Origin of the sequence: Pseudoalteromonas tetraodonis (assembly GCF_002310835.1) — a bacterium.
Taxonomy (GTDB): Bacteria; Pseudomonadota; Gammaproteobacteria; order Enterobacterales; family Alteromonadaceae; genus Pseudoalteromonas; species Pseudoalteromonas tetraodonis.
Genome location: NZ_CP011041.1, coordinates 3138156 through 3194360 on the forward strand (window position 1 = coordinate 3138156; position 56205 = coordinate 3194360).

At 40.6% G+C, this 56205-nt stretch carries 61 protein-coding genes (1 of these 61 cut by a window edge); 20 read left to right on the forward strand and 41 right to left on the reverse strand.

The window, feature by feature from the left end; genetic code table 11:
- Both PTET_RS14640 and PTET_RS14645 read right to left on the reverse strand, forming a co-directional pair.
- Positions 1–86, reverse strand: partial view of an efflux RND transporter permease subunit gene (locus tag PTET_RS14640; protein ID WP_096038823.1) — the 5' portion only. Its footprint begins 3190 nt before the window's first position; 86 of the gene's 3276 nt are visible here — the first part of the coding sequence; the start codon lies at positions 84–86; its stop codon lies off the left edge, out of view.
- A 5-nt stretch (positions 87–91) separates the two neighbouring features.
- A complete protein-coding gene (locus tag PTET_RS14645; RefSeq protein ID WP_008467273.1) occupies positions 92–394 on the reverse strand; it encodes an ArsR/SmtB family transcription factor in 303 nt (100 codons plus the stop codon).
- Between the two features lie 131 nt (positions 395–525).
- Between PTET_RS14645 and PTET_RS14650 the strand changes: the two genes are divergently transcribed.
- Positions 526–714 (forward strand): YgaP family membrane protein, encoded by a 189-nt coding sequence (locus tag PTET_RS14650; RefSeq protein WP_008467276.1) that lies wholly within the window; start codon positions 526–528, stop codon positions 712–714.
- 5 nt (positions 715–719) lie between these two features.
- Complete coding sequence (locus PTET_RS14655; protein WP_008467278.1) at positions 720–1064, forward strand: rhodanese-like domain-containing protein; 345 nt, start codon at positions 720–722, stop codon at positions 1062–1064.
- A gap of 62 nt (positions 1065–1126) precedes the next feature.
- Here PTET_RS14655 and PTET_RS14660 read toward each other — a convergent pair whose 3' ends face one another.
- From PTET_RS14660 to PTET_RS14675, 4 genes are all read right to left on the reverse strand, one after another.
- On the reverse strand, positions 1127–1669 hold the full coding sequence (locus PTET_RS14660) for a PH domain-containing protein (protein WP_096038824.1): 543 nt from the start codon (positions 1667–1669) through the stop codon (positions 1127–1129).
- 77 nt (positions 1670–1746) lie between these two features.
- Complete coding sequence (locus tag PTET_RS14665; RefSeq protein WP_013466086.1) at positions 1747–2364, reverse strand: LysE family translocator; 618 nt, start codon at positions 2362–2364, stop codon at positions 1747–1749.
- Between the two features lie 9 nt (positions 2365–2373).
- Positions 2374–2556 carry a hypothetical protein gene (locus PTET_RS14670; RefSeq protein WP_096038825.1) on the reverse strand — a complete coding sequence of 61 codons (183 nt, stop codon included), beginning with the start codon at positions 2554–2556 and terminating at the stop codon, positions 2374–2376.
- Between the two features lie 17 nt (positions 2557–2573).
- Positions 2574–2972 carry a DUF3224 domain-containing protein gene (locus PTET_RS14675; protein ID WP_013466088.1) on the reverse strand — a complete coding sequence of 133 codons (399 nt, stop codon included), beginning with the start codon at positions 2970–2972 and terminating at the stop codon, positions 2574–2576.
- Positions 2973–3060: 88 nt separating this feature from the next.
- On the opposite strand from PTET_RS14675, the gene PTET_RS14680 reads away from it, so the two are divergent.
- A complete protein-coding gene (locus PTET_RS14680) occupies positions 3061–4839 on the forward strand; it encodes an ABC transporter transmembrane domain-containing protein (protein WP_036957096.1) in 1779 nt (592 codons plus the stop codon).
- 14 nt (positions 4840–4853) lie between these two features.
- Here PTET_RS14680 and PTET_RS14685 read toward each other — a convergent pair whose 3' ends face one another.
- Both PTET_RS14685 and PTET_RS14690 read right to left on the reverse strand, forming a co-directional pair.
- Entirely contained in the window at positions 4854–5519 is a 666-nt protein-coding gene (locus PTET_RS14685; RefSeq protein ID WP_096038928.1) for a hypothetical protein, read from the reverse strand.
- Positions 5520–5623: 104 nt separating this feature from the next.
- A complete protein-coding gene (locus tag PTET_RS14690) occupies positions 5624–6256 on the reverse strand; it encodes an OmpA family protein (RefSeq protein WP_013466091.1) in 633 nt (210 codons plus the stop codon).
- 184 nt (positions 6257–6440) lie between these two features.
- On the opposite strand from PTET_RS14690, the gene chrA reads away from it, so the two are divergent.
- A complete protein-coding gene (gene chrA, locus PTET_RS14695; protein ID WP_013466092.1) occupies positions 6441–7592 on the forward strand; it encodes a chromate efflux transporter in 1152 nt (383 codons plus the stop codon).
- On the opposite strand, the gene PTET_RS14700 is transcribed toward chrA, so the two are convergent.
- The 4 genes from PTET_RS14700 to speA are packed head-to-tail and all read right to left on the reverse strand — an operon-like array spanning position 7552 to position 12560.
- Entirely contained in the window at positions 7552–8811 is a 1260-nt protein-coding gene (locus PTET_RS14700; protein ID WP_096038826.1) for a mechanosensitive ion channel family protein, read from the reverse strand. The genes chrA and PTET_RS14700 overlap by 41 nt on opposite strands.
- Positions 8808–9728, reverse strand: a complete 921-nt coding sequence (locus PTET_RS14705) for an acetyltransferase (protein WP_013466094.1) — start codon at positions 9726–9728, stop codon at positions 8808–8810. The genes PTET_RS14700 and PTET_RS14705 overlap by 4 nt, the downstream gene beginning before the upstream one ends.
- A gap of 18 nt (positions 9729–9746) precedes the next feature.
- Positions 9747–10619, reverse strand: a complete 873-nt coding sequence (locus PTET_RS14710) for an acyltransferase (RefSeq protein ID WP_008109502.1) — start codon at positions 10617–10619, stop codon at positions 9747–9749.
- Between the two features lie 60 nt (positions 10620–10679).
- Entirely contained in the window at positions 10680–12560 is a 1881-nt protein-coding gene (speA, locus tag PTET_RS14715) for a biosynthetic arginine decarboxylase (RefSeq protein ID WP_013466095.1), read from the reverse strand.
- Positions 12561–12759: 199 nt separating this feature from the next.
- Between speA and speE the strand changes: the two genes are divergently transcribed.
- Both speE and PTET_RS14725 read left to right on the forward strand, forming a co-directional pair.
- A complete protein-coding gene (gene speE, locus PTET_RS14720) occupies positions 12760–13623 on the forward strand; it encodes a polyamine aminopropyltransferase (protein ID WP_013466096.1) in 864 nt (287 codons plus the stop codon).
- Between the two features lie 139 nt (positions 13624–13762).
- On the forward strand, positions 13763–15805 hold the full coding sequence (locus PTET_RS14725) for a glycoside hydrolase family 97 protein (protein ID WP_096038827.1): 2043 nt from the start codon (positions 13763–13765) through the stop codon (positions 15803–15805).
- Between the two features lie 41 nt (positions 15806–15846).
- On the opposite strand, the gene envZ is transcribed toward PTET_RS14725, so the two are convergent.
- Both envZ and ompR read right to left on the reverse strand, forming a co-directional pair.
- Positions 15847–17160, reverse strand: a complete 1314-nt coding sequence (gene envZ / locus PTET_RS14730; RefSeq protein WP_016899331.1) for a two-component system sensor histidine kinase EnvZ — start codon at positions 17158–17160, stop codon at positions 15847–15849.
- A gap of 5 nt (positions 17161–17165) precedes the next feature.
- Positions 17166–17885: an osmolarity response regulator transcription factor OmpR gene (gene ompR / locus PTET_RS14735; RefSeq protein WP_016899332.1), complete on the reverse strand. Its 720-nt coding sequence runs from the start codon at positions 17883–17885 to the stop codon at positions 17166–17168.
- Between the two features lie 183 nt (positions 17886–18068).
- Here ompR and greB point away from each other — a divergent pair, with 183 nt between their 5' ends.
- The 4 genes from greB (at position 18069) to PTET_RS14755 (ending at position 22099) form a co-directional block, all read left to right on the forward strand.
- A complete protein-coding gene (gene greB, locus PTET_RS14740) occupies positions 18069–18542 on the forward strand; it encodes a transcription elongation factor GreB (protein WP_024602196.1) in 474 nt (157 codons plus the stop codon).
- Between the two features lie 124 nt (positions 18543–18666).
- A complete protein-coding gene (locus tag PTET_RS14745; RefSeq protein ID WP_013466113.1) occupies positions 18667–18972 on the forward strand; it encodes a hypothetical protein in 306 nt (101 codons plus the stop codon).
- Positions 18973–19027: 55 nt separating this feature from the next.
- The gene (locus PTET_RS14750; RefSeq protein ID WP_013466114.1) at positions 19028–19606 is read left to right on the forward strand and encodes a CBS domain-containing protein; all 579 of its coding nucleotides are present in this window, start codon (positions 19028–19030) and stop codon (positions 19604–19606) included.
- Between the two features lie 168 nt (positions 19607–19774).
- Complete coding sequence (locus PTET_RS14755) at positions 19775–22099, forward strand: Tex family protein (RefSeq protein ID WP_096038828.1); 2325 nt, start codon at positions 19775–19777, stop codon at positions 22097–22099.
- A gap of 61 nt (positions 22100–22160) precedes the next feature.
- On the opposite strand, the gene PTET_RS14760 is transcribed toward PTET_RS14755, so the two are convergent.
- From PTET_RS14760 to bioH, 3 genes are all read right to left on the reverse strand, one after another.
- Positions 22161–23018, reverse strand: coding sequence for a putative metalloprotease CJM1_0395 family protein (locus tag PTET_RS14760; protein WP_096038829.1), 858 nt, complete (start codon positions 23016–23018; stop codon positions 22161–22163).
- 6 nt (positions 23019–23024) lie between these two features.
- Positions 23025–23333 carry a hypothetical protein gene (locus tag PTET_RS14765; protein ID WP_008112879.1) on the reverse strand — a complete coding sequence of 103 codons (309 nt, stop codon included), beginning with the start codon at positions 23331–23333 and terminating at the stop codon, positions 23025–23027.
- Between the two features lie 92 nt (positions 23334–23425).
- Positions 23426–24163: a pimeloyl-ACP methyl ester esterase BioH gene (gene bioH / locus PTET_RS14770; protein WP_036957092.1), complete on the reverse strand. Its 738-nt coding sequence runs from the start codon at positions 24161–24163 to the stop codon at positions 23426–23428.
- A gap of 74 nt (positions 24164–24237) precedes the next feature.
- Between bioH and PTET_RS14775 the strand changes: the two genes are divergently transcribed.
- Positions 24238–24915 carry a ComF family protein gene (locus PTET_RS14775; protein ID WP_090495185.1) on the forward strand — a complete coding sequence of 226 codons (678 nt, stop codon included), beginning with the start codon at positions 24238–24240 and terminating at the stop codon, positions 24913–24915.
- A gap of 2 nt (positions 24916–24917) precedes the next feature.
- On the opposite strand, the gene PTET_RS14780 is transcribed toward PTET_RS14775, so the two are convergent.
- Positions 24918–27467: a M14 metallopeptidase family protein gene (locus PTET_RS14780; RefSeq protein WP_174818648.1), complete on the reverse strand. Its 2550-nt coding sequence runs from the start codon at positions 27465–27467 to the stop codon at positions 24918–24920.
- 146 nt (positions 27468–27613) lie between these two features.
- On the opposite strand from PTET_RS14780, the gene nfuA reads away from it, so the two are divergent.
- Both nfuA and PTET_RS14790 read left to right on the forward strand, forming a co-directional pair.
- On the forward strand, positions 27614–28189 hold the full coding sequence (nfuA, locus tag PTET_RS14785) for a Fe-S biogenesis protein NfuA (protein ID WP_013466120.1): 576 nt from the start codon (positions 27614–27616) through the stop codon (positions 28187–28189).
- 13 nt (positions 28190–28202) lie between these two features.
- Positions 28203–28472 (forward strand): hypothetical protein, encoded by a 270-nt coding sequence (locus PTET_RS14790; RefSeq protein ID WP_016900082.1) that lies wholly within the window; start codon positions 28203–28205, stop codon positions 28470–28472.
- Positions 28473–28476: 4 nt separating this feature from the next.
- On the opposite strand, the gene dinF is transcribed toward PTET_RS14790, so the two are convergent.
- Positions 28477–29811 carry an MATE family efflux transporter DinF gene (gene dinF, locus PTET_RS14795; protein ID WP_147154748.1) on the reverse strand — a complete coding sequence of 445 codons (1335 nt, stop codon included), beginning with the start codon at positions 29809–29811 and terminating at the stop codon, positions 28477–28479.
- On the opposite strand from dinF, the gene PTET_RS14800 reads away from it, so the two are divergent.
- Positions 29791–30816, forward strand: a complete 1026-nt coding sequence (locus tag PTET_RS14800) for a polysaccharide deacetylase family protein (RefSeq protein WP_024602190.1) — start codon at positions 29791–29793, stop codon at positions 30814–30816. The two genes, dinF and PTET_RS14800, sit on opposite strands and share 21 nt — an antisense overlap.
- 3 nt (positions 30817–30819) lie before the next feature.
- On the opposite strand, the gene PTET_RS14805 is transcribed toward PTET_RS14800, so the two are convergent.
- The 13 genes from PTET_RS14805 to PTET_RS14865 form a co-directional block, all read right to left on the reverse strand.
- On the reverse strand, positions 30820–31851 hold the full coding sequence (locus tag PTET_RS14805; protein ID WP_096038830.1) for a protein-glutamate methylesterase/protein-glutamine glutaminase: 1032 nt from the start codon (positions 31849–31851) through the stop codon (positions 30820–30822).
- Between the two features lie 8 nt (positions 31852–31859).
- Positions 31860–32477 (reverse strand): chemoreceptor glutamine deamidase CheD, encoded by a 618-nt coding sequence (gene cheD, locus PTET_RS14810; protein ID WP_013466125.1) that lies wholly within the window; start codon positions 32475–32477, stop codon positions 31860–31862.
- Positions 32461–33291: a CheR family methyltransferase gene (locus PTET_RS14815; RefSeq protein WP_013466126.1), complete on the reverse strand. Its 831-nt coding sequence runs from the start codon at positions 33289–33291 to the stop codon at positions 32461–32463. The genes cheD and PTET_RS14815 overlap by 17 nt, the downstream gene beginning before the upstream one ends.
- Before the next feature lie 69 nt (positions 33292–33360).
- The gene (locus tag PTET_RS14820; RefSeq protein WP_096038831.1) at positions 33361–36060 is read right to left on the reverse strand and encodes a methyl-accepting chemotaxis protein; all 2700 of its coding nucleotides are present in this window, start codon (positions 36058–36060) and stop codon (positions 33361–33363) included.
- Between the two features lie 48 nt (positions 36061–36108).
- Positions 36109–36594 carry a chemotaxis protein CheW gene (locus PTET_RS14825; RefSeq protein WP_013466129.1) on the reverse strand — a complete coding sequence of 162 codons (486 nt, stop codon included), beginning with the start codon at positions 36592–36594 and terminating at the stop codon, positions 36109–36111.
- Positions 36576–38651: a chemotaxis protein CheA gene (locus PTET_RS14830; protein WP_013466130.1), complete on the reverse strand. Its 2076-nt coding sequence runs from the start codon at positions 38649–38651 to the stop codon at positions 36576–36578. The genes PTET_RS14825 and PTET_RS14830 overlap by 19 nt, the downstream gene beginning before the upstream one ends.
- Before the next feature lie 14 nt (positions 38652–38665).
- Positions 38666–39028, reverse strand: a complete 363-nt coding sequence (locus tag PTET_RS14835; protein ID WP_013466131.1) for a response regulator — start codon at positions 39026–39028, stop codon at positions 38666–38668.
- Positions 39029–39036: 8 nt separating this feature from the next.
- The gene (locus tag PTET_RS14840) at positions 39037–39309 is read right to left on the reverse strand and encodes an STAS domain-containing protein (protein ID WP_096038832.1); all 273 of its coding nucleotides are present in this window, start codon (positions 39307–39309) and stop codon (positions 39037–39039) included.
- A 163-nt stretch (positions 39310–39472) separates the two neighbouring features.
- Complete coding sequence (locus PTET_RS14845; protein ID WP_058155347.1) at positions 39473–40090, reverse strand: SCO family protein; 618 nt, start codon at positions 40088–40090, stop codon at positions 39473–39475.
- On the reverse strand, positions 40087–41016 hold the full coding sequence (cyoE, locus tag PTET_RS14850) for a heme o synthase (protein WP_013466134.1): 930 nt from the start codon (positions 41014–41016) through the stop codon (positions 40087–40089). Before cyoE ends, PTET_RS14845 begins: the two co-directional genes overlap by 4 nt.
- A gap of 13 nt (positions 41017–41029) precedes the next feature.
- Entirely contained in the window at positions 41030–42019 is a 990-nt protein-coding gene (locus PTET_RS14855; RefSeq protein ID WP_096038833.1) for a COX15/CtaA family protein, read from the reverse strand.
- A gap of 12 nt (positions 42020–42031) precedes the next feature.
- The gene (locus tag PTET_RS14860) at positions 42032–42526 is read right to left on the reverse strand and encodes a hypothetical protein (RefSeq protein ID WP_013466136.1); all 495 of its coding nucleotides are present in this window, start codon (positions 42524–42526) and stop codon (positions 42032–42034) included.
- Positions 42516–43256, reverse strand: coding sequence for an SURF1 family protein (locus PTET_RS14865; protein WP_013466137.1), 741 nt, complete (start codon positions 43254–43256; stop codon positions 42516–42518). Before PTET_RS14865 ends, PTET_RS14860 begins: the two co-directional genes overlap by 11 nt.
- A gap of 14 nt (positions 43257–43270) precedes the next feature.
- Here PTET_RS14865 and PTET_RS19295 point away from each other — a divergent pair, with 14 nt between their 5' ends.
- The gene (locus PTET_RS19295; protein ID WP_081745118.1) at positions 43271–43579 is read left to right on the forward strand and encodes a DUF2909 family protein; all 309 of its coding nucleotides are present in this window, start codon (positions 43271–43273) and stop codon (positions 43577–43579) included.
- Here PTET_RS19295 and PTET_RS14875 read toward each other — a convergent pair.
- The 5 genes from PTET_RS14875 to lexA all read right to left on the reverse strand — a co-directional run bounded on the left by PTET_RS14875 (position 43482) and on the right by lexA (position 48768).
- Positions 43482–44357, reverse strand: coding sequence for a cytochrome c oxidase subunit 3 (locus PTET_RS14875; RefSeq protein WP_028834829.1), 876 nt, complete (start codon positions 44355–44357; stop codon positions 43482–43484). The two genes, PTET_RS19295 and PTET_RS14875, sit on opposite strands and share 98 nt — an antisense overlap.
- Before the next feature lie 35 nt (positions 44358–44392).
- Entirely contained in the window at positions 44393–44923 is a 531-nt protein-coding gene (locus PTET_RS14880; RefSeq protein WP_013466139.1) for a cytochrome c oxidase assembly protein, read from the reverse strand.
- Positions 44923–46515: a cytochrome c oxidase subunit I gene (gene ctaD, locus PTET_RS14885; RefSeq protein ID WP_028834828.1), complete on the reverse strand. Its 1593-nt coding sequence runs from the start codon at positions 46513–46515 to the stop codon at positions 44923–44925. The genes PTET_RS14880 and ctaD overlap by 1 nt, the downstream gene beginning before the upstream one ends.
- Entirely contained in the window at positions 46515–47657 is a 1143-nt protein-coding gene (gene coxB / locus PTET_RS14890) for a cytochrome c oxidase subunit II (protein WP_036980527.1), read from the reverse strand. Before coxB ends, ctaD begins: the two co-directional genes overlap by 1 nt.
- 493 nt (positions 47658–48150) lie before the next feature.
- Positions 48151–48768, reverse strand: coding sequence for a transcriptional repressor LexA (lexA, locus tag PTET_RS14895; protein WP_008114166.1), 618 nt, complete (start codon positions 48766–48768; stop codon positions 48151–48153).
- 198 nt (positions 48769–48966) lie between these two features.
- Between lexA and PTET_RS14900 the strand changes: the two genes are divergently transcribed.
- Positions 48967–49410 (forward strand): PaaI family thioesterase, encoded by a 444-nt coding sequence (locus tag PTET_RS14900; protein WP_013466144.1) that lies wholly within the window; start codon positions 48967–48969, stop codon positions 49408–49410.
- A 29-nt stretch (positions 49411–49439) separates the two neighbouring features.
- On the opposite strand, the gene PTET_RS14905 is transcribed toward PTET_RS14900, so the two are convergent.
- Complete coding sequence (locus tag PTET_RS14905; RefSeq protein ID WP_036983336.1) at positions 49440–49820, reverse strand: hypothetical protein; 381 nt, start codon at positions 49818–49820, stop codon at positions 49440–49442.
- Positions 49821–50072: 252 nt separating this feature from the next.
- On the opposite strand from PTET_RS14905, the gene PTET_RS14910 reads away from it, so the two are divergent.
- Positions 50073–50726, forward strand: coding sequence for an endonuclease (locus PTET_RS14910; protein WP_013466146.1), 654 nt, complete (start codon positions 50073–50075; stop codon positions 50724–50726).
- A 39-nt stretch (positions 50727–50765) separates the two neighbouring features.
- Here the strand turns inward: PTET_RS14910 and hmpA are convergent, their stop codons facing one another.
- Positions 50766–51947 carry an NO-inducible flavohemoprotein gene (hmpA, locus tag PTET_RS14915; protein WP_024602173.1) on the reverse strand — a complete coding sequence of 394 codons (1182 nt, stop codon included), beginning with the start codon at positions 51945–51947 and terminating at the stop codon, positions 50766–50768.
- A gap of 165 nt (positions 51948–52112) precedes the next feature.
- On the opposite strand from hmpA, the gene norR reads away from it, so the two are divergent.
- The gene (gene norR / locus PTET_RS14920) at positions 52113–53678 is read left to right on the forward strand and encodes a nitric oxide reductase transcriptional regulator NorR (protein WP_024602172.1); all 1566 of its coding nucleotides are present in this window, start codon (positions 52113–52115) and stop codon (positions 53676–53678) included.
- Positions 53679–53683: 5 nt separating this feature from the next.
- On the opposite strand, the gene PTET_RS14925 is transcribed toward norR, so the two are convergent.
- Positions 53684–54580, reverse strand: a complete 897-nt coding sequence (locus tag PTET_RS14925) for a LysR family transcriptional regulator (protein WP_013466149.1) — start codon at positions 54578–54580, stop codon at positions 53684–53686.
- A 116-nt stretch (positions 54581–54696) separates the two neighbouring features.
- On the opposite strand from PTET_RS14925, the gene PTET_RS14930 reads away from it, so the two are divergent.
- Entirely contained in the window at positions 54697–55263 is a 567-nt protein-coding gene (locus PTET_RS14930; protein WP_013466150.1) for an NADPH-dependent FMN reductase, read from the forward strand.
- Between the two features lie 7 nt (positions 55264–55270).
- On the opposite strand, the gene PTET_RS14935 is transcribed toward PTET_RS14930, so the two are convergent.
- Positions 55271–55714 (reverse strand): tellurite resistance TerB family protein, encoded by a 444-nt coding sequence (locus PTET_RS14935; RefSeq protein WP_013466151.1) that lies wholly within the window; start codon positions 55712–55714, stop codon positions 55271–55273.
- A 95-nt stretch (positions 55715–55809) separates the two neighbouring features.
- On the opposite strand from PTET_RS14935, the gene PTET_RS14940 reads away from it, so the two are divergent.
- Positions 55810–56190 carry a hypothetical protein gene (locus PTET_RS14940; RefSeq protein WP_013466152.1) on the forward strand — a complete coding sequence of 127 codons (381 nt, stop codon included), beginning with the start codon at positions 55810–55812 and terminating at the stop codon, positions 56188–56190.
- The last annotated feature ends 15 nt before the right edge of the window (positions 56191–56205 follow it).

A 56205-nucleotide genomic window follows, 5' to 3' on the forward strand; every position in this document is an offset into this window, starting at 1 on the left:
AAGCCAAACAAAATCGACAACACAAAAATAATAACCGGAATACGGCCACTTAAGCTGCTTTTTACTGCGTTATCAATCATGCTCATAACTTTTAGCCCTTGCAAAACAGTCCATATAATGTGCCTAACAAATGCACGGCATTTTGATCAATCACGCGGTAATAAATAGTTTGGCTTTCGCGGCGAGTAGCCACTACATTGGCTTTGCGCAGTGCCGCTAGGTGCTGTGATAACGCAGACTGCGCTAGCGGTACGGCTTCGTTAAGCTGCGAAACACTCATTTCGGTATCTTGTAATGAGCATAAAATCATTAGTCGATTTTTATTCGCTAATATTTTTAATAGCTGCTCAGCTTGATCCACATTAGTCGCCATCGCTGTAAAGTCAATTTTCATACTATGCTCTTATTCTAAAATATGCACTTAGTATAAATTGCTAGATAAGAAATGTCTAATATTAGAATTTACTAATTTAATAATATCTAATATAGTAGCTCTGTACTCAATCAAATAAGTGACCTACTATTATGAAACTCAATAACGCACTTCGTCTTATCGCTGGCATCATGATTGTTGTATCAATCCTTTTGCAAACGTATCACGATCCGAAGTGGATATACTTTACCGCTTTTATCGCTGTAAACTTAATCCAATCAGCTTTTACTAGCTGGTGCCCAATGATCACTCTATTACGCAAACTTGGCTTTAAGGAATAATCACCATGCTTACATCTATCCCCGATTTACTAAAAATTATTACGCCTAATCAACGTCGCATCGACGCCGAACAAGCTAAACAAGAGATCAGTGAAAACAAAGGATTACTCATTGATGTGCGTGAACCGGCTGAACATGCAACCAAAGCCGCTACTGGCGCAATTAATATTCCGCGCGGCTTACTTGAAATGAAGTTAATGGAAATAGAAAAAGACGCAGCACGCCCTATTTACTTACATTGCGCTAGTGGTGCGCGTGCAACATTAAGCGCTGAAGCACTGACACGCGTAGGTTATGAAAACGTCACAGTTATTACCTGTAAAGCAGAAGCTGTTTGTCAGGCATTTTAAAGGCCAAAAATTAAATCTCTCGGCGATCAACCGATCGCCGAAAATTAATGTATACCTGCGCCTTACTTCCTCTCATCCAACAAGTTGACTAACATTTGCTCGATATTTTTTACGCTGTAGGTAAGCGAGCGGATGAGCTCTACTTGGCTTTGTGGTTCATCGTTATTAGATTGGGCTGGCTGATCTGAAGTGAGGTTATCTTTTTGAGTTAAAATGGCTTCACGAAATTCACTGGCATTAACTACCCCAAGTAACGATACTAATGCACCGTGACCAGACTGCCCTGCAGTTTCAAAGCTTAAGCGGTATAAACCAAATAGTCGCATTAATGGCCCCTGACTTAATCCCACATCAGTGATTTTTTCAAGCGGAATCGATTTTTCTTCTTTAAACAAAATACCACGTTTAACCACTAGCTTGCGCTCTAGTAAATCGGCCGACATAGCTGCTAATACTCGCCTTGCGACTAGCCACACCAAAAGCAATACAACGGGTAAAAGCACAATAGTTACAACTGGAAAAAGGCTAAATATTGCAGCTAAACACATCCAGTACTGTTTGACTTTGTTATCAAAAGTGGCACTTTTTAAAATTATATTAGACATCGTTTTATCACTTTTAAATTATAGTTTTTTTAAGTTACATTAATTACCAACTGTACGCAATTCAATCACTTTGATAGTTAAAATCCTATTACCACTTTGATCGCAAGCGCAATAAATACCATACCTAATAGTCTATCTAACCACACATTTTGCTTGGTAAAGCCAAAGCGCTTTTTAGACACATCAGTGAGTAAAGCCACCAATAAATACCACCCAGTATCTATTACAAAAACGGTTAAGCACATAATAATACCGATGTTTAATGTAAGGTTTTCTGGATCGATAAACTGCGAAAATAGCGCCAAAAAGAAAATTGCCAACTTAGGATTTAAAAATGCAATCGCAAAACCATCTTGTAACGCCTTAGAACTGCTCACTGCACTTTTTTGAACTTGCAGCTCGCTGTCGTTAGGTTTTGAAAATAGTATTTTCAAACCTAAATACGCTAAATAGGCTGCCCCTAAGTACACTAAAAATTGATACACAGTAGGAAACTGCAACATCAATGCGCCTAATCCCAATAATGAGGCCGCTGCATATAAGCCAACCCCAAAACCATGGCTTAACGCTGCCAGCATGCCATTTTTCATCCCGCCATTTAAGCTATGCTTTAATACCACAGCTAAACTAGGCCCTGGCGACATTGCGCCCATCATGCATACCAGTGCTAAGCTAAACCATAATGATAATGCCATTAGTAACCCTTATATTTCTTCATTTTCAATAAGTAATGCATAACCATGCACTTGCCCATAAAAGCCTGTCAATGGCACTGCGTTTATTACTTTCCAGCCGTCTTGGTTTAATTCCTGTATGCGATCATTTAGTGCGACTATATCTACCCCACCCAAAAAACGGGACTTTCTGAATTCGATTACTTTTTGCATTTTAATCCTTATTGAACTTATAACATGTATTCAAAATCGTAATGGTGAATCCCTTGCTCAATCCGTATTTTCATACTGCCGGTTAATCCTGCGAGCTCATCAGTGCCTGAGTCGGGTACCACTTTTAAAATCAAGCTATCTTGGCCTTTATCCATGGTGCCAAAATGCTGCAGTACAAAACCACCTTGCAAACCATCAAGTTCGCCTATTACTTGTTCAATAGCCACATAACCGGCACTGCCTTGGGTGGGGGTCATGGCGCTGAGCATTTCACCTTGGCTAGTTGCGGTTAGGCCACCAGTAAATTGTTTATCAATCGACATACGACCTAAATTAACGCCTTGCTGCCCGTGTGCATACCCCTCTATAGGCGCTAATGAAACGGTAAACTCGCCTGTTACCTGTTTAGTTGTCATAATTTTTCCTTATTGATGATTTTTAATACTATTGATTTTTAATCTATTGATGCCATATCTATACCTTAATCATCAATAAGAATCTACTATGCCTACAGACAAGCCTGCTTCAGATAAAGCCGCCTTTAGCGCTTTATTCCCTATATTCAATTTTATTAAGCCTTATAAATGGGTAGTTTTAGGGGCTTTAGTGGCGTTACTTGCCACCGCAGGAGTTAACTTATCGCTAGGGCAAGGCGTTAAATTTGTGATTGATCATGGCTTTATTGCCGGCTCGCAAGCGCAATTACAACAAGCTGTTTTGGTATTAATTGGCTTAATCAGTTTATTGGCAGTGGGTACATTCAGCCGATTTTATTTAATGTCGTGGATTGGCGAACGAGTCAGTAACGACATTCGAAAAGCCGTGTTTAATCGTATTGTTACCTTGCACCCGAGTTACTTTGAAGAAAATCGTAGCGGCGAGCTGATGTCGCGTTTAACCACCGACACCACATTATTACAATCTATTATTGGCTCGTCATTTTCTATGGCACTGCGAAGCGCGCTAATGTTAGTCGGTGGTTTAATTATGCTGCTTGTTACTAATTTAAAGCTTACCTTGGTCGTTGTGGCCTGCGTCCCTTTAGTACTGGTGCCTATGATAGTGTTTGGTAAAAAGGTGCGCAAACTCGCCAGTTCTAGCCAAGATGCTATTGCCGATATAAGCACCTACGCGGGTGAGATCATTCAAAACATAAAAGTGGTACAAAGTTATAGCCACGAACATCAAGAACAATCTGCTTTTGCGCTTGAAACCGAAAAGGCCTTTAATGTGGCTAAAAGCCGAATTAAACAACGTTCGTTTTTAATTGCAGCTGTTATTTTTCTTACCTTTAGTGCTATTAGTGCCATGCTCTGGGTAGGCGGTAGTGATGTGTTAGCAGGCACTATGACGGGCGGTGAACTCGGTGCTTTTGTGTTTTATGCCATTATGGTGGCCATGTCGGTAGCGACCGTTGCAGAGGTTTATGGTGAACTACAGCGCGCCGCAGGAGCCGCAGCAAGATTGCTCGAACTGCTCGCCGTTGAAAGTAAAATACAAAACCCCGAAATTCCACAAGATGATGAGTTACATGCAACAACCAGCAACAGTGCAATTTCACTTGAAGGTATTAGTTTTAATTACCCTTCTCGCCCAGATGTAAGCGCATTAAATAATATCAGCTTAAATATTGAAACAGGTAAAACTGTGGCTATTGTTGGCCCTTCCGGTGCGGGTAAAACTACCTTATTTGAACTATTGCAGCGCTTTTACGATCCAGCCAGCGGAGCGATTAAGTTTCATAATATAGATATTAAACAGTTGTCGTTAAACACCTTACGCAACAAAATGGGCATGGTGGCACAAAACCCGATTTTATTTAGCTCTGATGTCATGCATAACATTCGCTATGGCAACCCAAGCGCCAGTGACGAGCAAGTTTATGCGGCCGCCAAACATGCACATGCTGATGAATTTATAAAACAGTTACCACAAGGCTATAACAGCTTTTTAGGTGAGCAAGGTGTTAGGCTTTCGGGTGGGCAAAAGCAGCGTATTGTACTTGCCCGCGCCATTTTAAAAGATCCCGAAATACTGCTACTCGATGAAGCTACCAGCGCACTTGATGCGCAAAGCGAGCATCATGTTCAGGCCGCACTTGAGCACTTAATGCAAAATAGAACAACGCTGATTATTGCCCATAGACTAGCCACGGTAAAACACGCCGATATGATTGTGGTAATGGAAAATGGCGAAATAAAAGCCACAGGCACTCATCAGCAATTAATGGCAAGCAACCCTTTGTATCAAAAGCTATGTGAATTACAGTTTAATCTAGATTGATTGCAATTTAGTCGCTACTTTTTATCAAGCCATTTATTCATTGCGGTATCGTAAGCCTCAGTTAGCTTGGTTTTATCGCACTTTGCACCAACAATATAACTCTCTGGCAAGTCATTTTTTGGCATAACTCCAGCACCAACGGATACCTTTTTAAAACAGCTATCACCTCGTCGGTAAGTGGTAAATTGCATATTTTGCTGCTCTATTTTTAATAGCGGCTTCACCTTCCCTGCATGCTCTTTTGGGACGGTAATGCGCTTTTTCTGAGGGTCATTCTTTGCAGTATCAGAATAGCCAGTTTGTTGCTGTAAAATACTATTGAGCCCTTTTTTCAGGTCGATCTTTTTATAAGACTTTGCGGTTACAGGGTGGGTGTTTATGGAGGTGGTACTTACCGGCTCAGTCGTCTCCTTTGTTTTTTTATTAGTCGCATTTAGTGGTTTTGATTGGGTTGCATTAACAGGCTTGGTTGGGGTTATTTCTGTATTAACATTTTTATTAGCGCTTTGCTGAGTGGCTTGTTGCGTTACTTTAGTTTTGGCAGGCACATTCACCATATACGCTTTAATTGGCGTTAATTGCGGCTGTTTAATTTTAGGGGCTTTTAAGGTAGTTAAAAAAAACAAAACTAACCCATGTAAACATACCGATAAAATAATTGCTGTACGCCAATTTGTCATAAACATGTCCCTATGAAGAACTCCTTATGACAACTAACTTATTTAAAAGTGCCCTTTAAATAAGTACACAAACCGCGCGCAAACGCGGTTTGTAATTACAAAAGCTAACCTTGAGTGTTTGGTACAATTTGAATTTCTACTCGGCGATTTTGCGCACGACCATTCGCTGTGTCGTTAGTCGCTATTGGGCGTGATTCGCCATAGCCACTCGTGCTTACTCGTGCCGCCATAATTTGCTGGTTCACTAAGTAGTTTTTTACACTTTGTGCACGCTGCTCTGAAAGAGTCATGTTGTAACTGTCTTTGCCCGTGCTGTCGGTGTGACCTTCAACACTTAAGTAGGTTTTTTCGTATTTATTCATTACACTTGCTATCGCATTTAGAGTGTCATGAAAGCCCGATGAAATATAAGATTGATCAGTCGCAAACGTAATATTAGAGGGCATCACTAAGCGTAAGTTATCGCCTTCACGAACCACTTCAACTCCCGAACCCGCTAACTCATCACGAAAAGCAGCTTCTTGTTTATCCATGTAATCACCTACAGCAGCACCCGCTAGCGCACCAATAGCTGCACCAATAAAAATACGCTTATCTTTATGATTACCTGTAGCTTTACCTAAAATACCACCCGCGGCTGCACCAATAGCGGCACCTTTACCTGTGTTATTCATTTCACAGCCAGAAAGTAATACAGCAACGACAGTGACACTTAAAAGTGATTTAGTTAACGTCATGGTGATTTCCTATTCATTTAGAATTTATTATTGCGATTATGCAAATATATGTATGAACCAACAATGAAGAATAACGTATAAGCGTTGATATTGCCTATCAAATAAGGAAGTAGTGATAGCGTTTCATAATAATGTCATACTTGTTTGTGACAATTTTATGATTTATCAAAAGGCGATTGCCACTATGTTAATTGCGATTTTTAGACAGTTCTTTTTGCTTGGCTGCATGAGCTTTGGCGGCCCTGCCGCGCATTTAGGTTACTTTAAGCACCACTTTGTTGATTCGCTTCGCTGGTTAAGTACAGCGCGTTACGCGCAGCTAATTAGCTTAAGTCAAGCTCTGCCAGGCCCTGGTTCAAGTCAGATTAGCTTTGCTATTGGCGTAGAACGTGCGGGTGTACTCGGTGGTATCGCTGCGTTTATAGGCTTTACCCTGCCTTCGTTTTTGATCATGGTGCTAATAGCAATAAGTGCACATCAGTTTGATGCTGTTTATTTTGCTATTATTGCAGGTTTGAAACTATTTGCCGTGGTTATTGTTGCTGATGCGACCCTTAGTATGGCGAAAAGCTTTTGCACCAGTGCGGTACTTAAACTTCTGGCAATAATGAGTACTTTAGCACTGATTTTATTTCCTATGTTGGGCACTCAAATCGCCATTTTAGTAACCGCTGCCATTATCGGTGCTTTATGGCCTTTACTTAACTTAGCTAAATCTACAGAAAATGTTAGCAGAGAAAAAACCAACATCAATTGGATTGCTCTTGGCTTATTTGCACTACTACTTGCCATCAGCTTTATCCCACTTGGCGAAAACGCTGCGTTATTCGCGCCTTTTTACCAAGCAGGTGCCATGGTATTTGGTGGTGGACACGTTGTATTACCTGTTTTGCAAGCGGGAGTTCCAACGCTGAGTAATGATCAATTCTTAACGGCTTACGCCAGTGCCCAAGCCGTTCCTGGCCCAATGTTTACTATCGCCACCTACTTGGGGGCACAATTGAACTCTGCACAACCATTAGTGGGTGCGCTAATCGCAACATTATTGATATTTTTACCCGGTTTTTTACTGATGCTGGCGTTTCAAAAAAGCTGGATAAACTTGGCCAGTAATCCTCGCTTTGCCAGCTCAATTGCAGCGCTTAATGCTGCTGTAGTTGGCTTTTTGGCAGCTGTATTATATTCACCCATTTGGACTTCTGCCGTAAGCAATATTTGGCAAATTGCATTAGTGATTGCTGCGTTTGCATGGTTACGTATTAAAAAGCCACCTATTTGGTGGCTATTGTTATTGTTTATTGGTGTTGGCCTTGGACAGCATTATTGGGCACTTTAATGCTGGGTTTACCTGCCATATTGGCCCCGTCAGCTGGGCTTAATTGCCCACTGACACTTTGATAAGCGCGCAGCCCAAACACAGGTAATACGGCCAGTAAATGGTCCATAATTTCAGCTTGTAAGTGCTCGTACGATATCCAACGTTTGTCTTCACTGAAGCAGTAAAACTCAATCGGTAAGCCATGATTAAGCGGTTGTAGTTCACGCACCATAAGTGTGAGCGAGGTATTGATTTTACTGTGTTGTTTTAAGTAACCCTCTGCATAGCGACGAAATAGCCCTAAGTTCGACACCGGATCGGGAAGGGTGCCTAGTCGAATATATTCTTGCAGTGGTATAGCCGCTTCTATTTGTGTTTTAAAGTCATCATTAACCAAGAAAATGCTATTCATATCTATGTTTAAAGAACGCTTGATGCGTCGCCCACCAGATTCTTGCATACCGCGCCAATTTTTAAATGAACCGGCCACCAGCATATAAGTAGGGATGGTCGTTATGGTGTTATCCCAGTTACGCACTTTTACAGTATTAAGTCCTAAATCAATTACTTCGCCATCGGCGCCGTAGTTATCTACTTGGATCCAGTCCCCATAGGTCACCAAACGATTAGCGGCAATTTGAATGCTGGCGACAAAACCTAATATGGTGTCTTTAAATACTAATAAAGTAACAGCGGCAATAGCACCAAAACCAGAGAGAATATAAGTCGGCGATTTTTCAAGCACAATACTAACAATTAATATTGAACACACAATAAAGGTGATCAGCTTAACCACTTGAATTAAGCCTTGAATAGGTACTTCGCGAGCAAAATCTAATTGGTTATAAATAGCGCCAGCAATGCTCACTATGCTGCTAATAATAAAACCAATATAAATAATTAATAATGCTTGGCCAATGGTTTTAAGGATCTCTTGAGCAATTGCATTAACCGGATAAACACTATCAAATGTGGCTAAAAAAAGTACACAACATAACAAGCAAGCAATTCGTTTATTCAGCTTAGTTAACATAGGTGACAATGAACCAATACGCTCAGGAGAGAGTTTAGTCACCACCTTTTGAATACCCGGTAACATCAAGCGACGAGTAAATAAGTAAACAAATAATAACGAAAGGATGCCAATTGATGAGGCGGTGATTGCGCTGAGAAAAAAAGCATCGGGGACTTTTTCAAACCAAGGAGTAATTAGCTCCTGTAGGTGTGTTTTGCTCATGGTATTTCAATTTCCTTACTGGGTGTTAATTCAGTACTAGCTTGCTGAATATGAATAGCGCTTAATTGCTTATCTTTTACTGTCCATAAGTTATTTAAGTATTGCTGAAACTGGGCCCTGAATGCCTTATCGGTTTGGTAACTGCCAATCATCTGTGTATTTATTGGCATAACCTCAATAGTAATATGAATAGACTCCAGCTCGCCTTTTAAAATATTACGACACACATGATCTGACTGACCGCTATACACTAAACTGGTGTTAAGCATAGCGTCAAACTGCTCGTTTAAAACCTCTAAGGCAAAAGCAGTTCCACCAGCCTTAGGTTTTAATAAATGCTGAAAAGGACTTTGTTGATGCTGGTGCTTTTGCGCAGTAAAACGCGTACCTTCTACAAAGTTAACTATGGTTGTAGGATGATGACGAAAGTTACGGCAACTGCGCTTAGTACGCTCGACATCTAAGCCTTTTAAATTCGGATTTTTAGCCAATTGCGCTTTGGTCACTCGTTTCATAAAGGGCATACCCATCGCCCACGCACCAGTGCCAATAAATGGCACGTATTTAAGCTCATCTTTTAAAAAAAACTTAGGGGCTGGCAATGCATCCAACGAGCTCAATACCGCAATATCAAGCCAGCTAATATGATTACTGATTAGCAAATACCAACTGTTGGCGTTTACCTCCCCACTAATATTAACTTTAATATTATTACAGCCTAACCACAGCCCTAAGCGGTTACCTTTGCACCACCCTTTATACGCACTGTGTAATAATTTACTCACTACAGGTATGGGCAGCACTAATTTAACTAACCCTAGGGTAAGCACTAATGCGCCAAATATTATTAAATTAGCAAATAAAACACAGCCAACAATTAAGCCATTTAACCAATTAGGTAACCATTTTTTTAGCATAACTGTCAGCTCATTTTGTTATTTTTGTTTGAGATTAACCAACGTCTGGTTTTTTTCTTCCCACACGCGGTTTAATTCACTTTGAAAGCGTACTCTAAAGTCAGGATCATTAGTGTAATCACCAATTAAGTCGTCACTAACGCCTTTTACTTCAACATGTACATCAATGTGTTTTACTTTACCGGCTGCAAAATCCATAAAGGTAGGAATGCCCTCAGGGTAATGAATAGTGACATTTACCACTTTAGAAATTTGCTCACCCATGGCTTGCATTACAAACGCCACACCACCCGCTTTCGGTTTAAGTAAGTGAGGAAACGGGCTATTTTGACGCGCATGCTTTTGCGCTGTAAACCGCGTCCCTTCAACAAAGTTAACCACACTGACTGGCATTTCTTTAAATTTTTCACAGGCTTTACGGGTGGTTTCTAAATCTTTACCACGCAATTTAGGATTCTTTTTTAATTGGCTTTTACTGGTACGGGTCATAAAAGGAAAGTCGAGTGCCCACCAACACAAACCTAAAACAGGTACGTAAATAAGCTCTTTTTTCAAAAAGAAGTTCAAAAAAGGTATTTTTCGGTTAAACACCCGCTGTAACACTAAAATATCCACCCAGCTTTGATGGTTCGCAATAACTAGGTACCAATCTTTTAATTTAAGCTCTTCAAGGCCAATAACATTAAGTTTAGTTGGCGTTAATAACGTTTGATTTAACGTGTTGAAGGTCACCCAAATAGAGGCACATTGCTTGGCCGTCCAGCTCATTAATTTTTGTAGTGGTTTGATTGGGATTAACTTAACGATGCCACAAATAAAAATAGGCACAAACCAAAAAAGAGTGTTTATTGTATAAAAGAAAATACTAAATACACTGCGAATAACTGACATTACTTCTATTCCTTTAAACATCGCGCAGCCACTAAGACCGCGCTTAACTATGCAACTAAATTAATCTTCAAAATAGGTGTAGCCCTCAAGCCCTGCATTGAGCTCGGCTAGGTACCCTTCTTTACAGTGTTCTGATACATCAAGTTTATTAATTTGAGTGGCAAAGTTATCAGCTAATAACTCGCTATCATAATCAACAAATTTTAATACATCCTTAACGCTGTCTCCTTTAATGGCATTGGTTAATACATATCCCTGCTCATTAAGCTCAACATGGACTGAGTCGGTATCACCAAATAGGTTATGTAAGTCACCTAAAATCTCTTGGTATGCCCCCACCATAAACATGGCAATATGATACTGCTGACCTTGTGTATATTCAGGGATAGGTAAACTAGTTTCAATACCTGCACCTTCAACGTACTCACGTATTTGCCCGTCAGAATCACAAGTAATGTCTTGGATAATCGCGCGCTGAGTAAGCGGCTGCGTTAGATTTTCGATGGGCATGACCGGAAATAACTGCTGAATACCCCATACATCAGGTAATGACTGAAACAATGAAAAATTCACAAACAGTTTATCGGCTAGCTTTTCGTTTAAATCATCCAGCACTTCGCGATGAGCGCGTGCGTTAACGCTTAACGATGCACGAACTCGGTGTAAAATCGTAAAGTAAAGCTGCTCTATTTTCGCCCACTCTAGCATGCTCACTAAACCATGCACGTATTGATCGTGTGCTTCGCTAAATAAGTGCATAGCATCATGATATATTTCAAGTGCCATACGTGGGTTCAAACGTTGTAAGCATTGCCACATTTCATCTAGCACTAATGCGCTGTTTTCCAATGGCGGTTCTGGGTTTAAATGATTCGGTGCTTTTTCTACATCAATGACATCGGTGATCAACACTGCATGATGAGCCGTTAATGCACGGCCAGATTCTGTAATAATAGCAGGGTGCGTTAAGTTATGCTGATCGCACACATCGGCAAATGCATTCACTACATTACGCGCGTACTCTTCGACTGTGTAGTTCATTGAGCAGGCACTGCGTGAGCCTGAGCCTTCGTAGTCAACGCCAAGCCCGCCACCCACATCAACCGTATTTAGCGGTACACCGTATTGAGTTAATTCAGCAAAATGGCGAGCACATTCGCGCAAGGCACGATGGATATCACGAATATTGGCGATTTGAGAACCAATATGAAAATGCACCATTTGCATTAAATGCAACTTGCTATGTTGCTTAAGTACTTCCACTGCACTGAGTACTTGTCCTGCGGTTAAACCAAACTTACCTTTTTCACCACCGGTATTTTGCCATTTACCTTTGCCAACCGAATTTAAGCGAATACGAATTCCAATAGCCGGTTCAATGCCTAAATTATCAATTTCTTCAAGCAATGTGGTTAGCTCTGAGAGTTTTTCAACCACAATTTTAACGCTGTGTCCCATTGCTTGACCAATACAGGCTAAACGTAAAAACTCGCTGTCTTTGTAGCCGTTACATACAATAGTAATAGGCTCTTTCGCCACCCCTAAAATGGCCATTAGTTCAGGTTTAGAACCAGCTTCAAGTCCCACTAGGCCACTTGGGTGAGCTAATAACTTACTCACAACAGAGCGCTGTTGGTTTACTTTGATAGGATAAACACAGGTGTATTTGCCGTTATATTCGCGGTTAGTGCGCGCTTGAGTAAAGGCATTGGTGAGCGTATCTACACGATTTTTTAAAATATCAGTAAAGCGCACCAGTACGGGCAATGTTAACCCTTGCTGCTTAAATTGCTCAGTAAGCTGACTTAAAGAAATGGCAGGTTTTGTTTGGTCGCCATCAGGATAGGCTATCAACTCACCTTGTGCGTTAATATCAAAATAACCATCGCTCCAATGAGCAACATTGTATGTAGCACGTGCTGTTTCTAAACCCCAAGTCATGGCAACTCTTCTTTATTAAATTAGGTGTAAAGGGGCATTTTAATACGTCACTATCTGCTAAGCTAACAAAAATTGAACTTTCCCCTCTTTATAGCTAACTTTATTCGCTAAAGAGAGTAAAATTTGATTGAGCAATAGGCCAAGCACTGGCAGAATTGCCTCCTTTTTTTCATACTCAACCAAAAGTGTAACAACAACTATGGCAAATTTAGATCAAAGTAAGTGGTTTACTGAAATTAGCGACCGCGATGGCAGCGCATTTTCATTACGTATTAACAAAAAGTTAGATGAAAAACAGTCTCCTTTTCAAAAAGTAGAAATGTTTGAAACCACAGACTTTGGTAATTTAATGATCATTGATGGTTGTACTATGGTAAGTAGCCGTGAAAACTTTTTTTACCACGAAATGATCAGCCACCCAGCATTACTGGCGCATCCAAACCCAAAAAACGTAGTTATTATTGGTGGCGGCGATTGCGGTACGTTACGTGAAGTGCTCAAGCACCCAAGCGTAGAAACTGTAACTCAAATAGATATTGACGAAGTGGTTACCCAAATGTCGTTAAAGTACTTCCCAGAGTTATGTGAATCAAATAATGACCCACGTGCTACTGTGATGTTTGACGATGGCATTAAATACATGCGCGAAGCAGCTGGTGAGTCTATTGATGTAGTGATTGTTGATGGTACTGATCCGGTAGGCCCAGGTGAAGGTTTATTTAACCATGCGTTTTATACTAGCTGTTTAAACGCACTTCGCCCTGGTGGAATACTGGTACAACAAAGTGAATCGCCATTAATGCATATGCCACTGTTGGTTGAAATGCGCGAAGCTATGCTAAGTGTTGGTTTTAACGATTTACAAACACTCCCATTCCCACAACCTATTTACCCAAGTGGGTTATGGTCAGTGACGCTAGCTCGCAAATCTGAGGCATTTAATGGCTTTAGAGAAGACGGCGCAGCAACAATTGCACAGCATAGTGAATACTACAATGGCGGCATTCATCACGGTGCACTCGCAACACCTAATTACATGAAACGCGCTTTTGATAAAAAATAATAAGTTATAAATATAAAACAGGGCTCGCTAGAGCCCTTTTTTATGTGTTTAATTACACTGAATACGTTTGCAGTCATCTCGTAATAACCCCACCTTCACTTTATGCTCATAGTCTACAATTTGACATAAAGGACACACAATGAGATTACCTTTACTGCTAGTTGCTTTACTTTCAAGCAGCGCTTTTGCAAAAGAAGCCATGCTGGAATCGCCTGATCAAAAAATTAAAATCACCATATCTGATCAATCTTCATCTCCTTACTATTCTATTAGCTTTAACGGTAAACCTGTTATTACGCAGTCACATTTAGGTTTTAGATTTAAAAGCCAAGCGCCATTTGATGAAGGTTTTGTTATTAGTGAAGTAACTCGCTCACAAACAGATAGTCAATGGCAGCAACCTTGGGGAGAGCGTCAAACCGTTGTCGACAAGCACAATGAAATTGCCGTTACCTTTAATAAACCCGCACCCCACGGTGGCACATACACAGTGCGATTTAAAGCCTTTGATAGCGGTGTGGGATTTCGCTATGAAGTCCCTAAACAAGCCGGTTTTGAAAAAACAGAAATTACTAAAGAGCTGACCGAGTTTGCCATCGCCGGTGCCGATAAAGCCACCGCATGGTGGATACCTGCTCGCGGTTGGAATCGTTACGAATATGTCTACAACACCACAGCCTTACAAGATGCTGCACTCGCTCACACCCCTTTTACCTTTAAAAATGGTAACGGTGTACATGTCAGTATTCATGAAGCAGCCCTAGTCGATTATGCGGGCATGGTGCTTAACCAACGTCGCCCAGGCACTTTTAGCGCCGATTTAACGCCATGGTCAGATGGTATAGCAGTCAAAAAGCACGGTGAATTTAATACACCTTGGCGCACCATTCAAATTGGCGAACATGCGGTAGACTTAGTTAATTCAGATATTATTTTAAATCTAAATGAGCCAAATAAGCTCGGTGATGTGTCCTGGGTTAAACCAGGCAAATACGTAGGTATTTGGTGGGGCATGCACATCAATGAGAATACTTGGGGTAGTGGCGAAAAACACGGTGCTACCACAAAAAATACTAAATACTACATGGACTTTGCCGCAAAATACGGCTTTGATGGTGTATTAGTTGAAGGTTGGAACACTGGTTGGGATGGCGACTGGTTTTTTAATGGCGATGTATTTAGCTTTACCCAAGCATATGATGACTTTGATATTGAGGAGCTTACCCGCTACGGTAAGCAAAAAGGGGTGCAGTTAATTGGCCACCATGAAACTTCAGGTAACGTAACAAATTATCGTAATCAAATGGAAGACGCTTTTGCGCTTTACGAGCAATCAAATGTAAGCCAAATTAAAACCGGTTATGTGGCCGATGGTGGCAATATTAAACGCATTGATGAAAACGGCATTGCCCGTTTTGAGTGGCATGACGGCCAATTTATGGTTAATGAGTACTTATACAACGTTAAGCTAGCTGCAAAACATAAAATAAGTATTAATACTCATGAGCCAATAAAAGACACCGGCCTTCGCCGTACTTACCCTAATTGGATTGCTCGTGAAGGCGCTCGCGGCCAAGAATTTAACGCATGGGGCACGCCACCCAATCCACCAGAGCACATTCCAATGCTTGCTTTTACGCGTATGCTGGCAGGCCCAATGGACTTTACGCCAGGTATTTTTGATATGAGCTTTAATGGCTTAGGTGGCGATACAAATCGCCCGCAAACAACACTTGCAAAGCAATTAGCACTTTATGTTGTAATGTACAGCCCAATTCAAATGGCGGCTGATTTACCTAAAAATTATTTAGCTAAGCCCGATGCTTTTCAATTTATTCAAGACGTACCGACCGATTGGCAACAAAGTATTGCGCTTGATGGAGAAGTAGGCGACTTTATTGTATTTGCACGAAAAGAACGTAAACGCGATCATTACACTGGTAATGACTGGTACTTAGGCGCTGTAACTGATGAAAACGCCCGCACCATTGAGGTTAAACTCGACTTCTTAGATAAAGATAAACAGTTTGAAGCGCAAATCTACAAAGATGGTGATAAGGCAGAGTGGAAGAACAACCCTTACGATTTAAAAATCGAAAAACGCACTGTTACCGCAAATGATAAACTCACACTAAAATTGGCCACCAGTGGTGGTACAGCCATTCGTTTTAAAGCACTATAAAATGGTTAAAGCTATCCGCATATAACGGCGGATAGCTTTATTTAGTTTTGATTAACCACTTTAACCGGTAAATATATTTGCGCACTTAAACCACCTTCAGGGCGATTAGAGAGCACAACCTTGCCATTATGCATGTCTATAATGCGTTTAATAATAGCTAAGCCTAAACCACTGCCTTCACTGCCTCGTGCAGCGTCACCTTGCTTAAATGGTTCGAACACTGATTCTAATTCACTCTCAGGAATACCTGGGCCATTATCGTTAACCGCAATAATGACGTACTTTTTATTGCTATTAAAATAACTTTGCACCTCAATATCCCCTTGCGAGTAACGCAGTGCATTTTCAATCATATTCGTCACTACTCGCTTAATAGCCACTGAGCTTATGGGAATATTACCTAGGTTAGGATTGCTTTCAAACGTAATAACACGCTGATGCTTTAATTCACTTTGTACGACTTCGGCTACTAACGCATTGATATCTTCATAGCTTTGTTCTTCACGTTTATGATGGCGTAAGTATTCAATAAACTGATCAATAATGCCATTCATATCTTCAATATCGTAAATAATACCTTCGCGTAAATAATCATCTTCATCAACCATCATTTCTGTGGCTAACCGAATACGGGTAAGCGGTGTGCGTAAGTCGTGAGAGACACCGGCCATGAGTAATCGACGATCATTTTCAAGGGCTGCTATACCTCGCGACATTTGGTTAAAAGCGCGCGTTACCTCAATAACTTCGCTTGAGCCTTGTTCTTGTAACTTAGTACTAAAATCACCAACGCCTACTTTTATTGCCGCTTGTTGCAGTGCTTTTAATGGTCGGTTCAAATGCCTTGCAAATAACCACCCGCCTAATACACTTAAAAAGCCTATACTGGATAAGTAAAAAGTTAAAAATTCAAGATTACTTTCTTTAAATCCGGTTAAGGGGACTTTAACCCAATAGCCCGGTGCTTGCGGGGCTTCCACCCAATAAATAAGTGGATCGGTTTGACTAATGCGTACCCGAGAAAACCCATTCAACTGCTCTGACATACTTCGCGATAGCCCTGAATACTCACGACTTTGCCCTAAGCCATTGCGCATCGCTTCACGCTGAGTCATCACCTCAATACCGGTTATTGCAAAAAACTTTTCTGAAACTTCATCGGTTACTTCAACACCATCTTCCCAGTCAATAAATACAGTTTTAATTTGCTTAGCAAGCATCAAATTAACTTGCTCAATAGTGGGTTTAACAACATATAAACTTACTGTGACGTAGGATACAATTTGGTTAATCAGCAACAAAGCTGCTACTAAAAAAACAGTTTGCCCAAACGCACTACGTGGAAACATCCCCATAATTATTACTTTTCACCATCAGGAACAAACACATAACCTAATCCCCATACAGTTTGAATATAACGCGGGTTAGCCGCATCCACTTCAATCATACGGCGAAGGCGTGACACTTGCACATCAATACTACGCTCTAGCGCACTGTAATCACGACCTCTTGCCAAGTTCATTAATTTATCACGACTTAACGGCTCTCGAGGGTGAGATACCAACGCTTTTAATACGGCAAATTCACCACTTGTGAGCGATACGGTATTATCCCCCTCGCTCATTTCTCGTGTGGCTAAATTTAAAGTAAATTTACCAAACTCAATTAAATTCTCTTCTGCTGAAGGTGCCCCTGGCACTTCTTTTGATTGGCGACGTAAAATTGCTTTTATGCGGGCAAGTAACTCACGTGGATTAAACGGTTTAGGAATATAATCGTCAGCACCGAGCTCCAAACCAATAATGCGGTCTACTTCATCACCTTTAGCGGTCAACATCACAATTGGGATTTGGTTTTCTTTTTGACGTAACCGTCTGCAAATAGAGAGCCCGTCTTCTCCGGGCAGCATTAAATCAAGCACCATTAAGTGAAAGTTTTCACGCTCAATAAGCCTATCCATTTGCTGTGAATCTGCGGCTGTTCTAACAATAAATCCTTGCTCTACTAAATAGCGCTCAAGCAAACTGCGCAAACGTTTATCGTCATCAACCACTAATACTTTTACTGTCTCTTGTCCCATAATCTGTTGCTTATTTTTATAATTTATTAATAGTTAATATAAATGAAAAACTTAATAATAAAAAACTAATTAAGTGCTTAGATTGTTACTGAACATTTCAAACCCATTGGTGGCTATTTTATCTCGACAAGCTGCCTTTATTTTAATACCGTGCCACACATGAAAATTAAACAAGAACACGGCGTGAAAACAAACTTAATTACTCGCGAAGGTTATTTACAACTTCAGCAAGAACATGACCATCTTTGGAATGTAAAACGCCCAGAAGTCACTAAAATTGTGAGTTGGGCTGCAAGCCTTGGTGACCGCTCTGAAAATGCAGACTATCAGTATAACAAGCGTCTATTACGCCAAATAGACCGCCGAGTGCGCTATCTACGTAAGCGCATCCCCGATTTAAAAATTGTTGATTACTCACCCGTGCAAGACGGCAAAGTTTTTTTTGGTGCTTGGGTTGAAATAGAAAACGAGGCTGGGGAGTGTAAGAAGTTTAGAATTGTCGGTCCCGATGAAATTTATGATCGCAACGATTACATTTCTATTGACTCACCGATGGCGCGAGCATTATTAAAAAAACAAGTAGACGATGATTTTGAGGTCATGACCCCTCAAGGTGCTAAGCAATGGTATGTAAATAATATTTCCTACCAAAAATAAAACGGCTTAGTTTTGATTCAGATCATATTAACTTTTTATTGTTTATATTATCTGAGTAAGCTATAACTAAAGTAACTCAAGTTATGATGTATTAATTTGAGAGTAGTTAATTAAGGTCGTCACTATGTCAAACATTACAGCGCGCATATTACAACATGCCCTATTGTTTACACTCTTTATGAGTGTAAGTTTGACATTGCATGCAACACCCAAAAATACGCAAATTGATGCTGGTTTTACACCTGCAGAATTTATTGTTTGCGACTCTCCTGACCAAGCAAACCTCGACACCGATATAGATTCTCATGTCGGTGTTATTGCGCTTAGAGAAATTCAACCACTTCCTTTAGCGTTTTACTTTCATTATGAAAGCAGCCTTTTAGTCACACCTTACAGCCATGCACACCCGCGAGCGCCACCCGTTATTTAGTTTAATAACTTGCTTTTAAACATTATTAAATTTTATAACTAATTAGGTGGATATTATGTCTAACTTTAAAGAACTCCGTACCCAAGATATTTCGCATGGCACTATTGCGAATACATTTACTAATGAAGCTGTCATTGATTTAACTTCACCTGCTACACAAGTGGTGACTAGTTTTACTGATACAAGCCCGATGCGTGCATCGTTTGATACAACAATTGAACAAGCGTCAAAACAGTTAACGACTCAACGCTCTGATTTTATTTTGGTAACTGATGAGCAGCAAAAGCTAGTAGGTATAGTGGCGAGTGCTGATTTACAAAGCTCAAAAATCATGATTTTAGCACAGCGTTTAGGCTTGCCTCGTAGTGAAATTAGCTTGCGCTATTTAATGACACCGCTAAGTAATTTAATGGGTGTAAGTATGAAAAGCTTAAGCTACTCATGCATTGGTGATGCACTGCAAACTATGGAACATCATGGCGCTATGTTTTTATTAGTCACTGCGGCTAATAATGAAATAAGTGGTTTAATTTCAGCACGCGATATAGCACGTAAGCTGCAAATTCCTGTTCATATTAGTCCAATAGCGCACACATTTAGTGAAGTACTCGAAAGTATAGAGCACCCTCACTAAATCAGCTTTTTATTAGTATAGTTCCAACCCCAGTAATGGCATCTTAAAGCAAGTAAAATAGCTTGCTTTAAGAGCTTTTTATTACCTTCCCCTGTGATATTATTCAAGACATTGACGCATCAGTTAACTTCTTAGCTGGTCTTATTTTTTGTATTAAAAGGTTTTTGCATGAGCGATATCTCTGCACGTTTAGCAACTGAGCTAAATGCACAGCAGCAACAAGTGGTTGCAGCAACAAAGTTACTTGATGAAGGCGCAACCGTCCCCTTTATTGCCCGTTACAGAAAAGAAGTGACCGGTGGATTAGATGACACCCAACTACGCCTTCTAGAACAACGTTTGTCTTATTTACGTGAACTTGAAGAACGTCGTGGCTTTATTCTATCGACGATAGAATCTCAAAATAAGCTTACTGGGGAATTAGCAGCCGATATAAAAGCAGCGCAAAGTAAAACCGAGCTTGAAGATTTATACTTGCCTTATAAGGCAAAGCGTCGCACTAAAGGTCAAATCGCTATTGAGGCCGGTTTAGAACCTCTTGCTAATGCCTTATTTAACGACCCAATGCTCGACCCAGAAGCTGAAGCTGCTCACTATATTAATGCCGATAAAGCCATTATTGATACAAAATCAGCCCTTGATGGTGCCAAATTTATTCTAATGGAGCGTTTTGCTGAAGACGCTAAATTACTCGCTAAGCTTAGAAGCCATATTAGTCAAAATGGGGCGATTGAGAGTAAGTTAATTGATGGGCAAGAACAAGCAGGTGCTAAATACAGAGACTACTTTGAGCATCAAGAACCGTTAAAAAAAGTGCCCTCGCACCGTGCGTTAGCCATGCTAAGAGCACGAAATGAAGGCATTTTACAGTTAACGATTAATCCTGAGCCAAGTGCTGAAAATCCAGCCCAGTTATGTGCCCAAATGATCAGTGATCATTACCGCCTAGATATTAAAAACAAACCTGCTAGTGCATGGTTATTAACTGTGGTGCAGTGGGCATGGAAAATTAAGCTTGGGCTACACTTAGAAAACGAGTTTTTAGCCGCAATGCGTGAAAAAGCCGAAACCGGTGCCATTGACGTATTTGCTAAAAATTTAAAAGATTTATTAATGGCAGCGCCTGCAGGCCCTCGCACAACACTTGGTTTAGATCCTGGCTTGCGTACTGGTTGTAAAATTGCGGTAGTCGATAGCACAGGAAAACTGCTCGCTACACAAACAATCTTCCCACATGCACCGCAAAATCATTGGGATAAATCACTGCGTACGCTCGAGCAATTATGTCGCCAACATAAAGTTGAGCTTATTGCGATTGGTAACGGCACTGCTTCTCGCGAATCAGATAAACTGGTTGGCGAACTTATCAAAGCCAATGCCGAGCTTAAACTGAATAAAATTATGGTCAGTGAAGCCGGCGCTTCGGTGTATTCTGCGTCTGAATTTGCCGCTAATGAGTTCCCAGATTTAGATGTATCTTTACGCGGTGCAGTATCTATTGCACGTCGCCTCCAAGATCCATTAGCTGAGCTAGTTAAAATAGAGCCTAAGTCTATCGGTGTAGGCCAATATCAACACGATGTATCACAAAGCCAACTTGGGCAAAGCCTAATTTCTGTAGTAGAAGACTGTGTAAACAGTGTGGGGGTTGATTTAAATATGGCCTCAGTGCCTTTGCTTGCACGTGTTTCTGGCTTAAACAAAACGTTGGCTCAAAACATTGTAAACTACCGTGACACGAATGGGTCATTTACAAAACGTAGTCAGTTGAAAAAAGTAGAACGCTTAGGGCCAAAAGCATTCGAACAAGCGGCCGGGTTTTTACGCATTAATAATGGCAGCGATCCGCTAGATAACTCATCAGTTCACCCTGAAGCATACCCAATCGTTAAGCGTATTTGTGAACATAATCAGGTAGACGTAAATAACTTAATTGGTAACAGTGAATTTTTAAGTAAACTCGCTGCAAACGACTATATTGACGATAAATTTGGCTTACCAACCGTGACTGACATTATTAGCGAGCTTGATAAACCAGGTCGCGATCCACGTCCTGAATTCAAAACCGCGGAGTTTAAAGCCGGTGTTGAAAAAATTAGTGACCTTAAGCCTGGTATGATTTTAGAAGGTGTGGTTTCTAACGTTGCTAATTTTGGTGCATTTGTTGATGTGGGTGTTCATCAAGATGGACTCGTACATATTTCAGCTATTACTAACAAGTTTATTTCAGACCCACGCGAAGTGGTTAAAGCAGGTGACATTGTTAAAGTAAAAGTGGTTGAAGTCGATGCTGCCCGTAAACGCATTAGTTTTACTATGCGCCTAGATGACGACATAGACACCAGCAATAAAGCAGCAGCTGCGGCACCGCAAAAGCCTCGCAGCAATAATACCAACCAAGCACGAGCGCCTAAACCTAAACGCGATACAGGCAATGCGATGATGGGGAGTGCCTTTGCTGACGCCTTTGCTAACGCAAAAGTGAAAAAGTAATTTAAACGATATATTTAAAAATAAAAAAACCGCCTAGGCGGTTTTTTTTATTTTTAATCAGCTAAATTTGCGCTGAAAATTCGCTCTGAATCGCGGGTGATGTCGCCAGTTGATAAAAGCTAGCAATGCGTCCTGCACGCGCTTCAACTTCAATATCACGCGATTGTTCTTCGCTTTTAGCGGTTTTTACTTCTGAACTTTCACTATTAGAAAACGACTCACTGACTCTGCTTTTATCTTCGCTGCTGTCTTCGTCATCAGCTGAAGCTAACTCAGCTTGTGCGGCAGCCATTTTCTGTGTGGCGTCTGCCGCAATCGCTCTGTCGGCACCTGAGGGTTCTGCTGGTGCTAGTGCAGCAGCACGTACCGTTTGCATTTTATCGATGGTTGCTTGCGGATCGCCATTGATAACCCCAACATCAATCGGTACTTCACCACCTACGGCATAATTAGTGCCATCGGGGCCTATTTGGTATTCGTAACTGGGTGAACCGGCATATTGTCCACCAACAGCCGCATGCGCTTGCTCGTGGGTTCGCACTTCGGTATCGCGAGCTTTGAGCTCTTTAATTTGTTGCTGTTCTTGCTCAAGTTGAAGCTCTTCTTGCTCACTAACTTCTTCGGCAGCTTGCTGTTTTTCTTGCTCGGCATCATCTTGATCACTATCAGCATTGCCTTCGCGTTGTTCAATAGTTTTGTTGTCTGCAATTTTGCCGCTTGCAGTATAAGTTGAACTATCGCTGTTACCAGGTAGTTTGGCTTTTTCTGCATCACTTTGAGCTTTGTTTTCAGTACTACCGGCGGTGTTTGCAGCGGCTGGGGGAATGACTTCACGTAACTGATTGTCACGCCGAGCAGTCTCCGTATAAACATTTGCAGTGTTTATATTGATAGACGGAAACGGCGTGACGATATTCATGAGGAATTACACTTTAATATCAACTAAAGTGCCTAGTACATCATCTGCAGTTTGAATTGATTGCGTGTTAGCCTTGGCATTAAACTCTTCAACTTTTAAGTTTACTAATGCATCATCAATTCGTGCAGGTTGGGATACCGGCGCGGTTACGGCTTCTTCAGGGCGAGCAGCCGTTAATTGACGTTGCTGCGCTAATTGAGAATCATCTTGCTGCTCTATGCTGGCACGGTTAATCTCAGCGCTGGCCTTTTCAATACCTTGGCTGGCTCTATTAAACCCTTCAACACCGCTATTAAATACAGATCCAATCGGCATAATAATAAACCTCCAGCAAATAAATATTGTTTAATTATCGCTCAAAAATCACGCAAAATAAAGCTTTAAACCGCTGTATTCATGGCTTTGCTTCAAAGCATTGATTTAACGGCAGATAAAAATTCGTTTTTATGAGAAATAAATGGCGCATGTGATGCTTTGTCTATCACTTCGTACTCAAAGTCAGAATTAAGTGCGACCATTTTTTCAATTGCTCGATAAGGAACGAGAGAGTCTAAACGCCCAAAAATTCCACTAATCGCGACGGGACAGTGAGAAAATAATTCACGTAAGTCTTCACTTTGCAGTATATCTAACCCCACACTTAATGCTTGATTACTCGGCGGCGGTGACTGACTCAATAGTTGTTTTAGCTGTTTTACATCATCTCGCGCCGACTCACTGCCCATCGCTTGAATCGCCAAAAAGCGCTCTATCGTTTTTGAACGCTCTTGCAATAGCTGTTCTTTAAACTGTGTGAGCACTTTAGGTTTAATACCTTCCCAGGGCAATTGCTCTACAAAAAAAGGAGTAGAGGCAACTAAAATAACTTTTGACACTTTTTCTGGCCAATGTTTGGCAATATAAATGGCAAACAAACCGCCTAAAGACCATCCCATCAAAACAGATTTTGGTTTTAATTGCTGACTCACCAACTGAGCTGCATCATGTAAAGTATACGGATCCAAAGAGACATCATGATCACCGTAACCAGGTAAGTCTAAACAACGTACCTTACCAGAATATAAAAATTCTAATTCTGGTTTTATTAACTGCCACACGCCTTGGTTCATTCCCCAACCATGCAACAACACACATTCATTTTGCATATTTGCCTAACCTTAACCAAACTTAAATCTATGATAGCGTTTTAGGGGGAGTTTGTAATGAGGAGAATCAGCGAATGAAACTTAGCCTAACTGATTGGCTGTTTCCCTCGTATTGCGTGTTGTGCCAGAATCAGATACACAGCTCAATGGGACTATGTCAGTTTTGTTTAGATGACCTGCCTTTGCTAGATTTGGCTGAGTATGACAATTTATTTTACCGCCCAGATATTGTAGAAATGTTTCCTAACTGCAGCTTTGAGAAACTATTTGCCTGTGCTTTTTATCAACCCCCTTTTGATTTATGGCTAAAACAACTCAAATTTAATAATCAAATTCATTACAAAAAAGCACTACAGCAAGTCATCAAAAAACAACTTACTATTTTTACTAATAAACAGCATTTAGCTGCTGCTGTATTTATTATTTTACCTTTGCACAAGTCGCGTTTTTTTAGTCGAGGATTTAATCAGGTTACCCAAGTATGGCAGCCTTGTTTGTCATCCTTTAAGGTCTTGAATAATGTTTTAATACGCAATAAAAACACCTCGGCACAGTCACAACTGAGCAAAACAAAGCGGATAAAAAATTTACAGCAGGCTTTTTCATGTACTGCCAATTTAGAGGGTAAAACGGTGGTCATTATTGATGATATTATGACCACAGGTGCAACACTCAATGCAGCCACCTTGTCGCTAAAAGAAGCGGGCGCTAAACAAGTCTGGGCATTTACGACCTGTTTAACGCCACTTTAGATTTAGTTACCACTGACACGAAAGGTATGACCGAAAAATAAAGCGTTACTTAATAATCGGCTGGTGCCATACCAGTAACCTCTAAATACAGGGTTGTCTGTCATCGCAATCACACTACCTCGACCATAAGAGTGAGCCATTAGCGCAGCACCGCCGGCCACTTGCTCTACATTAACTGCATCAGTAAAACCAGCAAGTAACGGCTGTTGTGTATAGGTGAGTATATTTACAAACGGCGCTTGAGAGGCTTCAAGTAACCAGGTACTGTTTTTAAATACTGGCAGTGTGTCACGCTTAAATGAAAACGTCAGTGGGTGCGTTGTATCTACATCAGTATTAAATATAGCGCCTGCAATACGCTGGCGACCCGCTAGATGGTCTTTGTCTGCATATTTTAAACCTTGAGTATCAAATGCGCTGGCAACATCTTTACGTGATAAGTAGTTTGCTTTTAATAACTGCTGATCAGCTAAGAACTTTGCCCCGCCTTTATGACCCCAAATAACGCCGCCTTTTCTCACCCAGCTTTTAATTGCCACTTTGTCGGTATCAGATAACGTCGCATAATCGCCATGCGCCAAAACAATATGGCTGTAATTACTGAGCTCTAAAGACGCTAAACGGTTCATTTCAACAATGGTAGGCGCTACGCCTACAAAGCGATCTAGGTAATACCACACTTCACCTGCTTCATATTGGCTAACCCCTTTACCGCCAACTAATAACACCTTAGGCGCAGAAACAACCGCCATAGAGCGCGAGCCTAAGTCGGCACCTTTACTGGTTAAGCCTGTGGTAATTGGCTTAATTTCAATATCAAATTGGCTTTGTGCTTGATTTAGCTTTGCCACCCAATCAGTCTCTGTTTGCAGTCCTGCAGGGATAATAATACTGCCAGCATCAAAATTTATCTCATTACTCGTTGATGTTGCGGTTAATGGTTTTAATGCAACACGTGCTTTAATACCTTGCTGTAACAGACTATTGAGCATTTTTGGGGCAAGCATGTCGTCCCAAGCAAATCCGTAGGCATAGTTTTTAGTTAGCGGCGTTAAAACAGGCTGTTTTGCTTTTTGCCAAGCCGTAGTATCAACCTCTAATCCCCAGCGGCTGTTTACTTTAGCAAATGGTAAATTAAACGCATGCGCTAATGTCCAACCTGATACATCGTAAAAAGTGTTATCGGCAAAGTTTTGCTGTTCACTAAAAATAGCTTTAACTAATCGGTATTGTGGTTGCGCAAGCGGCACAAAATAGCTATTAGCGGTAAAGTTTTTACCTTCAGCTTTTAGTCCCTCTTTAACTGGATAAGCATTAATTTGGTGCTGTTTAAGTATGCTTAAAAAGTCGTTAGTACGTGTTTTGTCTTCCCCACCTTGAACAATATAGCCTTGATAGTCTTCATCTTTGGCAAGCTCAACCGCTTTGTTATAAAAGTTAGCCTGATACTCAAGTAAAGCTTGGCGGTTATCAATCGCTGCTTTAAACGTAGATAAGCTGGTTAAAAGTTGGTTTTTAATCGTAAACGCAAAAGTTAGCGGGCCATTGATCGTTTCTTGAATATGGCCACGAGAACTTGCTTGTTCAAATAAAATACCGACACCACCATTTACATCAGGGTAAGTTGAACCTTTGCCATAATAAAAGTCATCAAAGCTTTCTTCTGTAAAATACAGTGCGTTGTTTTCATCTAAAGTTTTTGCATGATAATTTGCAATTGCTTTGGTTAGGCTCACATTTTCTTCAGGGGTAATGGGGTGTTTACGACTTGGGATCCCTGGTTGGAAAAAATAGCTACTGTTTGGTCCCATTTCATGAAAGTCAGTTAAAATATTAGGTTTCCAATAATGAAACTTGGCTATACGCGCTCGCGACTCAGGGTGCTGCAGTAAAAGCCAATCACGATTTAAATCAAACCAGTAATGATTGGTACGGCTACTTGGCCAGCTCTCTACATGCTCACGCGTTTGCGGATCTGACGATAAGTTCATTCCACGATTACTATTAGCCCAATTAGCAAAACGTGCTAAGCCGTCTGGGTTAAGCGACGGATCGAGTAAAATCACCGTGTTGTTAAGTAGCTCATTTATTTCATCACCTTGCGCGGCTGCTAAATAATAAGCCACTAGCAAGGCAGCATTACTCCCTGACGATTCGTTCCCATGAACACTGTAACCCATCCACACAACACTTGGCTGCTCCGCTGTTTTATTGTTTGAATTATTTAGGCGAGCTAAGTGTGCTTGGCGAGTTTGCTCTATATTTTTTAGTTTGTTAGCTGCGGTAATAGTGAGCATAACTAGTGGGCGCTGCTCATGAGTACGGCCTATTACTTCAAAATTAATTCGATCGCTTTTTTGAGCTAAAATTTCCATGTAGCGAACAAGTTGGTCATGCCTTACATGCCATTCACCCACTTGATAACCAAGTACTTTTTCAGGTGTTGGAATGCTGGGATCAAATTCAACCTGTTGCTCAAAATAATACGACAGGGGCTTTGCCACACTTGAAAAACTGGCTAGTATCACCATTACTGTTAATATAAACCGCATATAAATCACTCTAAAAATGTTTGTTAATTGCACGCTACCATTGCTTAAAATAGATGCCAACTTTTTACGTTCAACACTAGCCGCAACACGATGAGCGGAGTATGATATGCAGTATCCGAGTAATTTAGTCAAGTATAGACGGTTTTATGATTTCAATTTCCGAAACAGCGCAAGCGCATTTTGCTAAGCTATTAGCAGATCAATCTCAACAAACGAATATTCGTGTGTTTGTTGTTAATCCTGGTACATCACAAGCTGAATGTGGTGTTTCTTATTGTCCAGAAGACGCGGTAGAAGAGAGCGATATTCGCCTAAACTTTAACGGTTTTGACGCTGTTGTTGATGCCGAAAGCGCGCCTTTTTTAGCCGAAGCTGAAATTGATTTTGTTACTGACAAAATGGGCACGCAGCTAACTCTAAAAGCGCCTAATGCTAAAGCACGTAAGCTAGGTGAAGACGCAAGCCTAAATGAACGCGTTCAACACATGTTAGAAACAGAAGTTAACCCACAACTTGCAAATCATGGCGGCCAAGTAAGCTTAGTAGAGATCACCGCTGCTGGTATTGCTGTGCTTCAATTTGGTGGTGGTTGTAATGGTTGCTCTATGATTGATGTCACACTAAAAGAAGGCATTGAAAAAGAAATGATTGCTAAGTTTGATGAGATCACCGGTGTGGCTGACATAACCGATCACGAAGCTGGCGAGCACTCTTATTACTAAGTATTAACCCACTATGCTAAAGCCACTCATTTACCGCTTAGGGAGCGACCCTAAGTTGAGTCTAAAGCGCTTTTTTCGCGGCCTAGCACTGTTTGTGCTGGCCGTGATATTTATCACTTTGGGTTATTACAGTCATTATAGTTTACAAGTCATTGGCATAGTAATTTTAGCGCCGGCATTGTTTTTTGCATTCTGGGGCTACGCGGGTATTTTTGCCAATCGTTTTTCGCAAGTATTGAAAAACATTCCTGCCAAAAATAACGACCCCGATCTATGGAAATAACGGTTTAATCAAGTAATTGATTATTAGTTTTTAGCTGCTGATATTTAATTATAAGTGTTACACCCCGCATTAGCATAAAGCAACTCATTGCCAACCATAAGCCATTATTTTGCCATTCCTTAAATAGCCAAAACACCCCAAAAAAACCTATTGTCGCCGATAACAGCATACTATTTCGCATTGCTTTAGCACGTGTTAAACCAACGAATATACCATCAAACAAAAAACAACTCATTGCTAAAATTGGCAGCACAATTACCCACGGTAAGTAATCAGTAGCCTCTTCAATAACCTCAGGTACATTAGTCAACAGCTTTATAATAGAGCTGCCAAATAATATAAAAAATACACTATACAAAATGCCAAACAACATGCCCCAAAATACGCTTATTTTTACCCATAGCCTTATCTTTTCAACACTTTGTTGACCTTTCGCTTGGCCTACTTTTGCCTCGCTCGCATAAGCAATTCCATCAAGCGCAAAGCTGACCAACATTAAAAAGTTGAGTAGTACCGCATTGGCTGCCAATGTAGTTTCACCTATACGTGCAGCATAAAAGGTCATAAAGCTAAAACATAACTGCAATACTAAAGAGCGAATAAAAATATCGCGATTTAAACTTAATAATCCTGCCATTTTTTCCATGCTAAACCAATTTGCAACCGCTAAACTTATGCCCTGTTTTTTAGCTAGCTGAACCACTAACAGCAAAGCAAAAATTAAAGCCGTGTAATCCGCTATTAATGATGCCCAAGCCGCCCCTGCAACCGCCCAATCAAGATAAACTACAAAATAAATGTCGAGTACAATATTGGTAATATTAGTGACTAACAATAAATAAAATGGCCCTCGCCCATAATGAACGCCGAGCATCCAGCCTAATAATACTAAGTTACATAGCGCTGCTGGGGCGCTAAAAATACGAATACTAAAATACCGATAGGCCTCATTGAGCACATCACTATTGGCAGCAGATAAATACGCAATGGCATGTTTTATAAGGGGGGATAATAAAATCAGAATTAGAGCTACGCTGCTGGCCAATAACAAACTGCGCTTAAGTAAAGCTGCAAGCTGAGTTAAATCATTTTTACCGTAAGCCTGTGCCACCAGCCCAGTGGTGCTCATTCTTAAAAAACCAGCAAGCCAAAATAAAATGGAGATCACGGTAGAACCTAAGGCAATTCCCGCTAAATAATGCGCACTCCCCAGGTGACCAATCACTGCCGTATCAACAATTCCTAACAACGGCACAGTAATATTTGATAATATCATTGGACCGGCTAACAACAACAAGCTTTTATGGTGTGCTTTATTATGTATAAGAAATTGTTTCATTTAGTATTATTGTTCCTGATTTGTGGTTCTTTACGTGCGCAAGCAGCTGTTATTCTACAGTATCATCACGTCAGTGAAACCCTTCCCGCGGTGACCAGTGTAAGCGCCAACACTTTTACTAAACACTTAAATTATTTAAAAGAGCATAACTTTAACGTTATTCCACTAAATGAGCTGATTAGCGCATTAAAACAAGGTAAGGCTTTAGACGATAAAACGCTCGCGATTACTTTTGATGATGGATACAACAATAACTACGAACAAGCTGCGCCTATTCTTGAGAAATTTGGCTATCCGTACACTATTTTTGTAAACCCAAAACTCATTGATGAACAAGCGGGTTATGTGATGGGATGGGATAAGCTCAGAGAGCTGGCAAAAAAAGGCGCCCTTATTGCCAACCATAGTGCCGAGCATAACTATCTGCATAAAAAGCGCGAAAATGAAACACAAAGCCAATGGCGTGAACGCACTAAAAACGACATTCTTAGTTCACAGCAGCGTATTAAAGAAGAAATAGGCCACGATTATAAATACCTTGCCTATCCATACGGAGAGTTTAACAATCAGCTACAAGCTCTCGTTACTGAACTAGGCTTTATTGGCATTGGTCAGCACTCTGGTGCAGTTAATCAACATTCTAATTTTAGCCGTTTACCACGTTTTCCCGCATCTGGTTTTTATAGCAAATTAGATACGTTAATTACCAAGCTCAATTCAACTGCTTTTACTATTAATAAATTAACCTATGAAGATAGTGTAACCACACAAAATCCACCGTCGTTAACTATAAATCTAGAGACTGATGATTTTCATAAAAGCCAATTTGCCTGTTATGTATCAAGCGTTGGGCAAGCTGATTTAAATTGGTTAAACGATAATACGGTTGAGGTGACCTCGCCAAAGCAGCTTAATAAAGGCCGCTCTCGCTTTAACTGCACCGCTCCCTCAATAAAAAAAGCAGGCAGTTATTATTGGTTTTCACAGCCTTGGGTGATCAATTAAATTCTATTTTTTAATCACTTGATTTAATAACCGCTGGGTCATTTTCTCCAGCGGTGCTACTTCATTTGCAGCCCCCATATCAATAGCGGCCTTGGGCATTCCCCATACCACAGACGAAAACTCATCTTGCGCCAGCGTATAAGCCCCTTGTTGTTTTAACGCAAGTAAACCTTTCGCGCCATCACTTCCCATACCGGTTAATAGGGTAGCAACAATATGCTTAGCACCAATTTCAAGTAATGAGTTAAACAATACGTCTACTGCAGGCTTATGCCTATTTACAGGTTCACCATCATCAAGCTGACAATATAATGCACTGCCTTGTTTGCTAATGCGTAAATGTAGCCCGCCGGGAGCTATATAAGCGCATCCTGCTACCAGCTTATCGCCTTGTTGTGCCTCTTTTACGTTAATGGTACAGGTGCGCTGCATTCGCTCTGCAAATGAGGTACTAAATACAGGAGGAATATGCTGCGTTATTACAATGGGTGGGCAGTTTTTTGGCATGCGTATAAGTACTTCTTTTATCGCCTCCGTGCCTCCGGTTGACGCACCAATCGCAATCACTTTATTTACTAAAAATTCGGCATTAGTGGGGATAGGTTCTGCTACAGCACTATTTTTTTTATAGCCTCGAACCCGTGCACTGGCTGCCACTCTGACTTTTTGCTGAACAATATCAGCATATTGACTCATTTGCTCCTTAACATTAACTGTTGGCTTAGCAATAAAGTCAACTGCACCAATCTCAAGCGCTTCAAGCGTAATGGGTGAACCTTTTTGTGTGAGTGTAGAAATCATCACAACCGGCATAGGACGTAAGCGCATCAGGTTTTTTAAAAAACTAATGCCGTCCATTTTTGGCATTTCAACATCCAACGTTAGTACATCCGGATTATATTTTTTGATCATCTCTCGGGCTTCGTATGGGTCTTGTGCCCCCCCTACTACCACAATATCTTTTGCCTGTTGCAGTATCTCTGTCAGCAATTGTCTGATCAGTGCCGAGTCATCAATTATTAATACTTTAATCATAGCCATCCTTAAAACAGCTCTATATCAGTGGCTTTTGTTTGTTGTTCAAGATTATGTAAGTAACGCACTTCACGTTTTTCAATCGTATTATTGTGTAAGTTACGTAGCTTTTTAACTTGTACTTTTCCATTATGAGGATTAAAAAATATTTTTCGTGGCCAAGGCCCGCCCATATCATGCGCCACTAAATTTAGCGCTTCTTCTGCTATATATGCATTGGCAAAACTGATATTGCCAATACCAATATCTGTCATGGCGCTAATTATTTTGCCTCCCCCAAACAGTTTTACTTTTAAGTTTGCCCGGGATGCGCCATTTTTAAGCACTTCATTAATTAAATATTCCATAGCCCAATTACCGTAACGACAACTTAAACTATGCGCTTGCTCAATTCGCTCACCTTTTTGAATTGGTAGCATAAAGTGGTTAATCCCGCCTATGCCTAGCTTATCGTCGTAAATACAGGCAGCAATACACGATCCTAGGACGGTGGTGATTAGCTCATCATTTTTAGAAACATAAAACTCACCTGGTAATACCTTAGCGACCACACGATCTCGCGAGGCGTCCCAATAGCGTTTAATATGCTCAAAACCCGCTAATACTGGCTTAAATTGCGTGTGCATGGGCTACTTTTTGATACATGGTTTTCCCTAAGTTTTTAAATAAAACATGCTCTTTACCCATGGTTTCTGAGTGCCCTAAAAATAAATAACCTTGGTCATTAAGAATATCGGCATAACGGTTAAAAAGCTGATCCTTTGTCTCTTTATCAAAGTAAATCACTACATTTCGGCACAAAATCAGGTCAAACGAGCCTTTCATTGGCCAGTCTTGTAATAAGTTTAAACGCTTAAATGAAATACATTGCTGCAGCTTAGGTTTAACCTTATAACTTTGCCCATCTTTACTGGTTAAAAACCAGCGTTTTAGTAAAGCATCATCAAGACCATTTACGTTCGCTGCGGTATAAATACCACTTTGCGCCTTCGCCAGTACATTAGAGTCAAGATCAGTGGCTAATATCTTCACATCCCAATCACTTGGAAAAGCTCCTTGCAGCGTCATTGCTAAACTATAGGGCTCTTCACCGGTAGAGCAGCCTGCAGACCAAATTCGAATGCGCTTAGTCTGTTTATTTGTCTTTAACAGGGTTGGTATTAACTGATCTTTTATAAACTCAAAGTGATGCATTTCACGAAAAAAAGAGGTTAGATTAGTGGTAATGGCATTGATAAATGCATCAAACTCCTGATCTTTATGATTTTTTAAGTAATCGAGGTAGCTTGAAAAGTTTGTTAATTTTCGCTCACGAATTCGTCTTGCCAAGCGTGAGTAGACCATCTCTCGCTTATGCTCTCCTAGTACAATACCGCAGGCGTTATAAACTAAATGAGCCACTTCCTTAAAATCACTATCCGTTAATAAAAACTCTTTCATTATTTGCTCTCATTTAAAAATAAAGCGAGGTTCACGCATACATTGCAGGTGAACCTAACTAAAGTGAGTTTAAAACTCCTCCCACTCTTCAGCCGAGTCTACAAAATTTTCACCTTTGCTTTTATTACTAACGAAGCTATTTTGTTGCTGATGAGATATTTCAGGTGTGCGAATAACAGGCGATACCACTGCCATATCTTGCTGGCCTAATGAGAAAAAGTGCAGTAAACGGCGCATTTCATTGGCTTGTTCCGCCATTGATTCACCTGCAGCCGATGCTTGTTCAACTAATGCCGCATTTTGCTGGGTCATTTCATCCATTTGCGATACAGCTTTATTTACTTGCTCAATACCTGCACTTTGCTCTTCAGAGGCTTGGGTAATATCGGCTATCATTTGCGTTACGCGTTTCACCGATACCACAATCTCTTGTAACGTCACACCTGACTCATTCACAAGCGCGCTACCGTCAGCAACTTTGCCAACACTGTCTCTAATTAGCTCTTTAATTTCTTTCGCTGCACCTGCCGAGCGCTGCGCTAAGTTACGTACTTCACCTGCAACAACCGCAAAACCTCGGCCTTGCTCACCGGCTCTAGCAGCCTCTACGGCAGCATTAAGTGCAAGCAAATTGGTTTGGAATGCTATTTCGTCTATCACTCCAATGATGTCGGCAATTTTCTTACTCGATTCATTAATCGCAGACATGCTGGTTACCGCTTTATTAACCACTTCTCCACCCTGAATCGCCTTATCACAGGTTTCTTCAGCTAAGTCATTTGCCACTTTAGCATTATCGGCGTTTTGGCGAACTGTACTGGTCATTTCTTCCATGCTAGAGGCCGTTTCCTCTAACGATGACGCTTGCTCTTCTGTGCGCTGGCTTAAATCAGCATTGCCTTGTGAAATTTCTTCAGCTCCACTGGCCACCAAAGTGGCTGATGTATTAATTCGGTTAATAACCTCAGTTAGTTTATCTGCTGTCGCATTTGCATCTGTTTTAAGTTTTTCAAACGAGCCTTGGTATTCTTTTTCAATCCGTTTAGATAAATCACCAGTGGCCATGGCATCGAGCATATTGCCAGTATCAGTTACCGCATCGTCAACCACTTTAACTAAACTATTAAGACCCTGAGCTAAACGTAAGAAAAAGCCATCTTTACCTTGCTCAGCTACTCGTGCATTTAAATCACCTTTGCTTGCTGCGCCGACTAATTGAGCAATTTCTTTTTCAATAGCAACTTCTGCGGTTCTGTCTTCCCACTCAACTACCGTCCCAATACGCTCATTGTCTGTGGTGATTATAGGGTTTGCCACTAAACCAAAGGTTCTGCCGCCCACTTTAATTTCTGTACTGTAAGTATCCGTTAACTTAGCCAACATATTTTGCTGATGGGCTGGATTTTTATGAAATATATCAATACTTTGATTAAGTAAGTTCTTGCTATCAAAGTTAGGTAAGTCAGTGCGTATATCATTTTGCGCAACACTCATCATATTTCTCACTGCGCTATTCATATACACAATGACATTCGAGGCATCAGCAATCATGGTATTGGTTGCCACGGTATCTAATGCTTGGCGAACACGTAAGTTTTCTTGCGCTCTAGCACGTTCAGCATCCGCTTTAGACACCTCATCAGTAATATCTTGCCATTCAACAATAGTACCTAAGCACTTGCCATCTTGATTAGTCCAAGGAGAAGCAATGATGTCAAAAATAAGACCAGCTAAATTCAACGTAGTTTTATAAGGAGCATCTAAGTTTTTTAGTCGCTCTTGCTGATTAGCTAGTTCCTGATGAAACTCATCAACACGGATATCCATTAACCCAGCGACTGAAAAACTAGGTAAAACAGTTTGCAACTCTTTTTCACGTGCTTTAAACATTTGCTTGATGCAGTCATTCACAAAAATAATGTTTAAATTTTTATCAGCAATCATCACACTTGCTTGGCATACTTTTAATGCGTTAGCCAAGTCGGCCGCTTTTTTAGAGGTTTTTTCTAGCTCTTTTTGCGCTGTGATATCGGTGGCGTACTTAATCACTTTAAATGGCTTACCATTCATATCGTAAATAGGATTATAAGAGGCATATATCCAAATTTCCTCGCCTTGTTTACCTATTCTTAAATACTCACCACTGTCATACTCGCCACGCCCAAGTTTATCCCAAAACGCTTGATATTCTTGGCTATTTGCATATTCAGAAGTAACAAACAATCTATGATGCTGCCCTTGTATTTCATTTGCCTGATAACCAAATGTTTTTAAAAAATTATCATTAGCGCCAATAATGGTTCCATCTAAATTAAACTCAATAACCGCTTGTGACTTACTGATTGCGGTAATTTGGCCTGCAGCTTCAACCGCTTTTAACTTTTGCTCAGTAATGTCTGTTGCAAATTTAACGACTTTAAGTACTTGCCCTTGCGAGTCTATAACAGGATTGTATGTTGCTTGGATCCAGACTTCTTTGCCATTTTTTCCAATACGCTTAAATTCATCTGAAATAAATTCACCCGCGTTCAAACGCTGCCAAAATTGACGATATTCATCACTTTGCGTTTCGCTAGGGCTTACAAATAAAGAATGGTGCTGGCCTTGAATCTCAGCGAGTGAGTAGCCCATTACACGAAGAAAATTAACATTGGCAGTAATGATTCTTCCATTAGGCTCAAATTCAATTATTGCTAATGATTTATGCAATGCATTTATAATCAAATCATTGCTTGATTTAGACTGTTTTGAATTACTAAACCATCCCATGCTTATCACCACCTTTAAGTTATTTGCTTTATTTAGTTACTATTACCGCTAAATATTCATGGTTGCCTGCAGGTTAATTAGCGCGACCATTTTATCACCCACATTCACTAGCCCTGCGACATATTCACTTTCATTTGTTTGGGTTAAACTTGGCACTGCTTTAGCGTCTTGCTCAGCAATACTGTAAACATCCGCTACGGCGTCTACCGTGATCCCCATCACTTTACTTTCTTGCTCAAACTCAACTTTTACAATAATGACTACCGTTAACGGTCCATACTCAATGGTGGGTAAACCAAAGCGCAATCGTAAATCAATAATTGGCACAATGGTGCCGCGTAAATTAATCACGCCTTTTACGTACTCAGGGGCATTTGGCAGTGCGGTTATATCTTCCCAGCTACGAATTTCTTGCACCGTTAATATATCTACTCCGTACTCTTCTTCAGCCATAATAAAGGTGAGAAACTGCTTAATGCCCTCTTTGCGCTGTAGTTCAATATTGCTATTTAATGCTATTGATTCAGAGAACATGAATCCTCCAAGATGGTCGATGGCTCAATACTCAATGCTTGGCTACCTGGCTTTTTTAACCCTGAAAGCTTTATCAAGCCGCTAATATCTAAAATTAACGAAACACGCCCATCACCTAAAATCGTTGCCCCCGACACACCATCCACTTTGTGGTAATTAGCCTCTAAGCTTTTTATAACCACCTGCTGTTGTGAAAGTAAATCGTCGACAAGTAACCCTACTTTTTGATTATCGTTTTCCACGACAACTAGTAAGGTTTTATCTAACGATTCAATGGCATTTTGGTGATTAAAAATGTCGTATAAACGTAAAATAGGAATGTATTCATCACGTAATCTGAGTACATCTAGGTCTTTACCAACACGGCTTACTTTTGCAATATCAATTTGCAACGATTCTACAATCGAGATCAGTGGAATAATGTAAGTATGCTTGGCTACTTTGACTAATTGCCCATCTAAAATAGCTAAAGTGAGCGGTAGCCGAATAGTAAAAGTAGAACCAATTCCAGCAGCAGATGTCACTTCTACCGAGCCATTTAATGATTGAATATTACGCTTAACCACATCCATACCCACACCACGGCCAGATAAGTCACTGACCTCATCAGCGGTAGAAAATCCTGGCATAAAAATGAGTTCGTTAATTTCATCATCTGTTAGCTCACTGTCAGCGGCGATCACTTCATTGGTAATCGCTTTTTCTTTGATCTTTTGAGTGTTAAGACCTTGGCCATCATCCATAATTTCAATGACGATATTGCCGCCCTGATGAAAGGCATTTAATGTAACCTTACCCACAGGATCTTTTCCTGCTGCAATACGTTTTTCTACCGTTTCAATACCATGATCCAATGAGTTTCTTACTAAATGCACCATAGGATCGGATATTTTTTCCATAACGGTTTTATCTAATTCTGTTTGTTCTCCTATCAGCTTTAACTCCACCTCTTTATTAAGCTTTTGGGCAATATCACGTACTAAACGTGGAAAACGACTGAACACAAAGTTAATTGGCAGCATGCGAATACGCATCACGTTTTCTTGTAAGTCGCGGGTGTTATGCGCTAATTGCGCAAGCCCCTCTTGAAGCGAGGTCACCGTGGTAGGCGTCATTTCTTGTTCGCTAAGCTGATTTAGCATCGCTTGGGTAATGACCAACTCTCCAACCATATTAATCAGTGAGTCGACCTTATCAATGCCAACACGAATGGAAGTTGACTCAGGCGCTGCTTTTGCACTGGTTGGTGCTTTTGGTTTATTGGTTTTGGGTTCAACAACCGTTTTTGGTGTTTCAATAACAGGTTCGTTGACCACTGCAGCTTCTGCTGCTTTACCATCATTAAATAAGCCACCGCAAAGCTCAATTTTAATATCGGCATCGTCCTCAACCCACTCAAAAATTTCTCTAATTGCTTGATCGTCACGGTCAGTGTTTAAGAAAAATCGCCAATATAAAAAGCATTCATCGGTCGTTAAATCTTTAATATCAGGTATGACATCTGTAAACGCTTGTACTTCCAATTCACCAAGTTCAGCTAATTCACTGATCATAAACAGCGGTTCGTTACCCGTTTTAAACAAATGAAAATGCGGTTTAAAATCAATTTGATAAGTATTAATAATGACCTGTTCAACACTGGCTTCTGCCACTACGGCTTCACTTTCAGGCATGCCAAGTAATCTTTCAAACTGCTCTCGTAATGAGTCAGCTTGGCTTAAATCAGGCTCTTCCTGTACTTTAAGCGAATGCAACAAGGCTCTTAAACAATCTACTGATTTAAGTAATAAGTTAATATGTTCACTGCTTATATTTCGCTGACCTTCACGTATTTGATCCAGTAATGTTTCTAGAACATGAGTGAAGTTTGCGATTGAATTAAACCCAAAGGTAGCACTGCCTCCTTTAATAGAATGGGCAGCCCTAAAAATAGTATTAATGGTTTCTAAGTCTTCTTCGCCCGGCACTAAGTTGAGTAATTCAGTCTCCATAACATCGAGGCCTTCAAAACTCTCTTCAAAGAACACTTCAAAAAACTGGCTTAAATCAATACTCACAGTGCACTCCTAGGTTAGCGGATTACTTTTTTTAGCACGGCTAATAGTTGATCTGGATTGAAGGGCTTTACAATCCACCCTGTTGCCCCAGCAGCTTTCCCTTCTACCTTTTTATCCATACCCGATTCTGTGGTTAACATAAGTAGCGGTGTAAACTTGTAATTCGGAAGCCCTCTTAACTCTCTAATAAGCGTGATCCCATCCATAACAGGCATATTTACATCAGAAATAACTGCATCAAAACCTTGCTGCTTGGCAATCGCTAATGCCTCACTACCGTCTTTGGCTTCGGTAACATCAAACCCTGCTGTTTTTAACGTAAAACTCACCATTTGACGCATTGATGCAGAATCATCTACAGCTAATATTCTTTTCATATAGACCTCTAAATAGTACTTTCTGGTGCTAGGTATTCACTTAAACCGAGTTGATCAATGGCATTGGTTAATGCATCACTACTGCCAACCCAGGCAATTTTTTGATTAATAGTAAGGAGATGTTTTTGTAGGGCACATAAAAGTTGAACCGAGGCCGTATCAGCAGACATTACATCGCTAATATCTAAGCAAATATCTCGGCTATTATTAAGTTCGCTTAATAAATCTTGATGTAAAACTTCAACATGAACAATTGAAAGTTCGTTTGGTAGTTTAAGCATTTTTTAAGCTTTTCCTTATCAACTCAATCCATAACAAAAGCTTAGACCGAGATAATGAAAACGCCATAAAAACGACTAAAAAATAACTAATTAATTAAAAACCGTTAATAAAAAACGCGAAAAGGGGCATAAAGCCCCTTTAAAATCGTAAAACCTTTAAAAGCTAGTTTTTGTAGTATTCGGCTATTTCAATAAATTCTGCGGTTAATTTTGTAGTATTAACCAAAGGCACATCACCTTGTTTAAATTCAGGCTTAAAAATAGCTCTTAGTGCGCCACTGCCATCAACAAGGGCAACAGATGCACTATGATCCACTGCATAGTCGGATTCATTACTATCACTAATTGCGTAAATTAATCCAAGCTCGCGGACAAATGGAAATAAGTCTTTATGTTCACCTGATACAGCTAAAAAATCTGGATTAAAGTAATCTATGTACTCTTTACGTTTTTGAGCAATATCACGTTTAGGATCAACAGATATAAACCATACTTGTAGTGGATACTCAGCCTGCAAATTTTTATAGGCATTGTTGAGCTTAGCTAGCGTCATCGGGCAAATATCAGGGCAACTTGTGTAACCTAAAAACACTAAATTCCATTGGCCTAAAAACTGCTGTTTGGTTACTAACTTCCCTTGTTGATCACTCAACGAAAAGTCAGATAACGGTTTTGCGGTTTCATAAACTAACGCATCAAGATCTTGTAAATTTTTTTTATCACTACAGGCCGATAAAAAGAGTACTGAAAAAACAACTAAACCACACCATAACTGCTTCATATAACTAGCCATTTATCTATAAATAAGATGATAAATAGTATCATCAAATGAATAATCGAAAAACGAAATAAATCCATCGCAGTGTCTTCTTTGGCGGCAAACTTTAAGTTAATTGCTTTGTATATAAATACAATATTGAGAAGACATGCCCCGCTTAGATAAATAAGCCCTGACATGCCAATCAAATAAGGAAACACACATACAATGGCGAGTAATACCGAATATGCAAGCACGCATGTTTTACAAAAATCGATACCATGGGTGACCGGTAACATGGGGATTTTAGCCCGCTCATAATCACTTTTACGCGCGATGGCGAGCGCCCAAAAATGAGGTGGGGTCCAGGTAAATATAATCATCACCAGCAACCAAGGGGCTGCCGCCATTTGATTTGTTTCAGACACCCAACCGAGTAATGGAGGCATTGCACCGGCTAATCCCCCTATAACTATATTTTGTGGTGTGGCACGTTTTAAAAATGACGTATAAATAAACGCATAACCAACAAGTGCAAATAAGGTCAGTATGGCTGTGAGCGTATTTGCCCACAACATCAGCATAATAAAGCCCGCAACGCCAATCACAGCAGCAAAGCTCAGTGCATGTAATTTACTTAAACGCCCTTTAGCAACAGGGCGATGGCGGGTGCGTGCCATTTTGCTATCAATTTCGCTATCAACCACATGATTGATGACTGCGGCGGCCGCAGAGAGTAATCCAATCCCTAATAAACTGATGAACTGAACCCCAACACCTCTGCCAACATCAGGGGCTAGTGCTAAGCCAACCCATGCTGTTAACACTAGCATAGCCACTACTTTAAATTTACTTATTGCCAAATAATCTTGGATTAAGTGGTAACTTTTAGTCAATAACGATGCGCTGTAAACGGGCTGCATTGCTTTTTTATTAATTGTAAGTGCCATAATCATTCCCCCTCTAAGTACGTACTTTTAGGTAATAACATAACCTAACCATAGTTAATAACAGTATGGCAGCCATTAAGTTATGCGCCAGTGCCACGCCTAACGGAAAATGAAAATGCACCACGGCTAACCCTAAAGCTATCTGGCAGAATAACGCCACTAACACACTCACCGTACAGCTTTTAATTTTTTGCGAATAGGCATGACTGTATATACGCCACATCACCAAGGCTAAAACAATGCAAGTAACTAAGGCCCATATTCGATGCAGTAAATGAATAGACATACGCGCCTGTTGCGACAACACACCAAATTCATAATTACTGTGCTCAAGGGGGAGCTGAAAGACACTACTGAATGAAAAAGGCTGAGCGTAACTACACAGCGGTAAGCCATTACAATGTGGAGCCGCATAATTAGCCGCTAACCAACCACCAAGGGCGATTTGTAAAATCAGTACCGTTAATGCCACGAGGCTTAATTTAAAGTGAGGTTTTGCGCTCGCATCACCACCCGTAATAGGTTGGCTGGTCAGACGCAAATACAATAGCGTTAATAACGCTAAAATACTAAATCCTCCGAGCAAATGCCCCATAACTATAAGCGGCTGTAGGTTCATAGTAACCGTCCACATACCTAATGCGGCCTGAAAAATAACAAGCAGCAGCAATATCATAGGCAACCTTACAGGCGTGGTTGGGTACTGACGCTTTAGAAAAGCTAAAATAAACAACACTAAAATTAATACCCCAAGCGTGCCTGCAAAGTAGCGATGGATCATTTCTTTCCATGCTTTTGCTTTTTCAAATATCATATCGGGATAACTTTGAATCGCTTGTGCAATCTCTGCTTCGTGTTTAGGCACGGTTAAAAAGCCATAACAACCAGGCCAATCGGGACAACCAAGCCCTGCGTCACTTAAACGCGTGTATGCGCCCAGAGCCACCACAATTAATGCGAATAAACTCGTTGCTAATACCAAATTTTTATAGTTTTTATACATAGCATCCTCTACTTAGCTCGAACGAGAGTAATTGAGTAATTTTTTTAGATCTTTTAATAACCCTTTTTGGATCAAACGGTTTTCTTGTGGTTGAGAACTAAATGGATACTCCAGTACAATTAGCCCCATATGATCGATTAAATACAAACTGGCAGGTTTTAACTGCTGTTGCTCATCAATAACATGCCAACGCGTTGTAACTAGCTCAGGCTGTCCCATAATAGCCATATCAACTTTGTGTTGGTTTTTGCCAAGGGCAACATATAAATTGTCTAAAGCGGCTAATTGCTCTGTGCAAGACGCTTTGCATTGTGCTGAATAATTTAAAGCGATGGTCCATTGCTTAGGATTATGCTGCGCCCAATTGTCTAGCTTAATTTCACGCTCTAAAAATTCACCATGGTTAGTAATTGCTGTAGGTAGCCAATCAAGTTTTAACGCGCTGTAAGCCAGCACTAAGGGAATAGCGCAGCACACAGCAAAGAGTAACAGGGGTTTATTTTTCATTATCTATCCTCTTCCTGCTTGCAAAAATAGCGACCACCACACAGGCAACCGCAATTAAAAACCACTGTACTGAGTAGGCATAATGTTTTTCTGGACTCATAACAACGGCTTCATAATGAGGGGCAGCAATTTCATCAGCTTGACCTTGGCGGTAAGCCATAAAATTCACTAAAGGGCGATTAGATTGGCTACTCAATGCTTGTAAATCAATGATTTGAATTCGTTTGGCTAAATCCGACTGAGTATTGTTATTGGCTAAGGTAAAGCCACTTAAATTATCTTCTTTAATTTGTGCCGTTAACGTAAATTTACCACTAGGTATTGTTACGTTTGGTAGGATTTCTCTTGAACGTTCTGCTTTTACCCAGCCTAAGTTCACTAACAAAAAGCGTGATTCATCAGACAGTTTTAATAATGCCAGTAAGTCGTAACCAACCTGACCATTATAGATTTGATTATCAAGCAACCAATAATTATTAGTGTCAAAATAACCATTTAACGAAACCAATACACCGGTTTTGTTCCACTCTTTTGGCAGCTGTTGTAACTCTGCCCAGCTCATTACGCCATGTTGTTGTATATTTTCAATGGCACTAAGCTGCTGTTGCTTTTGTTCTGCTCGCTGTAATTGCCAAAACCCTAGTCGCACACAAACCAATACCACAATAACAACCAAGCAAATTGTTATTATTGAGCTAAGCTTTTGTTTGTTAAATACAACTAACTGCATAAGGGTATAATCCAGTGATTATTAAAATTATTATTGTTCTACTGTTATTATTTATATTATTTAATTTATTTCGTGCTTTATTAATTATGGTGTCAGGGAAAACCAATGGACGCCCTATGTCTCACTTTTTAGGGCGTCGGGTGTTATTTTCTGTTGTGGTATTAGTGATGGTGATTGCCGCACTAAAACTTGGTTTTATTAAGGCAAATCAGTCTCCCTTAATCACTAAAGCACATACACAAATACAAACAAACACAGCCAAACAACATCAACAAAATGCCAGTACCAAGCTGCAGCTTGAAAGGCAAAGTGCTTATCTTTAGTGAAATGTCCTTTCATAATGCGTAAAAACACCACCAATAAAATAATTGTTCCTAAGGTGACGTGCATGCCGTGAAAGCCGGTTAACAAAAAGAAGGTATTGCCATAAATGCCCGCATCAAGGGTTAAGTTAAGATCGTTATAAGCATATATATACTCTTCTACCTGCAGCCCTAAAAAGCACACTCCGAGTAAAATGGTCGCTCCCAAGCATACTTTGAGTGGGGTACGTTTATTATTTTCCATCGCCACATGGGCAAAATGTAAAGTTACCGACGAGGCCAGCAAAATAAGGGTGTTGATAAGCGGCAACCCTTGCCAGCCCATCGCTTGGGTCGAAGTGCCTCCTGGGGTATTTAGCAATGGCCACATGGCTTCAAACGTCGGCCACAATACTTCATTTGTCATGGCGTTGTTATCCGCACCTCCAAGCCAAGGCACAGAAAACATGCGAGCATAAAAAAGCGCCCCAAAAAATGCCATGAAGAACATCACTTCTGAAAAAATAAACCAGCTCATACCTTGCCTAAAAGAACGGTCCATTTGTGCAGAATAAAGCCCTTGATCAGACTCGTGTATGACATTTTTAAACCAGCTAAACAGCATGTAAAGGAGTACAGCTATACCTACGTATAACAAGTAAACGCCATTACCACCCTCTTTGCCCATATCCATTACGGTTAAGGCTGCGCCTACCGCAATAAAAAATAACGCAACTGCCCCAACTATTGGCCATGGACTTTGCTCTGGTACATAATAATGTTCATATTTTTGATTCATTTTATTTGCTCCTAGTTTTTCACTAGTTTTATAAGCTAGTTATTACTGGCTACTAGCCGCTCGCTAATATCAAATACGGTATAAGATAGGGTTAACTCTTCTACATCACTGGGTAATTCAGTATCTACATAAAACAATAATGTAAACTCCAGCTCTTCACCTGCCTTTAACGGTTGCTGATCAAAGCAAAAACACGCTATTTTGTGTAAATACTTGGCCGCTTTTCCTGGTGCTACCGACGGTATAGCCTGCATTACTTTATCTTCATTACTGTTATTTTTAGCGCTAAACTTAACTTCACGCATAGCCCCAGGCTTTACATCTACACTGTACTCTTTAGATTTAACTTCAAAAGGCGCACCACTTTGCGCATGCGTAGTGAAACTAACGCTGACTTCTCTATTTTCAGTGACCAAGGTACTTTGCTGTGCCTGCTCTAACGAGGGCTTACCATTAAGCCCCGTTATATCGCAAAACACGTCATACAAAGGGACCATGGCAAATGCAAATGCAAACATTGCAATGCAAATCACCACCAGCTTTTTTAATAACGGCAAGTGAGTCATTATTTAATGTCCGGCGGCGTTGAGAACGTATGATAAGGCGCAGGTGAATCAACTTCCCATTCAAGCCCCTCAGCTCCATCCCAAACTTTTGCAGGCACTTTGTCGCCCCCTTTTGCACATTTATACACAACCACCACAAATAATAATTGCGATAAACCAAAGGCAAACCCACCTATACTAATAATGGCGTTAAAATCAGCAAACTGTAGCGCATAATCTGGAATACGGCGTGGCATACCGGCTAACCCCACAAAATGCATTGGGAAAAACAGCACATTTACACTTATTAACGACAACCAAAAATGCCATTTTGCTAAGGTAATATTGAACATGTTTCCGGTCCATTTTGGCAGCCAATAATAAGCCCCCGCCATAATAGAAAACACCGCGCCCGTTACGAGTACATAATGAAAGTGTGCAACCACAAAATAGGTATCATGATATTGGAAATCGGCAGGTGTAATCGCTAGCATCAACCCCGAAAAACCACCTAAAGTAAACAACACAATAAATGCGATACTAAACAGCATTGGCACTTCAAAGCTAATAGACCCGCGCCACATAGTCGCTACCCAGTTAAATACTTTTACGCCGGTAGGTACCGATATCAGCATAGTCGCGTACATAAAAAACAACTCACCCGCCACGGGCATACCAGTGGTAAACATATGATGCGCCCACACAATAAAGCTCAACAAGGCAATGGAGGAGGTGGCATACACCATAGAGGCATAACCAAATAGTTTTTTACGTGAAAAGGTGGGAACAATCGTAGAAATAATGCCAAAGGCAGGCAAAATCATAATATAAACTTCAGGGTGACCAAAAAACCAAAAAATATGTTGGAACATCACCGGATCGCCACCACCAGCGGCATCAAAGAAACTGGTCGCGAAGTATTTATCGGTGAGCACCATAGTAACTGCACCAGCAAGTACCGGCATAACTGCAATAAGTAAAAACGCCGTGATCAACCATGTCCACACAAATAACGGCAGCTTCATCCACGTCATACCCGGAGCACGCATATTTACTATGGTGACCACCACATTAATGGCCCCCATAATCGAACTAATACCCATAATATGCACAGCAAATACAAACATTGCTGTGTTGTCGTTACTATAAGTGGTGGAAAGCGGCGCGTAAAAGGTCCAACCAAATGCAGGGCCACCACCAGGCATAAATAATGAAGCTAATAGGATTAAAAACGCAAACGGTAAAATCCAAAAGCTCCAGTTATTCATTCTCGGTAAGGCCATATCTGGCGCACCAATCATTAGCGGGATCATCCAGTTTGCCAAGCCGGTAAAGGCTGGCATAACCGCACCAAACACCATTATTAAACCATGCACTGTGGTCATTTGATTAAAAAAGTGAGGATCAACCAGTTGTAGGCCCGGCTGAAATAACTCAGCTCGAATAACCATCGCCATTGCCCCACCAATTAAAAACATGGTGAGTGAAAAAATTAAATATAAGCTACCTATATCTTTATGGTTGGTTGTAAATAACCAGCGCTTAAAGCCTGTGGCAGGTTGATGGGCATGATGAGCCTCATTGGTATTAGGTTGTTCTGCAATGCTACTCATTATTTAGCCTCCCCATCAGCATCCAGTGCCGCTTGTATCTCGCTCGGTTGAATTACATCACCAGTGTCATTACCCCACGCGTTGCGTTTATAGGTAATAACAGCTGCTATTTGCTTGATTGATAATTGCTTTGCGAAAGACTGCATAGCCGTACCTGGTTTACCGTGGAGCAAAATATCTATATGCCCTTTGATATCACCTATGACTATTGGGCTGCCTTTAAGAGCCGGAAAAACACCCGGCAAGCCTAATCCTGTTGGCTGATGGCACGCCGCGCAGCTCGCCATATAAACCTGCTCACCAAGCGCCATCAGCTCTTCTTTTGGTACAACTTGGTCTAATAACGCAGCGTCTGCTTCAGCTGCTTTTTGCTTGGCTTGTTTAGCCTCTGCTAACCACGTTTTGAAGTCTTCTTCTGTTTTAGCTTCTACCACAACAGGCATAAAACCATGATCTTTACCGCAAAGCTCTGCACACTGCCCACGGTAAGTACCAACCTCATTAATATTGGTCCATGTTTCGTTAATAAACCCAGGGTTTGCATCTTTTTTAACGGCAAAGTCAGGCACCCACCATGAGTGAATAACATCATCTGAAGTCATTAAAAAACGTACTTTTTGATTAATTGGTAGTACCAGCGGTTTATCGACCTCGAGTAAATAATTCGGGTTTTTATCAGCAAGGTTGGTTATTTCATTTTGAGGTGTAGCTAGCATGGAATAAAACTCAACGTCCTCCCCCATATACTCGTAATGCCACTTCCACTGTGAGCCTGTAATTTTAATGGTGAGATCAGCTTTGCTGGCATCCTCCATGGCAATTAAGGTTTTAGTCGCAGGAATGGCCATAACAATTAATATGACAAAAGGGATCGCAGTCCACAGTATTTCTACTTTGGTGCTTTCATGGAATTGGGCAGGGACAGCCCCTTTAGATTTGCGATGATGAATGAGTGCCCAAAACATAATGGCAAATACGATCACCCCAATCACACAACATATTAAAAAAATAGTCATGTGCAGTTGGTATACATTATTACTTATATCGGTTACGCCTTTACGCATATTATATTGGCTATTAGCAAGCACATTCTGCGAAAAAACAAACAATATAAGCCACAAGGAAGAACTCAGCTTACCCATGTGACGGCTCCTTTGATGCTATTGCTGACGCAAAGCGAAGAGGCATACGGCTTAAACGCCTATTCGTTATTTTTATTTTTTATAAGGGTGCTGGATTTAGTAAATGTGTGTTCTCAAAACGACTAAGCTGTGAGTTATTTTTATTCCAGCTCTTTAACAACTAGTTAAAAAATAAACAATAAGCAAGGTGAGTATGAAAAATAAACAAGGTGTATTTTTTAAAATGCGCAGCTAAAAAAATAGCAACTAGTCAGGCAATTAATCTAAGAGTCAGGTTTAGTAAGGGGTGTATTGAAATTACAGGATAGAAATATAAAAAATTGTTAACTTAAAAAAGCAGAGTAAATTTGTTTATTTATAAAGTATTTAGTGATTTTATTTATGATAGGAGAAGCACTTAACAACATATAGTCATACATTTGATAAGTTAGACATTGTGCTGCTAACAAACCCAGCGCCTAATCACTATTAAGCGCTAAATTATGCTTTAATACTACATCCAGTCAGCGTTACGAATAACACCTACCGCTAAGCCTTCAATATTGAACGACTCATTTTCTAAATCGACCTCAATAGCTGAAAACTCATCATTTTCAGCATGTAAGAGTACTTTTCTGCCCGCTTTTTCTAAACGCTTCACGGTTACATCGTCGTCAACACGGGCAACAATAACTTGTCCATTTTCGGCAACTTGGGTTTTATGCACAGCAAGTAAATCACCATCCATAATACCAATGTCTTTCATACTCATACCGTTAACACGCAATAAAAAATCGGCCGCAGGTTTAAACATTAAAGGGTCAATTTTACAGTGGCTTTCTACATGCTGTTGCGCCAATATTGGCTCACCGGCAGCAACCCTGCCAATTAAAGGCAAGCCCAACTGCTCTGGCTCCTCTTCTTCAACAAGCTGAATGCCCCGACTCGCGCCTGGCTTCATTTTAATAACACCTTTTTTGGCCAGTGCTTTTAAGTGTTCTTCTGCAGCATTCGCACTTTTAAAACCCAGTGTTTGTGCAATTTCGGCACGTGTAGGAGGCATACCAGTGTCTTTAATAAACACTTTAATGAGTTCGAGTATTTGCGCTTGGCGTTTCGTTAATGGTCGCATACAACTGGTTTTCCATACAGTACAATTAACTGTGAGTATATACAGTTATTTAAAAATCGCAAATATAAATTAATGCCTTATATGCCGTTATCATCAAACAATAACCTACTTTAAAAGCAGGGTGATAAATGTAATTATTAGCAACGCATTATCATATTAATAAATTTTAATTCTCAATTACTTATCCAAGGAGCTAGCATGAGTATTTGGCATCAACCGATTACATTAGAGTTTTGTAAGCAATTAGATCAAGGTATTACAGGCCAAGGGACACTCATGAAAACCATGGGAATAGAGATCAGTGAAATTGGTGATGACTACTTAGTGGCAACTATGCCGGCAATTCCAGAGCATCATAACCCTATGGGTATCGTTCATGGTGGTGCAAATGTGGTGCTTGCTGAAACAGTAGCAAGTTATGCCGCTAATTTTGTAGTTGATTTCAATCGGTTTTATTGTGTTGGCCAAGAGATCAGTGCAAGTCATTTAAAGGCATCACGCAATGGCACATTAACGGCCACAGCGAGAGCTTATCATATCGGCAAACGCAGCTCGGTTTGGGATATTAAAATAACCAATAGCCGCAATGAGCTTTGCTGCGTATCACGTATGACCGCAGCCGTAGTTGAGCGAAAAGGCTAGTAAATCTGTTAACCAAGGTTGAAGTTAAATTACTTTTCGAGAGGGTAAATAGTAATTTCTACGCCTGCACCAATTGCAGATATACGTAACAAGGTATCTGCATGTAAGGCTTGGTTAAAGCATTTTGGCGAAGTGCCAGACTCAAACCCCATATCGAAAGTTCTGCGTGAACAACTCAACCATTGCTTTAATGCATTGCGTGAACACGACTCGATTAACTCACACAAGTGATTAATCGCTTTATCTGGCGTGGTTATTTCACCTGCAACCTCAATGCGAGCAAGTTGACGGTATTCGTCTTTATCATAATGTAAAATAGTTGCGACCTTTTTTAAATCAGCAACTAATACGCTAATATCTTGCTTTGACTCAAGCTCTAGATCTACATTTAAAAATTGAATTTCCGACATTATCTCGTTTTTACCCTCTATTAATTTCATTGCAAACTTTAACGCAGTTTTACCGTTATACCAAATCAACAATGCTGGAATCACTGCATTAACGCATTTTTAGCGTTAGCCTATGAATATTGCCCACTATTTACTCCTCAAAAACGCCCTCTACAAAATACGCAAATTAAAATTAAAGCATGCCGGCGGCAGTTTACTTTTTTATTCTAGGCCTTAAACTAGCCGCTCCTGTAGTTCACGTATGTGATGGATATGATTCGGTTTATTTTAGCTTTGTTGGCTTGCTGTGCTTGTTTTTCAGCAATGGGCGAACAATTTACGCGGTTTTCGAGTGCCAAAAAGCACTTAATTAATACCCTTCCCGAAAACGCTAAAAGTATTTATTGTGGTTGCGATATAAAAAAACAAGGCAAAAAGTTGGTACCCGACCCTACCCATTGTGGCTACGTGCCTCGCAACACACTAACCCGCTCAGGCAAAGTAAATCAACGTGCCCTGCGAATTGAATGGGAACATATTGTCCCTGCATGGGAATTTGGTCACCAGTTACAATGTTGGCAAGATGGTGGGCGTAAAAACTGCCGCAAAGTTAGCGCTAAGTTTCGCATGATGGAAGCCGATATAAACAATTTAGCCCCTGCAATTGGTGAAATTAACGCCGATCGCTCAAACTACCGCTTTGGCATGTTAGCCCAAAACGCGACGCAATATGGTCGCTGTGAGGTTAAAGTTAATTTTAAACAACGTGTTGTTGAACCGCCTGTTCATGCACGTAAACGCATTGCCGATGCGTACGCTTACATGCAAAAAACGTATGGTTTAAAAATTTCAGCTAAACAACAAAAGCTATTTAATGCTTGGCAACAACAAGCTTATGCTGCTAACACAAATAGTAAAAAGCTGTAAGTTTAAATTAAAAGCGTGTAACACACGCTTTTAATTAACCTATAACGCTTGGTGTGGTCCAAATATTTCGTAGTGAATGTTTGAGCTTTGCACACCTAAATCAAGTAGCTGGCCTTTTACGTAAGCCATAAATGATGCTGGTCCACACAAATAAAATGCCCCTTCGCTAATAGGTAATGATGTCTCAAGCACCGTTAAATCCATTAACCCAGTGAAATCACACTCCTCGCCACCTTGATTAAACCAAGTAAATGTTTTTAGCTGTGGATGCATTGCCGTTTGCTGCGCTAAATACCCTTTAAATGAAAATTCGCGGCTGTTTTCACATGCGTGCAAATAACTAATCGCTTGATTTTTATCACCACTAAGTAGCGTTTGAAGCATCGCCATCATCGGGGTTTGGCCAACGCCTGCTGAAATAAGTACCACTGGAGTTGCCTCATTTTTTAAAATGAAGTCTCCCGCTGGCGGGTATAACTCTACTCGTGCGCCTTGCTCTAGTGAGTGTAAATAATTAGACACCACGCCAGGCTTTGGTTGGCACTCTTTTTTAACGCTAATACGATAGTTTTTAGCATTGCTCTTTTGCGAAATAGAATACTGGCGGATCTCTTCATATTCTGCGCCCTCAGGCTTAACTTTAATGCCAATGTACTGTCCTGGCTTGTAGGTAATAACTGCTTTACCATCCACAGGTGTTAGCGTAAAACTAGTTACGAATTCAGATTCAATATGTTTATCAGTAATTTCAAACTGGCGCGTGCCTGCCCAGCCACCATGGTTGTTTTTACTGTGCGCATACAATGCCGCTTCTTCGGTAATACAAATATCAGCAAGTACACCGTAGGCTTCGCGCCACGCATATTCAACATCGGCAGTAAACTGCTCAGGAATAAGCTCTTTTAACGTACCGATTAAATGTGCGCCCACAATAGGATAATGCTCAGGTAAAATATTTAAGCTGGTATGCTTATGATTAATTCGCGCTAGCGCCTCTTTTAACACGGCTAAATTATCAAGATTTTGCGCGTACGCAGCCAATGCATTAAATAATGCAAATTGCTGACGACCCGTTTCTTGATTAGTCATATTAAAAATATGTTTAAGTTCGGGATTATGACTAAACATGCGCTTGTAAAAATGATCGGTTACGACCGTACCTGCCTCTGCAAGCAATGGCACCGTGCTTTTAACTATTTGTATGGTTTTATCGGATAACATGTTTATTTCCTATGTAATAACTAACTGCTTGCATTTAGCATTACACAGAGCGTGCCAACTAATTAAACCTATAATATTCAATAAGTTAAATTAACTCGCTTTACAAGATGAGTCTTTATGACCTACTATAAAACCTGTAAAAATACACTAACAGGTCATTTTGACATGAACCAACAATTCAACCTGACGCAAGTTGCATTAGAACTTGCGCAAAGTACGTTACATGCTCACAGTTTTGAGCAACTTTTAGCCACGGTTGAACGTGTTATTCCCAGCGATGCCAGTGCATTATTGATTCGCCAAGGTGAGCAATTAAAACCCTTAGCCATTAAAGGCCTTATGCCCGATAGCCTAGGACGACGTTTTGATATTGCGGAGCATCCTCGCCTTAAAGCCATCTGCAGTAGTCGTTTGGCTCTGCAATTTGCACATGACTGTCCACTACCTGATCCATACGACGGGCTACTACTGGCTAAAACCGGTGATATTCCAGTGCATGCCTGCTTAGGGTTACCCCTTTATGATAAAAACGCACTACTTGGCATTCTGACCTTTGATAGCCTTAACGCCAATGCGTTTGACGGTATCACCACTGATACACTCAACACCTTACAAACCTTGTGCAGTGCGCACTTTAAAACAGCCCTAGAGCTTGCCCATTACAAACAACATGCGCAGCACTCTAGTGAATTAGTACAAGCGTTAAACCGTGAGGCGCTCAAACGTGATGGTGGTGAAATTATTGGCCAAAGCTCTGCAATACAAACGCTTAAAAATGAGATAAAACTGGTTGCGGCATCAAACTTTAGTGTCCTTATTTTAGGTGATACTGGGGTCGGCAAAGAGTTGGTGGCACGTAATATTCACTTACACTCCGCACGTAAAGATCAGCCATTAATTCATTTAAATTGTGCATCACTGCCTGAAAACCTCGCAGAAAGTGAATTTTTTGGCCATGCAAAAGGCGCTTTTACGGGTGCGCAAAATGCTCGCCAAGGTAAATTTCAGTTAGCCGATGGCGGCACCTTATTTTTAGATGAAATCGGCGAGCTGCCTCTGGCTATGCAAAGTAAATTATTACGCGTACTGCAAAGTGGCGAAGTACAAACCGTTGGCGAAGATGAACTTAAATATGTCGATGTTAGAGTGATTGCAGCAACCAATCGCGACCTAAAACACGAAGTAACACAAGGACGGTTTCGCGCCGATTTGTACCATCGATTAAGTGTTTATCCACTCACAGTCGCTCCATTGAAAGCCCGTGATGAAGATGTTATTTTATTAGCTGGTTATTTTGCAGAAAAAACAGCCCGCAAGCTCGCTATTAAACAGCTAAAACTCAGTATTGAAACGCAACTGCTGCTTAAAAAATATGACTGGCCAGGCAATGTGAGGGAGCTTGAGCATGTGATTAATCGGGCTGCATTAAAGGCTAAACAACATCAGTGGCAGCAACCAATTATTACTATTGAACCTGCGCATTGTGAGCTAAATTTAAGCGCTGTTAACACCTTAGCTCTTGAACACTCAAACCAGCTTGTAATCCCACCTTTAGCAAACAACATTTCGTTAAAGCAAGCCACAGATACCTATACTCAGCAACTTATAATACAGCAACTTAAACAACATAATTATAACTGGGCAAGCACAGCGCGTAGTTTACAGGTCGACCGCGCTAACTTAACGCGGCTAGCCAAGCGCTTAGGTGTTTCAATAAAAAAATCGTTGTAGCCTTTTTAACTTAACTTTCGCTGCCTAAAATAATTTTTTAATAGCTGACTAAACGCTTGAACTTTTGCCGTTCGATGCACTAAATGATGCGTAACCAGCCACAAATCGGTTGGCCAACTCAGTTCATTAGGCAGTACAGGGACTAAATCAGAGTATTGCGCTGCAACATCATGCTGTAATCCGCCAATACCGAGTCCTTTTACTATGGCGCGGGTCGCTTCTGAGGTTTCTGACACTCTTAGCTTAACTTGCGACGGGGGAATATTTTCATCAACCCATGCAAAGTAAGGCACTTTGGCATTATACCCTGCTACACCTGACACAAAGCTATGCAGCGATAGTTGCGCTAATGTTTGTGGCAACCCATAACGGCTAATGTAATGCTTTGATGCATAAAATCCTGACGAGAGCGCCGCTAAATGCTGAGCAATATAATCACCCTCATCCGGTCTGGGTCCAGCTCTTACTGCGATATGTGCTTGGCCATGATCTAAACGTAAGCGTTTTTGATCCATAATCACTTGTAATTGCACTTGCGGATGCAAGGTTTGAAACTGCTCACACACCTCACTTAATACATCAATAAAGCCACTAACTGTGGTGAGTAACAAGCTACCTTGCAAGGTGCTATCTGCAGCAATAATGTCATTATGTAGGCGCTCTAGTTCACCATTAATCGCTTGTGCTGTGGTAAATAACTTAGCGCCAATTTCTGTGACTTTGTAGCCGCGAGCATGGCGATGAAATAGTCGCGCATTTAAGCTTTTTTCTAAGTTATTTATTCGCCTGAGCACCGTACTATGGTGAACATCTAACACTTCGGCAGCGGCAGTTAAAGTACCTAAGCGCGCTACCTCGTAAGCAACCTTCAGGTCTTGCCAATCATTAAATTGAATTGCCATGATAACTACTCTTTAATCTGTGCATATACGCACACAAGTTTTGCGTTTATTTGGCTTTTCTGCAAGTGATTATTTGTTAAAGTCACATTATACAAACTCATTATCAGGAGCAGCTCATGACAACACCAAAAATTATTGCCCTAGCAGGTAGCTTACGTAAAGATAGCTTTCATCAAAAACTCATTAACGAAGCGGCACGCTTTGCTTTAGAAAGTGGCGCTGAAGTAGAAGTGATTAAACTCGCAGACTTAGCCATTCCTATGTTTGATGAAGATCTCGAGGCACAAGGCACACCAGCCGGTGTACAACAACTTAAAGACAAACTTCGCGCAGCCGATGGCATTTTGCTGGCCAGCCCAGAATATAATGGCTCTATTACCGCCGTGTTAAAAAATGCTATTGATTGGGCATCGCGCACCGAACAAGGCGCAGAGCCTGCATTTGCAAATAAAGTAACCGCGTTATATGCAGCCTCACCAGGTGGGTTGGGCGGTTTACGGGGCTTAAATCATGTGCGTGATATATTATCAGGCATTGGCAGCTTAGTATTAGCGAACCAACTGGCAGTACCGGCTATTCATACTTTATTAGATGACAACGGTCGAATTAGCGACCCCGCTACCGCTGAAAAAGTGGCTGGTCTTGCACAGCAGTTAGTTAGCGTAGCAAGTAAGCTTAAATAAGCAGCCACTATAACTTTGTTGCTGCAAGCTTTGCAGCAATAAAGTCTTCATGGGTAACATACAATAAATTAGCAACACGACGAATAACGTATTCTTCTTGTGGATCAAGTTCTCCATCGGAGTACGCTAAACGCCAAAGTAATTCAACTATATCAATGCGTTGCTGTGCACTACATTGATTGTTAATTTGCTTAGAAAATTGAAAATAATCAATGGCGTCATCTAAGCTTGCACTTGCTTGCTCGGTTAACTCATCTACTGCTTCATCCGTTAAATCAAAATATTTTTTTAATGTTAGACTTAGCGTATGTTGCTCATCAGCCTGTAAATCGTTATCCGCTCGCATTACCTCAATTAATAATGCGGCAACCGCTGTTTTTAAATCATGTTGTTCAATATCATAATCTTGCTGATCAATACTCGAAAAAAGCTGTTTAATTTGCTTGAACATCACATTTCCCCTTTTTGGGTGTTAGACTTATATCATAACGGGTTTAATAGATATGCTGATCACACTACCCAAAATCAAGATGGAGTTAAAGGTTTATGAGTATAAAAGCCAATCATTACATACATGGAATTATTAGCTGGTGTTTATTAACGGGGTGTTTGAGTGTGTCGGCAGAGCAAAGTGAAATGCAGCGACTTTATGATTTTGATGAAAAGGTGCATTATAAGCAAACTCAAATAGACACTAACAATTACCACCTAGAAATACAGTCTGACGACTACCCACATTTTAGAAACCAAAGTGTGTTTTTGTTGCGCCACGCAAATCGTTTATGTCACGATAATCCTTTTATGTTAAAAGTGACTGAGGGCGTGCAGGAGTACCAACGCTTTCCAACTAAACCGCGTGCTTATCAGCCACCGCTCAGTGTATTTGTGCAGTGTGAAATGCCTGCAGAAAAAACCTCAAAAAAATAACACCTCGTTATTTTC

Excerpts from the sequence above, each read along its gene's own strand:
- PTET_RS14645 (WP_008467273.1), bottom strand. The coding sequence starts at position 394 with ATGAAAATTGACTTTACAGCGATGGCGACTAATGTGGATCAAGCTGAG.
- PTET_RS14650 (WP_008467276.1), top strand. The coding sequence starts at position 526 with ATGAAACTCAATAACGCACTTCGTCTTATCGCTGGCATCATGATTGTT.
- PTET_RS14655 (WP_008467278.1), top strand. The coding sequence starts at position 720 with ATGCTTACATCTATCCCCGATTTACTAAAAATTATTACGCCTAATCAA.
- PTET_RS14660 (WP_096038824.1), bottom strand. The coding sequence starts at position 1,669 with ATGTCTAATATAATTTTAAAAAGTGCCACTTTTGATAACAAAGTCAAA.
- PTET_RS14665 (WP_013466086.1), bottom strand. The coding sequence starts at position 2,364 with ATGGCATTATCATTATGGTTTAGCTTAGCACTGGTATGCATGATGGGC.
- PTET_RS14670 (WP_096038825.1), bottom strand. The coding sequence starts at position 2,556 with ATGCAAAAAGTAATCGAATTCAGAAAGTCCCGTTTTTTGGGTGGGGTA.
- PTET_RS14675 (WP_013466088.1), bottom strand. The coding sequence starts at position 2,972 with ATGACAACTAAACAGGTAACAGGCGAGTTTACCGTTTCATTAGCGCCT.
- PTET_RS14680 (WP_036957096.1), top strand. The coding sequence starts at position 3,061 with ATGCCTACAGACAAGCCTGCTTCAGATAAAGCCGCCTTTAGCGCTTTA.
- PTET_RS14685 (WP_096038928.1), bottom strand. The coding sequence starts at position 5,519 with ATGACAAATTGGCGTACAGCAATTATTTTATCGGTATGTTTACATGGG.
- PTET_RS14690 (WP_013466091.1), bottom strand. The coding sequence starts at position 6,256 with ATGACGTTAACTAAATCACTTTTAAGTGTCACTGTCGTTGCTGTATTA.
- chrA (WP_013466092.1), top strand. The coding sequence starts at position 6,441 with ATGTTAATTGCGATTTTTAGACAGTTCTTTTTGCTTGGCTGCATGAGC.
- PTET_RS14700 (WP_096038826.1), bottom strand. The coding sequence starts at position 8,811 with ATGAGCAAAACACACCTACAGGAGCTAATTACTCCTTGGTTTGAAAAA.
- PTET_RS14705 (WP_013466094.1), bottom strand. The coding sequence starts at position 9,728 with ATGCTAAAAAAATGGTTACCTAATTGGTTAAATGGCTTAATTGTTGGC.
- PTET_RS14710 (WP_008109502.1), bottom strand. The coding sequence starts at position 10,619 with ATGTCAGTTATTCGCAGTGTATTTAGTATTTTCTTTTATACAATAAAC.
- speA (WP_013466095.1), bottom strand. The coding sequence starts at position 12,560 with ATGACTTGGGGTTTAGAAACAGCACGTGCTACATACAATGTTGCTCAT.
- speE (WP_013466096.1), top strand. The coding sequence starts at position 12,760 with ATGGCAAATTTAGATCAAAGTAAGTGGTTTACTGAAATTAGCGACCGC.
- PTET_RS14725 (WP_096038827.1), top strand. The coding sequence starts at position 13,763 with ATGAGATTACCTTTACTGCTAGTTGCTTTACTTTCAAGCAGCGCTTTT.
- envZ (WP_016899331.1), bottom strand. The coding sequence starts at position 17,160 with ATGGGGATGTTTCCACGTAGTGCGTTTGGGCAAACTGTTTTTTTAGTA.
- ompR (WP_016899332.1), bottom strand. The coding sequence starts at position 17,885 with ATGGGACAAGAGACAGTAAAAGTATTAGTGGTTGATGACGATAAACGT.
- PTET_RS14745 (WP_013466113.1), top strand. The coding sequence starts at position 18,667 with ATGTCAAACATTACAGCGCGCATATTACAACATGCCCTATTGTTTACA.
- PTET_RS14750 (WP_013466114.1), top strand. The coding sequence starts at position 19,028 with ATGTCTAACTTTAAAGAACTCCGTACCCAAGATATTTCGCATGGCACT.
- PTET_RS14755 (WP_096038828.1), top strand. The coding sequence starts at position 19,775 with ATGAGCGATATCTCTGCACGTTTAGCAACTGAGCTAAATGCACAGCAG.
- PTET_RS14760 (WP_096038829.1), bottom strand. The coding sequence starts at position 23,018 with ATGAATATCGTCACGCCGTTTCCGTCTATCAATATAAACACTGCAAAT.
- PTET_RS14765 (WP_008112879.1), bottom strand. The coding sequence starts at position 23,333 with ATGCCGATTGGATCTGTATTTAATAGCGGTGTTGAAGGGTTTAATAGA.
- bioH (WP_036957092.1), bottom strand. The coding sequence starts at position 24,163 with ATGCAAAATGAATGTGTGTTGTTGCATGGTTGGGGAATGAACCAAGGC.
- PTET_RS14775 (WP_090495185.1), top strand. The coding sequence starts at position 24,238 with ATGAAACTTAGCCTAACTGATTGGCTGTTTCCCTCGTATTGCGTGTTG.
- PTET_RS14780 (WP_174818648.1), bottom strand. The coding sequence starts at position 27,467 with ATGCGGTTTATATTAACAGTAATGGTGATACTAGCCAGTTTTTCAAGT.
- nfuA (WP_013466120.1), top strand. The coding sequence starts at position 27,614 with ATGATTTCAATTTCCGAAACAGCGCAAGCGCATTTTGCTAAGCTATTA.
- PTET_RS14790 (WP_016900082.1), top strand. The coding sequence starts at position 28,203 with ATGCTAAAGCCACTCATTTACCGCTTAGGGAGCGACCCTAAGTTGAGT.
- PTET_RS14800 (WP_024602190.1), top strand. The coding sequence starts at position 29,791 with ATGTATAAGAAATTGTTTCATTTAGTATTATTGTTCCTGATTTGTGGT.
- dinF (WP_147154748.1), bottom strand. The coding sequence starts at position 29,811 with ATGAAACAATTTCTTATACATAATAAAGCACACCATAAAAGCTTGTTG.
- PTET_RS14805 (WP_096038830.1), bottom strand. The coding sequence starts at position 31,851 with ATGATTAAAGTATTAATAATTGATGACTCGGCACTGATCAGACAATTG.
- cheD (WP_013466125.1), bottom strand. The coding sequence starts at position 32,477 with ATGCACACGCAATTTAAGCCAGTATTAGCGGGTTTTGAGCATATTAAA.
- PTET_RS14815 (WP_013466126.1), bottom strand. The coding sequence starts at position 33,291 with ATGAAAGAGTTTTTATTAACGGATAGTGATTTTAAGGAAGTGGCTCAT.
- PTET_RS14820 (WP_096038831.1), bottom strand. The coding sequence starts at position 36,060 with ATGGGATGGTTTAGTAATTCAAAACAGTCTAAATCAAGCAATGATTTG.
- PTET_RS14825 (WP_013466129.1), bottom strand. The coding sequence starts at position 36,594 with ATGTTCTCTGAATCAATAGCATTAAATAGCAATATTGAACTACAGCGC.
- PTET_RS14835 (WP_013466131.1), bottom strand. The coding sequence starts at position 39,028 with ATGAAAAGAATATTAGCTGTAGATGATTCTGCATCAATGCGTCAAATG.
- PTET_RS14840 (WP_096038832.1), bottom strand. The coding sequence starts at position 39,309 with ATGCTTAAACTACCAAACGAACTTTCAATTGTTCATGTTGAAGTTTTA.
- PTET_RS14845 (WP_058155347.1), bottom strand. The coding sequence starts at position 40,090 with ATGAAGCAGTTATGGTGTGGTTTAGTTGTTTTTTCAGTACTCTTTTTA.
- cyoE (WP_013466134.1), bottom strand. The coding sequence starts at position 41,016 with ATGGCACTTACAATTAATAAAAAAGCAATGCAGCCCGTTTACAGCGCA.
- PTET_RS14855 (WP_096038833.1), bottom strand. The coding sequence starts at position 42,019 with ATGTATAAAAACTATAAAAATTTGGTATTAGCAACGAGTTTATTCGCA.
- PTET_RS14860 (WP_013466136.1), bottom strand. The coding sequence starts at position 42,526 with ATGAAAAATAAACCCCTGTTACTCTTTGCTGTGTGCTGCGCTATTCCC.
- PTET_RS14865 (WP_013466137.1), bottom strand. The coding sequence starts at position 43,256 with ATGCAGTTAGTTGTATTTAACAAACAAAAGCTTAGCTCAATAATAACA.
- PTET_RS14875 (WP_028834829.1), bottom strand. The coding sequence starts at position 44,357 with ATGAATCAAAAATATGAACATTATTATGTACCAGAGCAAAGTCCATGG.
- PTET_RS14880 (WP_013466139.1), bottom strand. The coding sequence starts at position 44,923 with ATGACTCACTTGCCGTTATTAAAAAAGCTGGTGGTGATTTGCATTGCA.
- ctaD (WP_028834828.1), bottom strand. The coding sequence starts at position 46,515 with ATGAGTAGCATTGCAGAACAACCTAATACCAATGAGGCTCATCATGCC.
- coxB (WP_036980527.1), bottom strand. The coding sequence starts at position 47,657 with ATGGGTAAGCTGAGTTCTTCCTTGTGGCTTATATTGTTTGTTTTTTCG.
- lexA (WP_008114166.1), bottom strand. The coding sequence starts at position 48,768 with ATGCGACCATTAACGAAACGCCAAGCGCAAATACTCGAACTCATTAAA.
- PTET_RS14900 (WP_013466144.1), top strand. The coding sequence starts at position 48,967 with ATGAGTATTTGGCATCAACCGATTACATTAGAGTTTTGTAAGCAATTA.
- PTET_RS14905 (WP_036983336.1), bottom strand. The coding sequence starts at position 49,820 with ATGTCGGAAATTCAATTTTTAAATGTAGATCTAGAGCTTGAGTCAAAG.
- PTET_RS14910 (WP_013466146.1), top strand. The coding sequence starts at position 50,073 with ATGATTCGGTTTATTTTAGCTTTGTTGGCTTGCTGTGCTTGTTTTTCA.
- hmpA (WP_024602173.1), bottom strand. The coding sequence starts at position 51,947 with ATGTTATCCGATAAAACCATACAAATAGTTAAAAGCACGGTGCCATTG.
- norR (WP_024602172.1), top strand. The coding sequence starts at position 52,113 with ATGAACCAACAATTCAACCTGACGCAAGTTGCATTAGAACTTGCGCAA.
- PTET_RS14925 (WP_013466149.1), bottom strand. The coding sequence starts at position 54,580 with ATGGCAATTCAATTTAATGATTGGCAAGACCTGAAGGTTGCTTACGAG.
- PTET_RS14930 (WP_013466150.1), top strand. The coding sequence starts at position 54,697 with ATGACAACACCAAAAATTATTGCCCTAGCAGGTAGCTTACGTAAAGAT.
- PTET_RS14935 (WP_013466151.1), bottom strand. The coding sequence starts at position 55,714 with ATGTTCAAGCAAATTAAACAGCTTTTTTCGAGTATTGATCAGCAAGAT.
- PTET_RS14940 (WP_013466152.1), top strand. The coding sequence starts at position 55,810 with ATGAGTATAAAAGCCAATCATTACATACATGGAATTATTAGCTGGTGT.